Source organism: Pseudomonas sp. BCRC 81390 (assembly GCF_030341915.1).
In the GTDB taxonomy this organism is placed as follows: domain Bacteria; phylum Pseudomonadota; class Gammaproteobacteria; order Pseudomonadales; family Pseudomonadaceae; genus Aquipseudomonas.
The window spans coordinates 115,907-166,168 of the sequence record NZ_JATAAG010000025.1; the positions used below are offsets into that span (position 1 = coordinate 115,907).

Here is a 50,262-nt window from a genome sequence, read left to right on the forward strand (position 1 = left end):
GGGTTTCAGCGGTGCAGGACGTACTGCCCGCTGAACCTCACCGCCGGCTCATCACTCCCGGCATTGCTCACCGTGGTTTCCAGCGTCAGCCGCGCCCGCCCGCGACGCTGGTACATGGTCACGAAGCGTTCCCAGGTCTTTTCGTCCGGCGCTGCGCAACGGGCCACCGCCGCCCCGGTCACCGGCAGCGGATAACTGATCTGCCCCTCCTGGATGACGATATGCCCATCATCGATACCAAGCTCGCGCAGGCGCAGGTGCAGCCAGCCCCAGCCCACCAATACGGCCGCGCAGTACAGGCTGCCACCGAACATGGTGCTCTTGTGGTTGACGTTGGCCGCCAATGGCAGTTGCAGGCGCAGGGTTCGCTGCTGCCAGTCGAGCACTTCCAGGCCCATTTCGCGGGTCAGCGGGATGTCGCCGTGCAGCACGGCCTGGAGATACTGGCTATCGCTATTCATCAACGGTGGTCCTCGTGATCGTCATGTCCGCCGCTGCCACCGTCAAAGCTCAAGCCATGCTTGCGCAACTTGTCGTGCAGGGTCTTGCGGGGGATGCCCAGCGCTTCGGCCAGGCTGCGCATGGAGCTGTGTGGCTGGGCCAGTTCGGCGGCGATCAGCGAGCGCTCGAACTGCTCGACCTGCTCACTGAGGTTACCGCCCAGCACGGGTGCCGCGGGTTTCGCGGCAGGCGGTGCCTGGCCATCCAGGGCCAGTTCCAGACCCAGGGCGAAACGTTCGGCGGCGTTCTGCAGTTCGCGCACATTACCCGGCCAGGCGTGGCGCAGCAGCATGGCGCGCTGGGCCGGCTGCAGGGTGTGCGGGGGCAGGCCGTGGCGCTGGCTGGCCGCGTCGGCGAAGTGCTGGAACAGTACCAGGATGTCATCGCCGCGTTCGCGCAGCGGGGGAATACGTAGCGGCGCCACGTTCAGGCGGTAATACAGGTCGGCGCGGAAGCGCCCTTGGTCGGCGGACTGGCGCAAGTCTTCCTTGGTCGCGGCGATGATGCGGATGTCCAGCGGGATCAGCTGGTTGCCGCCCAGGCGTTCGACCACCCGTTCCTGCAGCAGGCGCAGCAGTTTCACCTGCACGTCCAGGCTCATGCTCTCGATCTCGTCGAGGAACAGCGTGCCGCCGTTGGCAAACTCGAACTTGCCGATGCGGCGCTTCTGCGCACCGGTGAAGGCACCGGGCTCATGGCCGAACAGCTCGCTTTCGACCACCGACTCGGCCAGGGCGCCGGCATTGATCGCCACGAACGGGCCGTCGCGGCGGCTGGACAGATCGTGCAGGGCGCGAGCCACTACTTCCTTGCCCGCGCCGGTCTCGCCCAGGATCAGCACGTCGGCACGGGTACCAGCCAGGGCGCCGATCTGCTCGCGCAGACGCTGCATGGCCGGTGACTGGCCCACCAGGCGGGTAGCCAGTTGCTGGCGGTCGCTCAGGGCCAGGCGCAGGCTGCGGTTGTCCAGCACCAGGCGGCGCAGGGCCAAGGCGCGGCGCACGCTGTCGAGCAGCGCGTCGCTGGCAAAGGGCTTTTCCAGGAAATCGTAGGCACCGGCGCGCATCGCCTGCACCGCCAGCGGCACGTCGCCGTGGCCGGTGATCAGCAGCACCGGCAGTTCGTTGTCGCGGCCATGCAGTTGTTCCAGCAACTGCAAGCCATCGATACCGGGCATGCGGATGTCGCTGACCACCACACCGGGCCAGTCGGCTTCGATGCGCTCGGCCAGGCCCTGGGCATCGGCCAGCGCGACCACCTTGAGCCCGGCCAGGTCCAGGGTCTGGCTCAGGGCCTGGCGCAGGTGCGGATCGTCGTCGACCAGGATGACCTGGGCTTGGCTGTCGATGAATGTCTCGGTGGTCATGCCGAGGGGTCCTCCGAATTGGGCAAGGTAGCGCCAGGCGCGGCCACACGCAGCTTCAAGGTCAGCAGTGCGCCCCCTTCCGGGTGGTTGGCCAGCAGCAGTTCACCGCCCAGGGTACGCATCAGGCTTTCGCAGATGGCCAGGCCCAGGCCAAGGCCCTGGGTGCGGGTCTTGGTGGTGAAGAATGGCTCCTTGGCATGCTCCAGGGCCTGGCGGCTGAAACCGGGGCCGTTGTCGCGAATGTACAGATAGACGCAGTCATCGCGCTGTTCGGCACTTAGCCACAGGCGACGGGGGTTGGCCTTTTCGGTCAAGGCGTCGAGGGCGTTGGCCAACAGGTTGCCGAGCACCTGGCGCAGTCGGGTCTCGCCGGCCTGTACCCACAAGGTGGCTTCCGGCAGGTCGCGAATCAGCTCCACGGCCATGGCGCGCCGACGCTTGGCCAGCAGCGCGAGGGCATCGTCCAGGGCTGGCTGCAGGGCCACGCTTTCCGGTGCATGGCGGTCACGGCGGGCGAAGGCGCGCAAGTGAGCGATGATCGAGGCCATGCGCCCAGTCAATTCGCCGATCAGCTTGAGGTTGCCGCGGGCGTCCTCGATGCGCTGGTGGTCGAGCAGGATTTCGGCGTTTTCCGCGTAGCTGCGGATGGCCGCCAGTGGTTGGTTGAGTTCGTGGCTGATGCTGGCCGACATGGTGCCGAGCACCGAAAGCTTGCCGGCCTGTACCAGTTCGTCCTGGGCGCGCACCGCCTCCTGCTGGGCGTTCTCGCGCTCCAGCACGGCACGCTTGAGGCGGGTGTTCAGGCCTTCAAGGTCGGCGGTGCGCTCGGCCACGCGTTTTTCCAGTTCCTGCCGGCCACGGGCCTCGAAGTCGATTCGGTCGATGTAGTGGCGGCGCCGTTGCATCACCAGGCCGGCCAGCAGCACCAGCACCAGCAAGGTGCCGGCACCGATGGCCATCACGGTCTGCACCGAGCGGTCGACCAGCATGCGCGGGGCAAGGATGCTGACCTGCCAGCCGGTTTCCGGGATGTCGCGGGTCTGGGCGATCCACGCTTCCGGGTTGAGCACCAGCGGTTGCGGGGCCTGGGTCGGGTAGGGCTGGATGGCGATAATGGCCTGGCGCTCGGCCTCGCTCAGCGGGCGGGTGGCGCGGAAGCGCCAGTCCGGCCGTGAGGTGAGGATGACCACGCCGTTGTGGTCTGTCAGCAGCAGTTGCTCGGGCGTGCGGCCCCACAGGGTTTCGGTGTGATCGAGGTCGACCTTCACCACCAGCACGCCAACGATCCGCTCACGGTCACGTACCGCGGCGGCGAAGAAGTAGCCGCGCTTGGCCGATGTGGTGCCCTGGCCGAAGAAGCGCCCCAAGCGGCCGGCCATGGCTTCATTGAAGTAGGGGCGGAAGGCGAAGTTGCGGCCAACGAAGCTGTCGCGCTTGTCCCAGTTGGAGGCGGCCAGGGTATTGCCGCTGACGTCCATCAGGTACATCACTTCGGCGCCGGTCTGCTCGACGATGCCTTTGAGCAGGCGGTTGGCGTTGGTCACCGCCTCCAGGCGCAACGGGTCGGCCAGCACGCTGCGCAGCGCCGGCAGGTCGCCGAGGATCTGCGGCAAGGTCTCGTAGCGGTGCAACGTTCCGAGCAGGTTGGCCACGTACAGGTCAAGGGTCTGGCGGTTCTGCGAGGCCAGCTCTTGCTGGTAATAACGTTCGGCCAGGTGATGCAGTGGCCACAGTAACGGAACCAGGCACAGGGCCAGCAGGGCCAGGCTGCGCCAGCGGGGACGGCGTGGGGGCGTGGGTTTTGCGATCATCACGTAAAAGCGCCAGAAAAGTCTGACGCAATTATGCGCTAGTTAAGGCAGCAGTTCCGCCTTTGCCCATGGCTGGCCGACCTTGTCCTTGTCGGAGAGTATTGGTGGCTGGGTCAACCGCCATTCGATCGCCAGGTCTGGGTCATCCCAGCGGATGCAGCGATCGGCGACCGGGTTGTAGTAGTCGGTGGTCTTGTACAGGAACTCGGCGGCGTCGCTCATCACTGCAAAGCCATGGGCAAAGCCGGGTGGAATCCACAGTTGGCGATGGTTGTCGGCCGAGAGGTCCACCGCAACCCACTGGCCGAAAGTGGGCGAGCTCTTGCGCACATCCACGGCAACGTCACGGATTTCTCCCTGCACCACGCGCACCAGCTTGCCCTGGGTATTTTCCACCTGGTAATGCAGGCCGCGCAGCACGCCTTTGATGGAGCGCGAATGGTTGTCTTGGACGAACGCGGTGGTTACACCGGCCTGTTGGGCGAACTCCCGGGCATTGAATGCTTCGAAGAAAAAACCACGGCTGTCACCGAAAACCTTCGGCTCGATGATCAGCACTTCGGTGATGGCGGTCGGGATGATATTCATGTTGGTTCGCTGGCCGGTTTGCCTACGTATTGACGCTAGCCGTTCTTGCCGGTTTTGTCCGCTCGGCGCGGCAGCGTTTCACCAGGGCCGAGCTATGGTAGATATCCGGTCCGTTCGGGCTGATGGATGTCGTCTGTCGATTGTTATCGGCTTAGTGGCGCTTCATGTCGATTGTTTTCGGACTGGCGGGCTTCAAATGCCGATATATATCGGTTATAAATGCACAAACGCCCCAGCACAGTCCGGCTCAGGGCCCCCACAGAGGTCAACCATGAAAACCCTCAACTCCACCCCCCGTGCCGATGGTTTCCACATGCCCGCCGAGTGGGCCCCGCAAACCCAGGTGTGGATGGTCTGGCCCGAGCGCCCGGACAACTGGCGCCTCGGCGGCAAGCCGGCGCAGGCTGCCCATGTGACCCTGGCCAAGGCCATCGCCCGTTTCGAGCCGGTAACCGTCGCGGTTTCCGCTGGCCAGTACGAAAACGCCCGTCGCCAACTCGACCAGCCGAACATCCGTGTGGTCGAAATCAGCAACGATGACGCCTGGGTGCGCGATACCGGCCCGACCTTCGTCATCAACGACCAGGGCGAAGTGCGCGGGGTGGACTGGGGCTTCAACGCCTGGGGCGGCTTCGATGGCGGCTTGTATGCGCCGTGGAACCGCGACGAGGAACTGGCGGCCAAGGTGCTGGAAATGGAGCGCTGCCAGCGCTACCACACCGAAGGTTTCGTGCTTGAAGGCGGCTCGATCCATGTGGACGGTGAAGGCACCGTGATCACCACCGAAGAATGCCTGCTCAACCGCAACCGCAACCCGCACCTGAGCCGCGAGCAGGTCGAAGCGGTACTGCGCGACCATCTGGCGGTGGACACCGTGGTCTGGCTGCCGGATGGCCTGTACAACGACGAAACTGATGGCCACGTCGACAACTTCTGCTGTTACGTGCGCCCGGGCGAAGTGTTACTGGCCTGGACCGATGATTCCAACGACCCCAACTATGCACGCTGCCACGCTGCCATGGAGGTGCTCAAGCGCACCCGCGATGCCAAGGGCCGTGAATTCATCGTGCATAAAATGCCGATCCCGGGGCCGTTGTTCGCCACCGCTGAGGAGTGTGCCGGTGTCGACCAGGTGGCCGGCAGCCAGGAGCGTGACCCGTCGGTGCGCCTGGCCGGCTCGTACGTCAACTTCCTGATCGTCAACGGCGGCATCATCGCGCCAAGCTTTGACGACCCGGCAGATACTGAGGCCAGAGCGATCCTGGAGAAGCTTTTCCCCGATCATGAAGTGGTGATGATCCCCGGCCGCGAGCTGTTGTTGGGTGGTGGCAACATCCACTGCCTGACCCAGCAGCAGCCAGCGCCGGTCAAACGTTGAGCGCAGCGTGAATAAAGAGGCCCGTCATCTGACGGGCCTTTTTCGTTTCCGGGCGATATTCGGTGGCTTGTGCTGGCATATCTTTTGTATTGTTTTCAAGTGGATAGCCAGATTGGTAGCCCGGCATGGCCGTGCTATCGATCTGTAACAAAACATAAGTAGATTTGCCGTCCACGGGCCAAGGAGTACGTGTAGAGATGAATGCAGCAAGTGAGTCGGCTTTGCGCCCATCGGCAGTGAATCACCAATCGCTCAAGCTTGTGGCGAAGTGGTTGAAACACCATGGAAGCAACGGGGTCAGGACGACCGACCCACGACGTCTGCTTGCCGGACGATACCCCCAAGGCCTGATCAGCGAAGCAGAAATGCAGGCGCTGATGGCGGTGTGGCACTGATCGGTTGTTTTAACCCGCCGGCCCCGCGAAGGGGCCGGCACAGGTAACTTTCACCTAACGTATCCCCCAGTCAGCTAGCGATGCTGGCGCCCCCTAGCTCGTCCCCAGGCTTCCTTCCGCTGTATTGGCTCAAGCCCCGAATAACCTCTTTCCATGCGGCAATTCGTCCTCACCGCGATCGGTACGCCTTTTCCTACTTGAGATAAATTGCCTGCCGATAGCGCAACGCCGGGCAGAAATGCACTTGGCTTGCCCACATTTTGGTTATAACAACCTTCATTTCACGATTTTTTGACATTTGTAAACGCGCGCGGCTAGGATTCGGCCAACGCCTGCTGGCCATCATCATGGCCACGCAGCTGCAGAGCCGCCGTGTCATGACCGGCAGGCCTTCCAGTCTGGATCCGCAAAGCGTCGAACCTACGAAGGGGCGTTGGTTCCTGGCGTCATATTGCAGAGCGTTTTTGATTAGGAACAAGGAAAACAACATGTTGAAAACCAGGATCAGCCTGGTCGCCCTGGCGATGATCGCCGCGACCCAGGCACAGGCCAATGACCAGGCCGATAGCAAGGGCTTCATCGAGGACAGCCACGCCAACGTCCTGCTGCGCAACGCCTACATCAACCGTGACAAGAAGCACGGCACCGACGACCAGATCGAATGGGGCCAGGGCGTTATCGCCAACTTCTCCTCCGGCTTCACCCAGGGTACCGTCGGTGTCGGCGTCGATGCATTCGGCCTGTACGCCGTGCGTCTGGACGGCGGCAAGGGCCACAACGGTGGCGCTGGTGTCGACTTCTTCAAGCCTTCGGACTTCAAGGACGAGAACGGCAACGCCAACTCGCCGCACAACCTGGCCCGTGGTGGCGCTGCAGTGAAGTTCCGCATCTCCAACACCGTGCTCAAGTACGGTGACCAGATGCCGGCACTGCCAGTGCTGCAGTACGACGACGCCCGCCTGCTGCCAGAAAGCTTCACCGGTACCCTGATCACCTCCAAGGAAATCCAGGGCCTGGAACTGAACGCCGGCCGCTTCACCCAGGAAGCGCGCAAGAGCGCCGAGCGCCGTGACGGTGGTGGCCTGAAGTCGATCAACGTGCTCGGTGGTAGCTACAAGTTCACCGACAACTTCACCGCTTCGCTGTACACCGCCGACAACGAAGACGTGATGAAGAAGCACTACCTGGGCCTGAACTACGTCTTCCCGATTGCCAGCGACCAGTCCCTGACCCTGGACTTCAACGGCTACAAGTCGGACATCGACAACAAGTTCGTCAAGAGCGCAGAACTGAACGGCGACTCCAACACCATCTGGAGCCTGGCCGCCACCTACGCCTACGGTGCGCACTCGTTCACCATCGCCCACCAGCGCAGCACCGGCAGCACCGGCTACAACTACGGCTGGTACCAGAACGCCGGTGGCGTGGGTGACGGTGGTTCGACCATCTACCTGGCTAACTCGTACTGGTCCGACTTCAACGCCGAAGACGAGCGTTCCTGGCAGCTGGGCTACGGCCTGGACTTCGGTGCCTACGGCATTCCGGGCCTGACCTACAAGCTGGCCTACGTGGTGGGTGACAACATCAATACCCGCAACGTCGCCAACCCGCAGGGCTTCGGCGAAGGTAAAGAGCGCGAGATCTTCAACCAGATCCGTTACGTGGTGCAGGACGGCCCGGCCAAGGACCTGTCGATCAAGCTGCGTAGCTCGTTCGTGCGTACCAACAACGCCGTGCAGCAGAACGGCTACAACGACGACGGCAACGAAGTCCGCGTATTCGTCGAGTACCCGATCAGTATCTTCTGATCATCAAAGCCTGGGGCCGCGCTGCAGCCCCAGGCTTCTACTGTTACGCCGGCTCCACCTCCCTGCGCCGCACCCCCGCAACCTTCACTTTCCCGTCCCCTGTCTCCGGCGCAAAACTATCGCTACGCGCCATCCGCCACATCCGCGCATAGAACTCGCTTTCAATCGAGCCCCCCAGCAACTCGCCCGGCTTGAGAAACGTGTGCAGGTCCGAGAACAAGCCGATTTCACTTGGGCTGATACGCCGCGCCAGGTGCTTGGGCTTGAGCTGCGAAGGGTGCTCCAGCCCCGCAGCGGCCAGCATCTCTGCCAACGCATGCAAGGTATTGCGGTGGAAGCTGGCAACCCGTTCAGCCTTGTCCGGCACCACCAGTGCCCGCTGGCGCAGCGGGTCTTGCGTGGCCACCCCGGTCGGGCACTTGTTGGTGTGGCAGCTCTGCGACTGGATGCAGCCGATGGCGAACATGAAGCCGCGCGCGGAGTTGACCCAGTCAGCGCCGATTGCCAGCACACTGGCGATGTCGAAGGCACTGACGACCTTGCCCGCCGCGCCAATGCGGATGCTGGAGCGCAGGTTCAGGCCGACCAGGGTTTTGTGCACGAACATCAGGCCCTCGCGCATGGGTACGCCCATGTTGTCGCTGAACTCGCGCGGCGCCGCGCCGGTACCGCCTTCCTTGCCGTCGACGACAATGAAGTCCGGGGTAATGCCGGTGGCCAGCATGGCCTTGGCGATACCCATGAATTCCCACGGGTGGCCCAGGCAGAACTTGAAGCCCACCGGCTTGCCGCCCGACAGCTCGCGCAGGCTGGCAATGAACTGCAGCAACTCGACCGGCGTGCGGAAGGCGCTATGCGCTGCCGGCGAGATGCAGTCTTCGCCCTCGCGTACGCCCCGCGTCTGGGCTATTTCGCGGCTTACCTTGTGCCCCGGCAGGATGCCGCCGTGGCCCGGCTTGGCGCCCTGGCTGAGCTTGACCTCGATCATCTTCACCTGCGGCGAGCGGGCCTGCTCGGCGAAGCGCTGCGGGTCGAAGCGACCGTCCTCGGTGCGGCAACCGAAGTAGCCACTGCCGATTTCCCAGATCAGGTCACCGCCATGTTCGCGGTGGTACGGGCTGATACTGCCTTCGCCCGTGTCATGGGCAAAACGGCCCATGCGTGCACCACGGTTGAGCGCCGCGATGGCGTTGGCGCTCAGGGCGCCGAAGCTCATCGCGGAAATGTTGAAGATGGATGCCGAATAGGGCAGGCGGCATTGCGGCCCGCCGATGGCGATGCGAAACGAGGCAGGGTCCGGCGTGTTCACCGGCAACATGGAATGGCTGATGAACTCGAAGCCAGGCTTGTAGGCGTCGTTGAGCGTGCCGAAGGCCTTCTCGGCGCTTTCGTTTTTGGCCCGCGCGTAGACCAGCGAGCGCTGGGCGCGGGAAAACGGCAGCTTGTCGTCGTCGCCCTCGATCAGGTACTGGCGGATTTCCGGGCGGATGGTTTCGATCAGGTAGCGGATGTTGCCCAGGATCGGGTAGTTGCGGCGCACGGCATGGTGGCTTTGGCGCAGGTCGTTGAGGCCGACCAGGCTGAGCAAGGTAGTGATCAGCGTGACGGGCCACAGCCAGGCATGCTGGTGCAGCAAAGGCAGGCTGGCGAGGGTGAACAGTAGGCAGAATGCGAGGCAGGCGTAGCGGCTGGGTAGGGAGTGTTTCATGGGTCCATCACAGGCGGGATGACGCGGCCTAGGATAGGCAAAGGAGGGTTAGGGAAAACCTGGGGAATTGGTAAAAGACTGTTGCATGGTTGTCATGTCTCTGGCCTGGGCGGGCGCTGATTTTGTGCACGTGTTGTCAGTGCTTGGGGGCTGTTCCCTGCTCGCGGTCGATCGGTTTTTCCAGTTGGTTATCGAATTGCCGCAGGCCAGTACCTTGGCTGGGCAGTAGAGGTCGCAGCCCCAGCAGATGCGTTCGGGGTCGCTGGGGTTTGTGGGGAATTTCTTGGCCATGGTGGGCTGCCTCGATGGGGGCTGACTTCAGGCTAAGTCATCTGTCTGGAGCGGGCTTGATTGGGGTCAAGTTCGGGGAAGGGTCGAGCAGATTGTAGAAAACAAAAAAGGCCCACCTTTCGGTGAGCCTTCTTTGATACTGCGTATGGTGCGGCACCAGGAGTCGAAAATATTGCAACTACATGATTTTTTATTCCCTTGTCGAGTGTGCAAAAAATACCCCTTAAAGTACCCTTTCTCCCCTTTCCTCGGCCCTCGACACATTTCAGAAAATTACTAACTGATCCCGGCTACTCGGTGTGGCGGCGGCTTGCGTTTGCATAATATTACAGCACTTTTCTCATAGAGTCATGAAGAGAAGACTAACTTAATTTGAGCTGGTTATATGATGTTTGTCTACGAGTAGCTGATAAACTATAAGTGAATTAGCCTTTAGTTTATTAGCGACCAGTCGCGTATGCAAATGCCCAATTTAAAACGTCATAGAGGTCATTAGGCACAGCAGTCGATCAAGGCTCCGCTTCATTTCCGCTTGGGCTAGTGGTATAGTGCCACTATGCGAGTTCAAAGGAGTGACGTGTGAAATATAAAGAATACTTAACGTCTGCCAAGCGACATAATCATGCTTGTCGAGTCTTACAGGCTAAGCTGGAAACGTTCGATGAGGGCGATTTTAATACCGAGGAATTCAAGTTTCTTGTTTTGAGTATGTATTATTTGTCTGGATATATCATAGAGTGTGCGCTAAAATTCAAAATATTTGAACTTAAGCAATACGATCCAGTCCTTGAAGTGAATGAGGAAAACTGTGCTGCTGTGGGTATAAACTATAAAAAGAGGATAAAAACCCATAGTTTCAGCTCGCTGCAAAATCTTCTTGACTCATTAGTGAGTGGGCTACACCACACCAGCAATAAGGGCGAAATTAACCGGTTGCTAAATGAATGGAATCCTGAGATTCGGTACTCGCATATTGATTTGGAGTATAGCCAAATCAAAGAGTTTTATGCTCATTCAAATCAATATTTAAGGAAAATGTGAGAAATCAGTATGCTTAAGTCAATTAGTTTCATTAATAGGCTGGAGGATGACCTTCGGGAGAACGTCATTCAAAATAACATTGTTGACTTTTATATTGAGCTGCGAGTCAATCAGAATATTGAAGTGTACATCGTTAGCGATGTAGTCAAGGGCCTCGGCGAGCTTTATACTAAATCGGTTGCTATAGAAGAGCTGCAAAATTCTAGCGTTGAGTGCGTCTTCATAAGCGAGAGAAAGTCTCAAGAAGAAGATTATAGTTATCTGTTCTCTGGCGCGAAAACTTCTGTAGGATTACGCCGCTCGCTTGGTGCATTATTGGCTATGGACGAGCACAAAAGATGTAAAAAAAGCAATGTTGTAACTTTTTTTAGCTATAAAGGTGGAGTTGGTCGTACCACGTCACTTGCACTAACAGCAGCTTATCTATCCCGGAAAGGGAAGAAGGTTTTTGTTATTGATTGCGACTTTGAAGCGCCTGGGCTTATTAATTTTTTCAATACCTCTCAAGTTGATAGTTTCAAAAGCGGCCTTGTAGAATACCTCAATGATAGAGGGTTTCTGGGCGGTTGCAATATAGAAGACTATGTCTACGAGATTGAGAAAAGTTACTCCGGCAGCGGTAGCATTAATCTAATGCCCGCCGGAAATATAATGGAAAGCAATGATGATTTGATTTCCTATCTTGAAGGCCTAGCCAAAATCGACCTGCAAGGTGAAGGTTTGGTAAAGGTTTTAGGCGATCTTGTTGATGATATCAATAAAAAATACAATCCTGACGTTATACTCATCGACTCTCGAACAGGATTTAATAATACCTTTGGTGCCTTAGCTCAGCTGTCTAATTCTGTGGTTGTGCTTGCGGGCGATGATGCCCAAAACCAGCCGGGACTAGAGTATGTAACCAAAACCCTTAACGAAATGAACATTGCCGCATGTTTTGTTCTTTCCATCCTCAGCGCCAATTTCAGTAAGCGTTACAGTAATTTTTCCAATCAGATTCAGGGGCTGTCATCTTTCGATGCTGAGGTATTTTATTTTGATCGACAAAATACGTTGGAACTCATCGGCACCTCACTTGAAGATCAGGATGATCTGAACGATTTTATCAATGGTGAAAATGGATCAACCCAGTACCAGAAGTTTTTCAAGTATATATATGAGGTAACTACTTCTACGGAAGAGGTTAAGCAAGAAGCTGAGTTTGAAAGGCTCGCTGCCTCGGCTGCTGATGTGGTTGAGTCACCAAATGACGTCGAAGTTATTGATGGGGACTGCACGGTAGATTGCGAAACTCCGATTCAAGACAAAGTCCTAAATGATATCAAAGGAAGGTTGCCTAACTTATATGCTGAAAACATTGAATACTCTCCTGAGTATATAAGGAATTTCTTTTATTTCCGTCCTTGTATGGAAGATTTGCTTATCCCGGAGAAGTGTATTCTTCTAGGGGATAAGGGTACCGGCAAAACAGCATTTTACAAAGCTCTACAAATCGACAGTTTTTTTCAAATGCTTATTTCCAAGGCGCAGAAAAAGCACTTGGATTATCATGTTCTAAATATCACTAATTTTGATAATGACAACTTTGAATTCCTAGGTCTCGACGAACTTATTAAGGATGAACTTTCGATCAAAAGATTCTGGATGTTTTATATCTGGAACTCGATTTGCTCGAGAGGTGATTATGGTGGTAGGAATAGAGACTTATTGATTGAGCTTGATAATTTCGCAGCGCAAGAGAAAATCAAAGCGCTTTTAAATAACGCGGATGCCTATAGCAGGATTGAGGAAGATTTAACTCAGATAAATACCGATCTCAAAAGGCAGGATAAGCGGCTGATAGTAACTTTCGATCAGTTGGATAATATCGTAAAGCCTTTCCTCTGGAACGACGTCATTGCTCCTCTCGTTAAAATCGTAATGCGGTTTTCATACGATTACATCCATCCTAAATTATTCCTGCGTCGTGATCTATATGATCGTCTTGGAAATCTCACAAACAAAAATTCATTCAGTCCACGCACTATAAATCTTGAGTGGTCGCAGAACGAAATATTCTCATACTTCTTGAAGATTGTTTTTAGTTACTCTAAAGATAATTTCTTTGAATTCTTAAATCGCTCGCTTGCAAACCCTAATCTGATTAACCAGATACGTAAAAAATTAAAAACGCGAGATCACGAACATAATCAATTGCCGCTGGATAAGCACTTGATCCAGCCAGTGATTAATGCTTTTTTTGGCGCGCCAAAGCCTAAGCGAAATGGTACGTCCAGCACTGCGTATGAAGATCTTTATCGTAATATCCAAAGCGCTGACAAAACAGTTAACCTTCGCCCGTTCATAGATTTGATCACAAATGCTATAAGGGAGCAGGAAGAGCAGGATAGCGAAAAGAATTATCGTAAAAACTCTATTCTTGGTCTCGCATATTGCACCAGTAGTCAAGTTCGAAAGGATGCTGTGGTTAATTATCTTGAAGACTTGTGGAATGAGAAAGGGAATGAGTTTGTGAAGATATTTTGTTCGGATTTTGCGAACAACAAAATCGATGCTCGCTATAAGCGTAACGTTCTCAACGGGGATGATTTTGATAGGCTTCTAGAGGATATAAAAAATAATAACAATGATGAGCAAGCAATCAAAAATAGTACTCTGGAAGAGTTTAAGCAAACTCTGATTGCAAACAAGATTATTACTCCATACATGGTTGGAAGCAAAACCCGTTACGGTTTTGCATATCTTTACACAAATTACCTTGGTATATAGTTTTTGGTAAATTAGTGCCCGGCAGCAATGCGCCGGGCTCTAAATTTTTGCTGTCCGTCGCTATAATTAATATCGAATGCGATCAGAGATCGAAAACCCACCATGTTGCTAAACGTCTAGCGAGCAGCCGGACCGTCAGCACGTAGTAATATCTTGTAGCATCACTGCGTTCGCTCAAGCGATGCTTGAGAAACCACGCCACATGCTTTCTTTGCCAAGTCCACGGGTTTTCTCGCCGCCAGTGCTCTCCGATTACAATCTAAATAATTTTCGCCTGGCGCAGATTACGTTGCCGCGTTGCGTGCGAACCCGTCAGCACTGCAGCCAAGAAAAGTTCCATATCGAATGGCTTACTCATGATCACCCTCCAATGTAAGCCGCGATTACGTCGATCCGACCATGCCCCAGTTCATAGCTGATTTGCCGTTGGGCCTCTCGATCAAGGTTCCCTTCAACCTGGCAACATTGGCCGCCGTTGATAGGCGGGCGGTGTTGGGTGATCTGCCCATAGCGCTGACATGCGTAAGCCGCTCGCAGTTCATGGAAGCCTTTGAGGTCATGTGTGTGCAGGACATCCCGTTCGGGACGTACTACTTGTTGCAAAACGCTCACGTAGCTTTCGTCGAGGGCGATCAGATTGCGGCTACCCGCAGGAGACACCTGCCGTGCAAACCCAAAGGCACCTCGAACATACTCGTCCACAGCAACCCAATGTGGCGCCGAAGCGCCGACGCGGCCGTCTTTGGTGCCATTCTGAATGTTAATTCGACCTAGCTCTTTAGCCTCACGGCTCAGCCGTGGCAGGTCAGCCAGGATGGCCTCACGCAAGCGCATGCCGGTGGCTCGCGCCAACAAAACAACCGCGGCGGCCCGTTGCAGATTAGCGCGGCAAAGCGCATCGTAAATCTGCTTAACCTGTTCGCGGCTTTGTCCCTGCGGCGCCGTTTGTCGAGCCCCGGTGCGCTGCATACCGAGCGCCTTGCTCGGACTTGATAACTTCACGTACTGATCACCGCGAAGCGCTGCCATGGTCCTGTTAACGCTGGATAGCCGATTCTGTGCGCTACTGACGGCGAGCTCACCGCGTCCAACTGCATCGCGCAAATACGCCGCGTACCCAAGGACGTTCAGGACGATTTCGGCAAAGACCTGCGACGCATCCAGTATGGCCAGGACCCTGAGCGGCCGATCAAATCGTTGACGGAATCAGTAGGAACGGGGGCCATTGAGCTCATCATCAATGGCAGTCCTGCATTCCGATGAGTGTATGTGGCCAAATTTGCCGACATGGTCGTCGTGCTGCATTCGTTCGTGAAAACGACCAACCGGTCCGATCGGCATGCGTTGCAGGTCGCCGAAGAGCGGATGAAGGAGTTAAAGCACGAGCTGCGGAAAATGGGGTATAGGGTTTAGCTACCAGGCGTTTGGGTGATCACGATCTGGGGAGGTGAACCGGCATCATTGGAGGGCAGGGTCAGGCTGGTGCGAAAGCCTAGCTTATCGAGCATGTCCATCATGGCATCCAAGGTGAATTTCTCGATCTTGCCGTTTGCAAGCTCGGAAATTCGGGATTGGGTTACGTTCAGCTTGATTGCGGCATCATGCTGTTTGAGGCCCATTTTTTTGATGCAGTCGGTGATGAAGATGGACAGGTCCATTTTCAGGGCCATTTTGCTGGCCGTTTCTGCATCGTGGGTGGCGTGGAAGGGGCTTTCGTGGAATTGAAGCGCCATGGACATGCCTCAGTAGAAATATCTAAAATTTAAGATAAATCGTAGCGGGGCTGGATGGGGACGTCAAAGCGTTTCTGTTGAGAGATGTGTCTCTTTTTTAGGGCTTTGTGCGTTTTTGAGAATGTTGGGGCTGCTCGCAGCCCATCGCAGGCAAGCCAGCTCCCACACCGATCGCGTTGGCTTGAAGCCTTCTGTTTCTGCTCGATCCCTGGCGAGGCTGAAAACAAAAAAGGCCCACCTTTCGGTGAGCCTTTTTTGATACTGCGTATGGTGCCGGCACCAGGAATCGAACCCGGGACCTACTGATTACAAGTCAGTTGCTCTACCATCTGAGCTATACCGGCAGTGGGGCGTCATTATAACGATCGGTTGGCGCCTGTAAACCACTTCCTTGCGATTGTTCGCAAATGAGCTAAGTCACCGGCCTGAAAGAAGAATTTTCCTACCAGCCGCGGTGGATGGTGGTGACGCTTGGCTCGGTTTTGCCTGGGTTGAAGAACAGCTTGTCGTTGTCGCAGCCACGCTTGCGGCACGGGCTTTCGGTGCGCAGGGGCAGGCCGTTGTCGCCGCCCAGCTGCATGCCGGGGTGGTTCCAGTCCAGGCTGCTGTGGGGTTGGGGCGGGGTGCTGCTGGCGCAGGCGGTCAGGGCCAGGGTGAGGAACAGCAGGGCGAGGGGCTTGGTCTGGGTCACGATGGTCGGGTCCGTTAGTCCATTGTCGGTTCTGGCGCAACGCCAGAAGGTCGCGGGGCTGGCGGGCAGCGCGCGACGTCACTTTTTAATGATTTGGGGGGCGGATGATACACCGTTACGGTGGTTGAGCATTAGCCTTGTGTGGCCTGGCAGGGCCTTATCGCGGGTGAACCCGCTCCTGCAGGTAGCGCGCCGCTGTGAAGATAGGGGTCAGAAAATTCTGAACTTGGGGGCAAATGCTTCAAGGTTTGGGGGCTTCGGACCTATCCTACGCGCGCCGCCGAAGTCTCGCTGTTGTCGGGGAAATGGCTCACGGATACCGTTTTCGGGTCGCTCTGGCGACCGGGTGTGAGAACCCGACTCGAATAAGCGCTACCCATTTATGGTGGCCGTACGCGGGCAGACTTCGGTCTGGCCGGGCTTCCTTATTCGACCGGTTTCTCACCCCGCGTACGGCTGCCACCCAAATCCGTGAGAAAGATTTATGGCAGTGTCTTCCCCGAGTAAGGAACTATGCCATGAAGAAAAATATCATCGAACCCATCACCACCGCAGGCGTGGAAACCTTCCTCGCAGCCGGTAACCCGTCTCTCAACCTGCTACGCGTCGAGCCCGGCGTCCCGGTCGATGCCGTCTACGAGCACGTCTCGATTCTGATGGGCTACATCAAGCACCTGGTGCGCGAGGGGGATATGGAGGATGACCATAAATTCCTCGGTGCGGCCGATTATTTGTGCGACATGGCCAAGGCGCTGATGAACGATGTCGAGATTGCCAGGAACAAGGCGCACTGAATCCTGACGCGGACGGGTGTGTGTAGGAGCGGCCTTGTGTCGCGATGGGCTGCGAAGCAGCCCCCAGTACTCTCTGTAATTACGCTAAAAGCGGGGCCGCTCTGCGGCCCATCGCGACACAAGGCCGCTCCTACAGGGATTGCGTTGGCAGCTGTGGTCGCCAACCACAACAAATGTTTATGCACAAGTGGCATTGGCGCCTTGCGCGAAATGCATGCCGCATCAGCATTCCGCCGGTCTTTGCGCAAACGCCTGTTTTTACTGGGCTTGACGTACTGGGCGGAATAAGCCAAGCGCTTGAAATAGCGCTTGGATCCAACAGCTAATCACAAGCTTGTTCACAGAGTTATCCACAGGTTGTACTGCGGCTAATGGTCGCGTTCCGCGAGGATCAGCAGGTTGCGTGGGGTCAATGGATAGTCGCAGAACAGGCCCAGTTGCACGTTATAGCCGCGTTCTTCCAGAAACAGGGCGCGATCCAGCACCAGCCACAGCTCCAGCGGCCGGCGGAACAGGTTGCGCACGCGCTCCAGGTTGCGGACCTCGGCCAGGCGTTGCCAGCCGGCTGTTTCCAAGGCCGCCCAGTCCGGGTTGCCGGTCAGTTGCAGTTGCTTGAGCTCGGCCAAGTCGCGGCAGTATTGCTCGAAAGGCTTTTCCAGCCAGGCCACAGGTAAAGAAGGCGTCGGTAGGTATTCGGCGCTCTGGCGCTGTTGGCGCTGCAGCAGGTCGAAGCCCAGGCGCCGGGCCATCGAGGTGTCGCGCTGGCGCCGCACGCGGGCCCCGGCGGTAACGGTTTCGCTCAGCGGCAGGCCCAGGTCATCCAGCGACAGCTGCAGGCTGGAGGCTTGCGCGGCTGTGGATAACGGCTGGTACTGCTGCGCCGCAATGCGGTTGTAGCAGCAAGGGGCCACGGCCAGTTGCCGGCAGCCTTGCTGGCTGGCCAGCTGCATCAGGCGTACATGCAAGTCGCCACAGGCGTGCAGGGCAACCACGGTTTTGTCGCCCGCCAGGTGGCGGGCGCTGTCGTCGGCCATCACATCCTGGTGCAAGTGCAGCGCCGGCAGGTGATGGTGCGCGCTCAGGGCCTGGCCGGCAGCGACCAGGTCGGCGTCGTATTCCAGGCAGGTCAGTTGCTGGCCGGGTTGCAGCAGGCGGCGGCCGAGGTGGCCTTTGCCGGAACACCAGTCCAGCCAGTGGCGGGGCTGCTCGCGGAAGGCCAAGTGGCTGGCGAAGGCTTCTATCTGCTGCCATTTGCGGCCAGGGACGGCGACGTCGAGGCGGTGGGCGGCGGCAGGCAGGTCGGCGGCCGGGAGGTGGCCAAGGGTTGAGAGCTGTTGGGCTTGCCGGGCCAGTTGCGGGAAGGGGGCGGGCAAGGTAGAGGCGGTGCTTTCGATTTCTGCGTCTGCCAGGGAGCATTGGCGCAGGTGGGCGGCAAGTGCTGGATGCTCGGTTTCCCACTCCACTTGCAGGGTGGTGAAGGGGCGGGGTTTCCACAGCGGCTGGTGCTCGGTCAGGAACTGGTCGAGGGCCTGGAAGCGGGTGCTTAGGTGGTGGCTGTGGAGGTGGCTGGGCATGGCAAGGATGTGTGGTGGGTCCGAGGGCCTCTTCGCGGGCTCGCCCGCTCCCACAGGTATAGCGCCACATTCAAGGTTGGCGCTACACCTGTGGGAACGGGCGTGCCCGCGAAGCCGTCAGTGAGGTTTCAGCGGCCCTGGCAGGCATCCACGCGCAACCAGCGCTCCAGCAGCTTGAAGCCCTGCACCAGCACGAACGAGATCACCAGGTAGAACACCCCGGCGGCAAAGAAGATTTCTACCGGCAGGTAGGTCCGGGCAATGATGGTACGGGCCATGCCGGTCAGCTCCAGCAGGGTCACGGTACTGGCCAGGGCGCTGGCCTTGAGCATCAGGATCACTTCGTTGCTGTACGCCGGCAGGCCGATGCGCGCCGCGCGCGGCAGCATGATGTAGAACAGCGTCTTGCCACGCGACATGCCCAGCGCCCGTGCCGCCTCGATCTCACCCTTGGGGATCGACTGCAGCGCACCGCGCAAAATCTCGGCGATGTACGCGGCGGTGTGCAGGGTCATGGTCAGCACCGTGCACCAGAACGGATCGCGCAGGTAAGGCCACAGCGAACTCGAACGCACCACGTCGAATTGCGCCAGGCCGTAGTAGACCAGGAACAACTGCACCAGCAGCGGCGTACCGCGGAAGAAGAAGATGTAGCTGAACGGCACGGCGCGCACATACCAGTGGCGCGAGGAGCGGGCGATGCCCAGCGGGATGGCCAGGATCAGCCCGGCCACCACGGCAATAGCTACCAGCTCCAGGGTCAGGGTCGCGCCCTGGGCCAGGCGCGGCAGCCATTTGATGATCACTTCCCAGTTCATTACACGGCCCTCGCAAAGCCGCGAGCGGCGCGTTTTTCCATGAAGTGCATGCCGGTCATGGCGATGATGGTCAGGCTCAGGTAGATGCAGGCCGCGACCATGTAGAAGGTGAACGGCTCTTTGGTCACGGTCACGCCGATTTGTGCGTGGCGCATGATTTCTTCCAGGCCGATCACCGACACCAGGGCGGTGTCCTTCATCAGGATCATGAACAGGTTGCCAAGGCCGGGCAGGGCGATACGCCACATCTGCGGCAGGATGATCCGCGACAGGATGCGGCCCTTGGACAGGCCCAGCGCCAGGCCGGCTTCGCGGTGGCCCTTGGGGATCGCCAGGATCGCGCCACGGAACACTTCGGTGGCATAGGCGCCAAAGCACAGGCCCAGGGCAATCACGCCCGCTGCGAAGGCACTCAGCTCCAGGCCCGGCATGTTCAGGGCCTCACCAAGGGCGTTCATCAAGCCGACGGTGCCAAAGTAGATCAGCAGCACCCACAGCAGTTCGGGTACGCCGCGTACCAGGGTCGAATAGAAACCGCCAAGCCATTGCAGAGGCTTGACCGAGGAAGTCTTGGCCAGGGCGCCGAGCAGGCCCAAAACCAGGCCCAGCAGCAAGGCGCAAAGCGCCAGTTTTACGGTCATCAGGGTGCCGGCCATCATGGCCGGACCGAATCCGTGCAGGTCGATATTCATGGGCAGGTCATTCTAGGGACTGGCGCGCCGCAAGGGCGCGCCAGTCTGGGCGGGTCATTCGATGCTGAACGGGAAGTACTTGTCGTTGATCTTCTTGTACGTACCGTCGGCCTTGATTTCTGCCAGGGCTTTGTTCAGGTCGTTGCGCAGTTTGTCGTCACCCTTGCGCACGGCAATGCCGATCTTGTCGCTGTCCATCACCGGCTCGCCCTTGAACTCGAAGTTCGAGCCGTCCTTGCTCTTCAGCCACTCGTACTGCACGTACTTGTCGGCCAGGATGCCGTCGATGCGGCCGGAGACCAGGTCGAGGTAGGCGTTTTCCTGGGTGTCGTACAGTTTGATCTCTACGTCATCGCCGTAGTTGTCTTCCAGCCAGGTGCCAGCCAGGGTGGCGCGCTGGGTGCCGATCACCTTGCCCTTGAGCGAGGCCTTGTCGGTCTTGAAGTCGACGTTCTTCGGCGCGATGAACTGCAGCTTGTTGGAGTAGTACGGGTCGGTGAAGTCCACTGCCTGCTTGCGCTCGTCAGTGATCGACAGCGACGACACCAGGAAGTCGAACTTCTTGGCGTTCAGCGCCGGGATGATGCCGTCCCAGTCCGAGGTGACGACCGAGCATTCGACTTTCATCTTGGCGCACAGGGCGTCGCCGATGTCCTTGTCGAAGCCGACCACGTTACCGCTGGCATCCTTGTTGTTGAACGGTGGGTAGGCGGCTTCGATACCCATGCGCAGTTTTTCTGCGGCCATGGCGTTGGCCGACATCACCAGCGTGGCAGCAGCTGCCAGGAGAAACTTCTTGTAAGTGTGCATGTATTGCTCCGTTAACGGTGGCTGGACATGAATTGCTTGCAACGCGCCGAGGTCGGGTTTTCGAACACCTGCTGCGGCGATCCCTGCTCTTCGACCAGGCCCTGGTGCAGGAAGACGACTTCACTGGACACATGCCGGGCAAAGCTCATCTCGTGCGTGACCAGCAGCATGGTACGGCCTTCTTCGGCCAATGCGCGGATAACGTTTAGCACTTCCTGGACCATTTCCGGGTCGAGCGCCGAAGTGGGCTCGTCGAACAGGATGACCTTGGGCTTCATGGCCAGGGTACGGGCAATGGCGGCACGCTGTTGCTGGCCACCGGAAAGCTGGGCGGGGTAACTGTGGCGCTTGTCGTAGATGCCGACCTTGTTCAGCAGCGCTTCGGCGGCTTCGATGGCCTCGGCCTTGCTCTGGCCAAGTACGCGGCGCGGCGCCTCGATGATGTTGTCGAGGATCGACATGTGCGGCCACAGGTTGAAGTTCTGGAAGACGAAGCCGATCTCGCTGCGCAGGCGGTTGATCTGGCGGTTGTCGGCGGCGACCAGGTCGCCGTTCTTGGCGGCCTTGAGCTTGAGCGCTTCACCGGCGACGAGGATTTCGCCCTGGTGCGGGTTCTCGAGCAGGTTGATGCAGCGCAGCAGGGTGGACTTGCCGGAGCCGGACGACCCCAGGATGGAGATCACGTCACCGTCGCGTGCGGTCAGCGAAATGCCCTTGAGAATTTCCTGCTCGCCGTAGCGTTTGTGCAGGTTGCGGATTTCCAGCGCGGGCGTGGCCTGAGCCATGTGCGGTCCTCATTGTGTTCGGGTGCGTTCCCAGCTGTTGGCGGCCTTCCTGGCGAGCGCCAAGCTAGCATAGCGGTATCGCGGCGGCCAACAGGGGCGCCAGGTGCTCGGGGCGCTGGTGGGGCAGTTTGTCGCATCGCTGCAGCGCAACGTCGCGCGGATGTCCGCGAAGGTCTCGCCCAGCACCAGAGCCTTGATGAAAAAAGGCGCGATGGTGCCAGCTTTGGTCGGCTCAGGGAAGCGCTTTTAGACCATTCGCGGGTAGATTCAGACCGCCAAGGTAACCGCGCTGGTGAAAATGGGTTCACCGGCAGAGGCCCTTCTAAGGTGTTCGGTTGTACCTTTGGGTTGCACTTTTTTGCCTTGCAGCGGTGCAAAGGTGTTACCGAGGAGCACCTTTGGTGCGTTTGTAAGTGGGTATTTCAGTAATCCGAAGATTTGATGCCCTTTCGGTCAGCTCTTGGCCGAAAGCCCTCCGAACCGCGTGCTGAAAGGCCTGCCGGGCTTTCTGACGAATGCATTCAGCACATGGCGCGCTTATTGCCAGCAGGAAACCGCCGATTGCAGCGACGCCCAGGTCAACCCTTGGCGCGCTTTGTACCCGCAGTCGGCGTGGTCCACTCCTTACAAAGGTAGTTTTATGAGCGGTAACAATTCCAATGACCTCGCTCAGGGGCTCAAACAACGGCATGTGACCATGCTGTCCATCGCTGGCGTGATCGGCGCCGGCCTTTTCGTTGGCTCCGGCCACGCCATTGCCGCTGCCGGCCCGGCCGTGCTGCTGGCTTACGCTGCCGCCGGTACCTTGGTAGTACTGGTCATGCGCATGTTGGGTGAAATGGCGGTCGCCTCGCCTGACACCGGTTCGTTCTCTACGTATGCCGACCGCGCCATCGGGCGCTGGGCCGGTTTCACCATCGGCTGGCTGTATTGGTGGTTCTGGGTGCTGGTGATTCCGCTGGAAGCCAACGCCGCCGCAGCCATCCTGCATGCCTGGTTCCCTGCGGTTGACCTGTGGGCGTTCTCCCTGGTCATCACCCTGGCACTGACCCTGACCAACCTGTGCAGCGTGAAGAACTATGGCGAGTTCGAGTTCTGGTTCGCCCTGCTCAAGGTGCTGGCGATCATCGGCTTCATCGCCGTGGGTTGTGCTGCCTTGTTCGGCTTTGTGCCGAGCAGCCAGGTCAGCGGTGCCAGCCACCTGTTCGACACCCAGGGCTTCATGCCCAATGGCCTGGGCGCGGTGCTGGCAGCCATGCTGACCACCATGTTCTCGTTCATGGGTACCGAAATCGTCACCATCGCTGCGGCCGAGTCGAAGGACCCGGGCAAGCAGATCAGCCGTGCTACCAACTCGGTCATCTGGCGTATCTGCCTGTTCTACCTGGTGTCGATCTTCCTGGTCGTGGCCCTGGTGCCGTGGAACGACCCGGCACTGGCCGAAACCGGTTCCTACCAGACCGTGCTGAGCCGCATCGGCGTGCCGAATGCCAAGCTGATCGTCGACATCGTCGTGCTGATCGCGGTAACCAGCTGCCTGAACTCGGCGCTGTACACCTCGTCGCGCATGCTGTTCTCGCTGAGCAAGCGCGGTGACGCCCCGGCCATCGCCCAGCGCACCACCAAGTCGGCGACCCCGCATGTGGCGGTGCTGCTGTCCACCGCAGCGGCGTTCCTCTGCGTGTTCGCCAACTTCGTGGCCCCGGCCCAGGTGTTCGAGTTCTTGCTGGCCAGCTCCGGTGCCATTGCCCTGCTGGTGTACCTGGTGATTGCCGTGTCGCAGCTGCGCATGCGTGCCCAGCGTGAGGCCCGTGGCGAGAAGATCACCTTCAAGATGTGGCTGTTCCCGGGCCTGACCTGGGCGACCATCGCCTTCATCATTGCCATCCTGGTGGTGATGGCGCTGCGTGAAGACCACCGTGCCGAAATCATCGCGACCGCGCTGCTGAGCATTGGTGTGGTGGCGGCTGGCTTGCTGGTGCACCGCAAGCGCGAAGCTGCCGGGCGGGTAGCGCTGGATAACTGATCCGCGCTGGCTGCAATGAAAAGGCCGCGTCCTGTGCAGGGCGCGGCCTTTTTTGTTGTCTGTTCCGGCCCTTTCGCGGGCTTGCCCGCTCCCACATGGGTGGCGTTGCCTTCAGGCTGGCGGTGAACCTGTGGGAGCGGGCAAGCCCGCGAAGAGGCCGGAACGGCTACCTGGCCCGGTCAGCCAAACTGCTTCTGCTGCTGTTGCTGCTTGGCAACCAGCTCCGAGGCTGCCACATAGGCCGCCTGGAATTCATCACTCTCCAGCCAGGCCATGGTCGCCTCTTCGTCGGCGCCGTCCAGCCACTTACGGTAGGCGTTGAACACCAGCACGATGTAGTCGGTGGCGTGTTCTTCCTTGTGCCCCTTGAGCACCAGGCCCAGCAGTGGGTCTACCAGGAACACCGAGATCATCGGTACCAGGCCGCCCTCCTGGGCTTCCTTCATCTTCTTGAACAGCGCGTCGTAGCTGCCCGACTCCATGGCCTTGTTGTATACCTGCTCGATGCTGGCGCTGTCGCCTGCACTGGCCTTGACCGCCTGGCCGCTGCGTACCATGCGGTTCTGTTTAGCCTTGTTGGCGGCGCGTTTGGCGCGTTTCTGTTGCTTGCTAGGGGTGGCCATGGGAAATCCTGGGTGGTCTGAAAAAGTACACGTATTGAAGCGCAGTTACTCGGGGAGCCCAAGTGTTGCGCATGAGAATGACTGTACGGCCTATTGCACACGGGCTTCTGGCAGAGATCCTTCCACCTGCTTCCAGCGGCTTCCCCTCTTTAGCCTTCATGGGCCCTTTGCATGAAGCAGAGGAAACAGGAGACTGATGATGAAGCATTACTTCATGGCAACCTTCGCAAGCTACGACGATAACGAGCAGATGTCTTTTCGAACCGCTGTCGCTGCCCTTGATGAATACAAGGTACCGGGTAGCAAACTGCGTGAGCTGGTAGCGGCAGCGCCGGAAGCGGACCTGGAGCTGGTATGCGTTTCGTACCTTGGGCAAATGACGGAGGAAGAGTTTGGCGCTCGTTAAACCGGCTGCCTGAACAGTGGCTGCGCTCTGCAAAGAGGTATGAGCGCAGCTTCTGAAAAAATCGCAGGCAACAAAAAACCCGCACTAGGCGGGTTTCTTGTTGTCGCTTCGGGTAACTTTGCAACCACCAGAAGCTGAAGGTGGTGCCCAGAGACGGAGTCGAACCGCCGACACGAGGATTTTCAATCCTCTGCTCTACCGACTGAGCTATCTGGGCGACGAGGTGAATTAAATAGACTTTCAGACCGCCCGTCAACGACTTTTTGAAAAAATTTTAAATTAATTCCGTCGCTTACGTTCCGTGGGGTCATTCCGAGGGCGGCACGTAGCCTTCCGCCTGGGCGTATTCTTCGCCGGCGAAAAACTTGTCCATCTCGCCCTGGAGGAATTTGCGGTCCTCGGCGTTCATCATGTTCAGGCGCTTTTCGTTGATCAGCATGGTCTGGTGCTTCTGCCAGTCGGCCCAGGCCTTCTGCGAGATGTGTTCGAAGATGTCCTGGCCCTTGGCGCCGGGGTAGGGCGGGCGCTCCAGGCCTGGCAGTTCTTCTTTGTACTTGCGGCACATCACGGTGCGGGTCATCGGGCGTCTCCTGCAATCAGTTCGTCGGCCGCGCGTTTGAGCAGTTTTTTCACCGGGGCGGCGAGGCCCAGGCGCGGCGGGGTGGCGAGGTTATACCAGAGCCAGTCGGCCTCGGCCACGTGCTGGCCGAGCGGGTCGACGCGCACCAGCCAGGGCTCGATCGCCAGCTGGAAGTGGCTGAAGGTATGGGTCAGGCCGTCCATGGCGCGGCTTTCGGCCAGGCGCAGGCCGTGCTGGTAGGCCAGGTCGTCGAGCTGGGCGATGTCGTCCAGTTCCGGCAGGCTCCACAAGCCACCCCACAACCCGCTGGAGGGGCGGCGGTAAAGCAGGATGGCGCCTTCGTGGTTGGCCAGCAGCGGCATCAGCGTGCGCCGTTGTGGCAGCGCCTTGCGCGGCTTGGGTTCCGGGTAGCGGGTTTCTTCGCCGTGCAGGTGCGCTTCGCAGCCGCGCCGCAGCGGGCAGATCAGGCAACTGGGCTTGCTGCGGGTACACAGCGTGGCGCCCATGTCCATCATCGCCTGGGTATAGTGGTTGGCACGCTGCTGCGGGGTAAAGCGCTCGGCCGTGGCCCACAGCTGGTTGGCCACCTTGGGCTCGCCAGGGTAGCCGGCCTGGGCCGTGTAGCGGGCCAGCACGCGTTTCACGTTGCCGTCGAGGATCGGTGCACGGATGCCCATGCTGATGCTGGCGATGGCGCCGGCGGTGGAACGGCCGATGCCGGGCAGCTCGGTGAGCTGCTCGACACTGCGCGGGAATTCGCCACCATGCTGCTCGACCACGATCTTCGCGGCTTTTTGCAGGTTGCGCGCCCGGGTGTAGTAGCCCAGGCCGGTCCACAGGTGCAGCACCTCGTCCTCGGGCGCTTCGGCCAGGGCCTGCACGGTCGGCAGGGCCTGCATGAAGCGGTCGAAGTAGTTGAGCACGGTGCTGACCTGGGTCTGCTGCAGCATGATCTCCGACACCCACACCCGGTACGGGGTGATGCCCTGCTGCCACGGCAGGTCGTGCCGGCCGTGCTCGTCATACCAATCCAGCACAGCGCTGGAGAACTGCTCTGGGGTCATCGCTTGAACAGCCCCTTGAGCGCGTCTTTCACTTCCGGGCTCACTTTGTCTCCGAGTTTTTCATCGATCTTTTCCTGCAGGCGGTTGCCGGCCAGCTTGGCGGCGACCTTGCCCATGCCATCCTGGTCCAGGCGGCAGGCCTTGGCGCCCAGCTCCAGCGGGCCGCGGCAACGCAGTGGTACTTCCACGCCAACATAGCGTTCGTTGACCTGGCAGGCCGGGTCGGGCATGGCGCGCTGGTCGCCTTCGACAATCACGCCGACTTTGTAGTCCATGCCCAGCACGCGCAGGTCGAGGTCACCCTGGCCGTTGACGGTAAGGCCCGGGATGCGCGCCTTGAGGTCCGGGTTGCTGGCGACCCCATTGCGCACCACCAGGCTGCCGCGCAGCTCCTGGAACGGGGTGTCCTTGCCGCGTGGCTCGCCGTTCAGCGCTTTGCGGTTGAGCGTGGCGATGGCCTGGCACAGTTGCTGTTCCAGGTTGGCATTGACCAGCACGCCGTCGTTGATGACGAAATTGGCGTTGCCGTTGAGGGTATCCACCAGCGCCTTCTGGCTGTTGCCGGTAGCGGTCAGGTCGCTGTTCAGGGTCAGCAGGCCTTTGACCGGCGGCTCCTGGTCCTTACCCTCGGTCTTGATGAAGTGCTCCACCGGTACCCGCTGGATGTTGGTGTTGACGCCCAGTTGCGGCACGGCAGGGCGAACATCGACGGTACCCTTGGCCTCGAACGTGCCGTTGTACAGCCCGCCACGCAGGGTTTGCAGGGTCAGCAGGCCGCCCTGGCCGGTGGCCTTGAGCTGGGCGTCGGTGATCGGCAGTTTATCCAGGGTCAGCGCGCCGAAGGCCAGGTCGGCCTGCAGGTCGAGGGCGCGCAGGCGGTCGACCGGCAACAGCTTGTCGTCGCTCCAGGCCACCTGGGTCGGGGCGTTGGGCAGCGGCGTGGTGCCGGCGCCGGCGACCGCGCCGGCTTCCTGCTGCTTGACCTCGGCCTGGCGCGCGGCAGTGGCCCCCTTGGCCTGCTCGCTCTTGGCCGGCAGGTAGCGGTCGGCGTCGAAGCTGTCGCCTTTGAGCTGCAGGCGCAGGGCTTGCTTGGCGAAATCCTCGACGGCCACGCGGCCGGTGAAGGTGCTGTCGTCCAGCTTCACGGCCAGGTCTTCCAGGGCCAGGCTGTTCGGCGTGCCTTGCAGACGGGTGACCAGTTCCAGCCTGGAGAAGGCTGCCGGGTCGTTGCTGGCCGGCAGCGGGCGGCCAATGCTGTCGAGGAACGTGCGCAAGTCGAACTGGGCGATGGACAGGCCACCGCTGAGCTGGGGTGCCTTGTCCAGGTCACGCAGGTTCAGCTCGCCCAGGGCGCGCAGCTGGTTGGCCGATACTTTAAGGCCGCTCCACGAAGCGACATTGGCGCCCAGGTCGACCAGCAGTTGGCCCTGCGCGGCGAAGGTCACGGTTTTGCCACCGGTTGGCTCACCCGAGGTTTCGCCCGACAGGCGCATGTCTTCGAAGTTGTAGCGCTTGAGCTTGCGGTCGAAGCGCAGCTCGCCGGCCAGCTCGGTGCGGGCCTTGATGTTCGGCTGGCTGGCGCTGAGGAAGGCGCTGGCCTTGAGCGGGATATTCGCGCCTTCGTGGACCGGGCCGGTGCTCAGCTGGATGCTCTCGGCGCTATAGCTTTGGCCGGTCTTGGCATCGGTGTATTGCACCCGGGCGTTGTTCACGGTCAGGCTGTCGATGTCCAGCTTGACCGCGCGGTCGTTGCTGGGGGGCGCTGCCGGTTGCTGTTCGGCGGGTGCCTGGGCTGGGGCAGTGGCCTGCGCGCCGGCGTCCTGTGCGGGCAACGGCTTGCCGATGTCTTCCCAATTGCCATGGCCCTGTTCGTCCCGCGCCAGGGTCAGGTTCAGGCCCTCGACGCGCACGTCGCTCATCTGTACTTCGCGGCGCAGCAGTGGCAGCACACGCACCGACAAGCCAAGCATCTGCAGGTCGGCGAACGGCTCCTTGGGTTTGTTCAAGGTGGCGATGCTTGCTTCGTGCAGCTCCAGGCCCAGCCATGGGAACAGGCTCCAGCCGATGTCACCGTTGAGCGTGAGCTCGACGTGTGCCTTGTCGCGCGCCAGCTGGCGAATCTCGTCTTTGTAGTCGTTGGGATCGAACAGGTGGGTCAGGGCGAAGCCCAGCGCCACGATGATCAGCAGCAACCCGAGAAGCCCAAGTCCCAGGATTTTGCCGAACGCTTTCATGGGCGAGTCCTTGTAGTACGTTGTGTGAATTCCGAACGGCAGAGTATAGCGCCGCAGGGGTGGGCCCTGCGTATTCGACAAGAGATACAGGGCATTTCCTACTTTGCGGGATTCGACAGTTGTGGTTTCGGCAGTTCCTTCGGTGTTGGATTCCTCGCGGGCAAGCCTGCTCCCACAGGTACTGCACAGGTGTCAAAAGCTGAGATGAACCTGTGGGAGCGGGCTTGCCCGCGCAGAGGCCGGTGCAGATAGCGCCGAAATACCGATTCAGCCAGGCGAAAAATAACGATATCAGATTGCTTTCATGTCATCTGCGAACTGGTACCCTTGTGCCGCTTTGCGGGGCGGCCGCGACCCATTGTCGCGGTCCGTTGCCCAGGGAAAAGGCCAGTTCGCCCTGCGTGCGAGAACAAGAGCCCGGGTTGCCATCCGCCAGCACTGTCTACCTACAAAAGGATCGAATCCATGAGCAGTACCATCACGGCAGAGGGGCTGGCCAGCGCGCCAGGCTTCCTGTCGAAGGAGCGCATTATCGCCCGCCCGGGCTTCAACCGTTGGCTGGTTCCGCCGGCCGCCCTGGCCATTCACCTGTGCATCGGCATGGCCTATGGCTTCTCGGTGTTCTGGCTACCCCTGTCGCAAGCCCTCGGCATCACCGCCCCGGTCGCCTGCGCGGCGGACATGGGTTTCATCGCCCGTATGTTCAGCGCCGAATGTGACTGGCCGATCTCGATGCTGAGCTGGATCTACACCTTGTTCTTCGTCTTCCTCGGTTGCTCGGCGGCAGTGCTGGGTGGCTGGCTGGAACACGCCGGCCCGCGCAAGGCCGGCCTGGTGTCGGCGCTGTGCTGGTGTGGCGGCATGCTGATCTCGGCCATAGGGGTGAAAACCCACCAGCTGTGGCTGATGTGGCTGGGCTCTGGCGTAATCGGCGGCATTGGCCTGGGCCTGGGCTACATCTCGCCGGTTTCGACCCTAATCAAGTGGTTCCCGGACAAACGCGGCATGGCCACCGGCATGGCGATCATGGGCTTCGGTGGCGGCGCCATGGTCGGTGCACCGCTGGCCACGGCGCTGATGGGGCACTTCGGCAACGCGCAGGAAGTGGGGGTGTGGCAGAGCTTCGTGGTCATGGCGGCGATCTACTTCGTGTTCATGACGGCCGGCGCCCTGGCCTATCGCGTACCGCCGACCGGCTGGAAGCCCGAAGGCTGGACTGCCCCGGCGAAAAAGGCCGGCAACACCATGGTCACCGACCGCCACGTGCACGTCAGCGTGGCGTGGAAAACCCCACAGTTCGCGCTGATCTGGCTGGTGCTGTGCCTGAACGTGTCGGCGGGTATCGGTATTCTCGGCATGGCCTCGCCGTTGCTGCAGGAAGTGTTCGCCGGCAAGCTGCTGGGCAACGGGCTGAGCTTCAGCGAGCTGAACAGCGCCCAGTTGGCGCAGATTGCCGCGATCGCCGCCGGCTTCACCGGCCTGCTGAGCCTGTTCAACATCGGTGGGCGGTTCTTCTGGGCTTCGTTCTCCGACTACATTGGCCGCAAGAACACCTACTTTGCCTTCTTCGCACTTGGGGTTGGCCTGTACAGCCTGGTGCCGAACATGGGCCACCTGGGTAACGTAGCCCTGTTCGTGGCGGCATTCTGCATCATCCTGTCGATGTACGGCGGTGGCTTCTCCACCGTGCCCGCGTACCTGGCCGACCTGTTCGGCACGCAGATGGTCGGTGCCATTCACGGGCGCCTGCTGACTGCCTGGGCGGCGGCGGGCGTGCTGGGGCCGGTGCTGATCACCTACCTGCGCGAATATCAGCTGGCCGCCGGGGTGGAACGTGCCGCGGCTTATGACATGACCCTTTACATCCTTGCCGGCCTGCTGGTGCTGGGCTTTGTCTGCAACATGCTGGTGCGCCCGGTGGCCGACAAGTACTTCATGAGCGATGCCGAGCTGGCTGCCGAGCGGGCGCTGAGCCACGACAAGGGCGCCGATGACGTGCAGTCGCTGGAGTGGAAAGCAGCGCCGGGTAGCCTGCCGCTGGTGCTGCTGGCCTGGGCGGTGGTGGTCGTGCCGCTGGCGTGGGGTGTTTGGGTGACCCTGCAGAAGACGGCTGTGCTGTTCCATTGATGTGCCTGTCTGGGGGCGCCTTGCGCCCCTTTCGCGGCGCAAGGCCGCTCCTACAGGGATCGCGTGAGCGTCGGGATTGCGCGATCCTGTGTAGCAGCGGCATCGCGCCGCGATGGGCTGCAAAGCAGCCCCATGTACCAGGTTGTATAGACCTGTAGGCCCGTCCATCCCCACAGTTCCTTGCCTTGCCATATGTCATCCGCGTTTCAAGCGGGCGCGTTCTGGGCCTATAATGAAGCCCTTTTCGCCCAATGATTTTGCGGAGCTGGTGATGGTTGAACGTAAGGCGTCCGTCGAGCGCAACACCCTGGAAACCCAGGTCAAGTGCTCGATCAACCTCGATGGCAGTGGCAAGGCCCGGTTCGATATCGGTGTGCCTTTCCTTGAACACATGCTGGACCAGATCGCCCGCCACGGGCTGATCGATCTGGATATCGAGTGCAAGGGTGACCTGCATATCGACGATCACCATACCGTCGAGGACGTCGGTATCACCCTGGGCATGGCCTTCGCCCAGGCCATCGGTGACAAGAAGGGCATCTTCCGCTACGGCCATGCCTACGTGCCGCTGGACGAAGCGCTGTCGCGCGTGGTCATCGACTTTTCCGGTCGCCCGGGCCTGCAGATGCATGTGCCTTACACCCGCGCCAGCGTTGGTGGCTTCGATGTCGACCTGTTCCAGGAATTCTTCCAGGGCTTCGTCAACCACGCCCTGGTAACCCTGCACATCGACAACCTGCGTGGCCACAACACCCACCACCAGATCGAAACCGTGTTCAAGGCATTCGGCCGCGCGCTGCGCATGGCCATCACCCTCGACGAGCGCATGGCCGGGCAGATGCCTTCCACCAAAGGGTGCCTGTAAATGCAGACGGTAGCCGTAATCGACTATGGCATGGGCAACCTGCACTCGGTGGCCAAGGCGCTCGAGCATGTAGGTGCCGGCAAGGTACTGGTCACCAGTGACGCCGCGGTCATCCGCGAGGCCGACCGCGTGGTGTTCCCGGGGGTGGGCGCGATTCGCGACTGCATGGCTGAAATCCGCCGCCTGGGCTTCGACAGCCTGGTACGCGAAGTCAGCCAGGACCGCCCGTTCCTGGGTATCTGCGTAGGCATGCAGGCACTGCTGGAGCACAGCGAAGAAAACGACGGTGTCGACTGCATTGGCCTGTTCCCCGGCCAGGTGCGCTTCTTCGGCAAGGGCCTGAAGGAAGACGGCGAACACCTGAAGGTGCCGCACATGGGCTGGAACGAGGTCGGCCAGACCAACCATCACCCGCTGTGGCATGACATCCCCGACCGTGCGCGCTTCTATTTCGTGCACAGCTACTACATCGATGCCGGCAAGCCGGCGCAGGTGGTCGGTCGCGGCCATTACGGCGTCGACTTCGCTGCGGCGTTGGCCGATGGTTCGCGCTTTGCCGTGCAGTTCCACCCGGAGAAGAGCCATACCCATGGCCTGCAGCTGCTGCAGAATTTCGTCGCCTGGGACGGGCGCTGGTAAATGAGCAGGTCGAAGACCAAGGCCCCAGTAATCACTCTGGCCCCCGAGCAGGAGCGCGCCGCGCTCGACACGCTCAAGCGCTTCCTCGAAGACCGTTTCGAGTTGACGCTGGGTTCGTTCGAGGTGGCCGAGGTCCTCGATGTGTTCAGCAAGGAAATTGCACCCCATTACTACAACAGGGCGATTGCCGATGTTCAGCTGCACCTCAAGGAGCGGTTCGACAGCATCGAAAGCGATCTGTGGGCGCTCGAGAAGCCCTGAAACCCCAAGAACAGACAGGTTCCCAAGATGCTGATTATCCCCGCTATCGATCTGAAGGACGGTGCCTGCGTGCGCCTGCGCCAGGGCCGCATGGAAGACTCCACGGTATTTTCCGACGACCCGGTGAGCATGGCCGCCAAGTGGGTCGAGGGTGGCTGCCGCCGTCTGCACCTGGTCGACCTCAACGGCGCCTTCGAAGGCCAGCCGGTCAACGGTGAAGTGGTTACCGCCATTGCCAAGCGCTACCCGACTCTGCCGATCCAGATCGGCGGTGGCATCCGCTCGCTGGAGACCATCGAGCACTACGTCAAGGCTGGCGTCAGCTACGTGATCATCGGCACCAAGGCAGTCAAGCAGCCGGAGTTCGTCGCCGAGGCGTGCAAGGCCTTCCCGGGCAAGGTCATCGTTGGCCTGGACGCGAAAGACGGCTTTGTTGCCACTGACGGCTGGGCCGAGGTGAGCTCGGTGCAGGTCATCGACCTGGCCAAGCGTTTCGAGGCCGATGGCGTCTCGGCGATCGTCTACACCGACATCGCCAAGGACGGCATGATGCAGGGCTGCAACGTGCCCTTCACCAAGGCGCTGGCAGAAGCTACTTCGATCCCGGTGATCGCCTCGGGCGGCATCCACAACCTGGGCGACATCAAGGCCCTGCTGGACGCCAAGGCCCCGGGCATCATCGGCGCCATCACCGGCCGTGCCATCTACGAAGGCACCCTCGATGTTGCCGAGGCCCAGGCCTTCTGCGACAACTACCAAGGCTGAGGACTGAACCATGGCACTGGCCAAGCGCATCATCCCTTGCCTGGACGTGGACAACGGCCGGGTGGTCAAGGGCGTCAAGTTCGAGAACATCCGTGATGCCGGCGACCCGGTGGAAATCGCCCGTCGCTACGACGAGCAAGGTGCCGACGAAATCACCTTCCTCGACATCACCGCCAGCGTCGATGGCCGCGACACCACCCTGCATACCGTCGAACGCATGGCCAGCCAGGTATTCATCCCGCTGACCGTGGGTGGTGGCGTGCGCACCGTGCAGGACATCCGCAACCTGCTCAATGCCGGTGCCGACAAGGTGTCGATCAACACGGCAGCGGTGTTCAACCCGGAGTTCGTCGGCGAGGCGGCGGACCGTTTCGGTTCGCAGTGCATCGTCGTGGCCATCGATGCCAAGAAGGTGTCGGCGCCGGGGGAAGCTCCGCGCTGGGAAATCTTCACTCACGGCGGGCGCAAGCCGACCGGGCTGGACGCGGTGGAGTGGGCGAAGAAGATGGAAGGCCTGGGGGCTGGCGAGATCCTGCTGACCAGCATGGACCAGGACGGCATGAAGAGCGGCTTCGACCTGGGCGTTACCCGCGCGATCAGTGATGCACTGGGTATTCCGGTCATTGCGTCGGGTGGTGTGGGTAACCTGCAGCACCTGGCTGACGGCATTCTGGAAGGGCATGCCAGTGCGGTGCTGGCGGCCAGTATCTTCCACTTTGGTGAGTACACGGTACCGGAGGCCAAGGCCTACATGGCTTCGCGCGGGATCGTGGTGCGCTGAACCAATGATTGGGGCTGCTTTGCAGCCCATCGCGGCTGAAGCCGCTCCTGCAGGGGCCGCGCCAATTTCCAGGCTTGCGCGGTCCCTGTAGGAGCGGCTTCAGCCGCGATGGGCCGCAAGGCGGCCCCAATTGCATCACCCGTGGTTCTTGCCTAGCAAGGCGTGGTAAAGCTCGGTATCCCCAAGAATCCCAACCACCTTGTCGTTGTCCTGCAACACCAGCTTGTTGCCGGTCTGATAACGTATCTGCAGCGCCTCGCGCATTCCGATATCGGCATTGACCAACGTTGGGCGGCGGCCCAGCAGCTCCACATCCTGCCCCGGTGCCCAGTTCTGCAGGTCAAGCCCGTTCTGCCCTTGGCGTGCACGCTTGATCGAGCCACCTTCGCCAAGGTCCAGCCACGAGTCGATGCCGGGATCGATGCACACCGAACCATTCACCCGCTTGCACTGGTCCAGGCTGCGCATCAGGCTGCGACCGCACAGTACGTTGAGCGGGTTGGTATGGGCGACGAAGGTGCGCACGTATTCGTCGGCCGGGTTCAGCACGATCTCTTCCGGCTTGCTGTACTGAATGATTCGCCCGTCCTTCATGATCGCGATGCGGCTACCCAGCTTCAGCGCTTCGTCCAGGTCGTGGCTGACGAACACGATGGTCTTGCTCAGCTTGGCCTGCAGGCCCAGCAACTCATCTTGCAGGCCCTGGCGAATCAGCGGGTCGAGTGCCGAGAACGGTTCGTCCATCAGCAGGATGTCGGCATCCATCGCCAGCGCCCGGGCCAGGCCCACGCGCTGCTGCATGCCGCCAGACAGTTCGTCCGGCTTCTTGTTACGCCATTGGGTCAGGCCCACCAGTTCGAGTTTCTCGTCAACCAGCTTGCGCCGTTCCTTTTCAGGGCGGCCCTGCATTTCCAGGCCAAAGCTGATGTTCTCGCGCACCGTCAGCCACGGCATCAGGGCAAACTTCTGGAACACCATGGCAATGCGCTTGGTGCGCATCATCTTCAGCTCGGCCGGGGTGCAGTGGGCAATGTCGATGTGCTTGCCTTCGTGCTCGACGAACAGCTTGCCGCGGCTGACGGTATTGAGGCCGTTGATGCAGCGCAGCAGGCTCGACTTGCCGGAGCCGGACAAGCCCATCAATACGCAGATCTCGCCCTTCTGGATGTCCAGGTTGGCCTTTTCGACACCCACCACCAGGCCGGTTTCCTTGAGGATCTGCTCGCGGGTCTTGCCTTGGTCGAGCAGCGCCAGCGCCTCGCGTGGCTTGCTGGAGAAGATGACGTCGACGTCTTCGAATCGAATGATGCTCATGCTTCACCCCTTGCCGGCAGGTCCGGTTGCTTGCAGATACGGTCGAGCATGATCGCCAGCAGCACGATCGCCAGGCCCGCTTCGAAGCCCAGGGAGATATCAGCGGTGTTCAGTGCGTTGACCACAGGTTTGCCCAGGCCGTCAGCGCCGACCAGGGCGGCAATCACTACCATCGACAGCGACAGCATGATGCACTGGGTTACGCCGGCGGCGATGCTCGGCATCGCATGCGGCAGTTCGATACGGGTGAGCAGCTGGCGGCGCGAGCAGCCAAACGCCTTGCCGGCGTCCATCAGCTCCTGCGGCACGTCGCAGATGCCGAGGTAGGTGAGGCGGATTGGCGCGGCAATGGCGAACACCACGGTGGAGATCAGCCCCGGCACCACACCCAGGCCGAACAGGGTCAGGGTGGGGATCAGGTAGACGAAGGTGGGTACCGTCTGCATCAGGTCGAGTACCGGGCGCATGGCGGTGTAGAACATCGGTTTATGCGCGGCGACGATGCCCAGTGGCACGCCAATAGCCACGCACACCACGGTGGCGAAGGTGACCTGCGCCAGGGTTTCCATGGTTTCCTGCCAATAGCCCAGGTTGAGGATCAGCAGGAACGACAGCGCGACGAATGCGGTTAGCGCCCACTTGCGCTGGATGAAATGCGCCAAGGCGGCGAACAGGGCGATGAGCACGAACGGATTGAAGAAAGTCAGGGCACTGGTGACGCCATGGATCATGAATTCCAGGCCTTGGGCGATGGCGTCGAAGTAATTCGCGCCGTTCTGGGTCAGCCATTCGACGAACGACGCGATGTACTGCCCCAGGGGTATTTTCTGATCGATAAGCATGATAGCGAGCTTCCACCTGCATAGATTGAACTCAACCCGGGGCAGACACGACCTGGCCCCGGGGTAGCGCTATTGCATATTTCGTTATTGCGTCAGCTTGGCCTTGGCTGCCTCGAGGCCTGGTTTGCCGTCCACGGTAGTCACACCGGCCAGCCAGGCATCCAGCTTGGCTGGGTTTTCCTTGAGCCACTTCCTGGCAGCCGCGTCGGGTTTCATCTTGTCGTCCAGGACATAGCCCATCATGGTGCTTTCATCCTTGAGCTCGAACGACAGGTTCTTCAACAGCTGGCCAACGTTGCTGCATTCCTGCACGTAGCCCTTGCGGGTGTTGGTCAATACGGTTGCCTTGCCGAACTCGGGGCCGAAGAAGTCGTCCCCGCCGGTCAGGTACTGCATCTTGAAGCGGGTGTTCATCGGGTGCGGTTCCCAGCCGAGGAACACGATGGCTTCGCCGCGCTTCTGCGCACGGTCGACCTGCGACAGCATGCCGGCCTCGCTGGACTGCACGATCTTGAAACCGGCGTCCTTCAGGCCGAAGGCGTTCTTGTCGATCATGCTCTGGATGGTGCGGTTGCCATCGTTGCCCGGCTCGATGCCGTAGATCTTGCCGTCCAGTTCCTTCTTGAACTTGGGAATGTCGCTGAAATCCTTCAGGCCCTTGTCATACAGCGCCTGGGGCACTGCCAGGGTGTACTTGGCGTTCTCCAGGTTGGCGCGCACGGTTTCTACAGTGCCGGCGTCGCGATACTGCTTGATGTCGTTCTCCATGGTCGGCATCCAGTTGCCGAGAAACACATCCAGGTCCTTGCCGGTGGCCAGCGACTTGTACGTCACCGGTACCGAGATCATGGTGGTATGGGTCTTGTAACCCAGTGCTTCGAGGACAACGCTGGTGGTGGCGGTGGTGACCGTGATGTCGGTCCAGCCGACATCCGAGAACCTGACCGTCTGACATTGCTCGGGCTCGGCGGCATGGGCCAGCACGGGCGCTGTCAGCATCGCAACCAGCAACAGCGAGAGTGAACCTTTCATGGATGGACTCCTGTGGATTTTGTCTTCGGGTTCGCGTGGGTCGCCGGGCATTCTGGGTGTCCGGTCGACAAGGCCTGCAGAGGGCAGGATGCGTGGCCGTGCTTTACGAGTCGCTTTCGATAATCCTCCAGCGCCGGGCAATCGCCTACTGGTGGAGTCGTAACCAGTACGGAACGGGTCGTATCCAGTACAGGCGATGTCGCTTATGGATTTTTCCACCCCCTCGGCCGCATCTTTACGTCGCCAGGCCGCCGTAAAACGGCGTGGCGAGGGCCGGAATCGTGCGGCGCTGCTGGACAAAATTACGTCGGTTGCAGACGGCGAGGGCTACGGCAAAAGCCCGATGATGCGTGCATTCAAGGCGGCCCGCTGCTTCAGCCTAGCAGCTGCACCGCCCTGCGCATGGCGCGCAGAGACAAGCCCAGCAAGAGGTGATTCGACAATGGCCATCAGCGTGTTCGACCTGTTCAAGATCGGTGTCGGGCCTTCCAGCTCCCACACCGTCGGCCCCATGCGTGCCGGCGCCCTGTTTGTTCAGGGCCTGCGCGAACGCGGCGAGCTGGAGCGTGTGAAGCGGATCGAAGTGCGCCTGTATGGCTCGCTGTCTGCCACCGGCATCGGTCACGGCACCGACAACGCCACCATCATGGGGCTGATGGGCGAATGGCCTGACGCCATTGACCCGACCCAGATCGTGCCGCGTATCGCCGACCTGCGGGAAACCGACACGCTGCTGCTGGATAACCGCCTGCCCATCGAGTTCGTCTGGGCCCGCGACATGCTGCTGCTGGACGAGAACCTTCCGTACCATCCCAACGCCATGACCCTGATTGCCGAAGGCGAGCAGGGCGAGCTGCACCGCGACACCTACTACTCGGTGGGTGGCGGCTTCGTGGTCGATGCCGCCCAGGCCGCCAGCGGCGTGCTGGATGCCGACCAGACCGAGCTGCCGTACGACTTCAGCAGTGCCGCCGAACTGCTGCGCCTGTGCAAGCAAAACGACCTCAGCGTGTCGCAATTGATGATGGCCAACGAGAAAGTCTGGCGCAGCGAGGAAGAGATCCGCGCCGGCCTGCACAAGCTCTGGGAGGCCATGCAAGAGTGCGTCAACAACGGCCTGAAGTACGAAGGCACGTTGCCCGGCGGCCTGAACGTACGCCGCCGCGCTGCCAAGCTGCACCGTAGCCTGCAGGAAATCGGCAAGCCCAACGTGATCGGCTCGACCATGAGCGCCATGGAATGGGTCAACCTGTTCGCCCTGGCGGTCAACGAAGAGAACGCTGCCGGCGGGCGCATGGTCACTGCGCCAACCAATGGCGCTGCCGGCATCATTCCGGCGGTGCTGCATTACTACATGCGCTTCAGTGACGCGGTGACCGAATCCAGCGTGGTCGACTTCTTCCTCGCCGCGGCGGCGGTGGGCATCCTGTGCAAGAAGAACGCGTCGATTTCCGGTGCCGAGGTTGGCTGCCAGGGCGAGGTCGGCTCGGCCTGTGCCATGGCTGCTGCCGGGCTGGCCGAAGTACTGGGGGCGACCCCGCCGCAGGTGGAAAACGCCGCCGAAATCGCCCTGGAACACAACCTCGGCCTGACCTGCGACCCGGTTGGCGGGTTGGTCCAGGTGCCGTGCATCGAGCGCAACGCCATTGCTGCGGTAAAAGCCATCAACGCGGTGCAGATGGCCTTGCGTGGTGACGGCGAGCACTTCATTTCCCTCGACCAGGTGATCCGCACCATGCGTGACACCGGGGCCGACATGCACGACAAATATAAAGAGACCTCGCGCGGTGGCCTGGCGGTCAGCGCCATTGAATGCTGAGTTTTTGAGCTCCCTTAAGGGCCTCATCGCGGATGAAATCGCTCCTACAGGGATGCATGACCCGGTAGGAGCGATTTCATCCGTGATGAGGCCCTTGAACGTTTCAAGTGCGCCGCGCCCTGTTTCAGTGCGTGGCCTAAGCTGACCAATCGTCGGCTGTCGCTATCAGTACGAGCTTTGTCGGTGACACTAAATAGTGTCGTTTCTGGGCAACCAACGCTAAGCGTGTCACCAAATTGCTCAGTTGTTACATGCAAGGCGCTAGCACGGCGGTTTGCAAAGACTTGCCAGCTCGATCGAAGCACCTGATTTGCCGAATAAAGGCGTCGTTTTCAGGTTTTTTTGGATAGCCGTTCAATTTCAGGCACGGCGTTTGCGTTGAGATTGGCACCAAGCCCCTGCACATGAAACAGGGGTAATAACAAGAAATGAATGCCCGCCTGAGGCATACCCTGCATTTGTGTGAGGAGAAATCGCGATGACGTCCTACACCTCCGGGAATCCCACCCAGAACCGCACAGCACCCCAGTCCATCGGGTTTCTTCTATTGGACAATTTCACCCTGATTTCGCTGGCCTCGGCAGTCGAGCCGCTGCGCATGGCCAACCAGCTGTCCGGCCGCGAGCTGTACCGCTGGCACACCCTGACCGTCGACGGCGGCCAGGTGTGGGCCAGCGACGGCCTGCAGATCACCCCGGACGCGGCCATGCACAGCGCCCCACCGATGGACACCGTCATCGTCTGTGGCGGCGTGGGCATCCAGCGCACCGTTACCCGCGAGCATGTCACCTGGCTGCAGGCCCAGGCCCGCCAGTCGCGCCGCCTGGGTGCGGTGTGCACCGGCAGCTGGGCGCTGGCCTGCGCCGGCCTGCTCGATGGCTTCGATTGCAGCGTGCATTGGGAATGCCTGGCGGCCATGCAGGAAGCCTACCCACGGGTGAACATGAGTACCCGCCTGTTCACCCTGGACCGTAACCGCTTCACCAGCTCTGGCGGCACTGCGCCGCTGGACATGATGCTGCACCTGATCAGTCGCGACCATGGGCGCGAGCTGTCGGCGGCAATCTCGGAGATGTTCGTCTACGAGCGTATTCGCAACGAACAGGACCACCAGCGCGTGCCGCTCAAGCACATGCTCGGCACCAACCAGCCGAAGCTGCAGGAGATCGTCGCGCTGATGGAGGCCAACCTCGAAGAACCGATCGACCTGGACGAACTGGCGGTGTACGTGTCGGTGTCGCGGCGTCAGCTCGAGCGGCTGTTCCAGAAGTACCTGCACTGCTCGCCGTCGCGCTATTACCTGAAACTGCGCCTGATTCGTGCCCGCCAGCTGCTGAAGCAGACGCCGATGTCGATCATCGAGGTGGCCTCGGTATGCGGCTTCGTGTCGACCCCGCACTTCTCCAAGTGTTACCGCGAGTATTTCGGTATTCCGCCGCGTGACGAGCGTGTGGGTTCCAACACCGCGCAGCAGGTGGCCATGATGCCGATCCCGCAGGCCATGACCTTGTCGCCGCACAGTGGGCCAATGGCTGCCCTGAGCCAGGCGCGCAACGAGTCGACCTTTGCCAGTGTAAGGCTCTGAAACGGCACTGGCCTCTTCGCGGGGTAAACCCGCTCCCACAGGTACTGCACTGAACTCAAAAGCAGTGCAGTACCTGTGGGAGCGGGTTTACCCCGCGAAGAGGCCAGTACAGGAAAAACGCTCAGGCGCGCTGGTTGAACTGCGCCAGCGCCGGCAACAGCTGCTTGTCGATGGCCTGGCGTACCGCCGGCAGGATCGTCGCGCTGCCGGTATACATTTGCTCCACCATCCCCTTCAACGCCCGTGCATTAGGCTCGGTCAGCCCGCGCACCACCGCCTCGCAGGCCTGCTCGGCGCTGGCACCGGCCGGAATGTCGAACCCGCGCGCGCGCAGGTGGCCTGCCAGGTCGTCCTGGTCAATCAAATCCGCATGCATCATGGCTGTTGTCCCTTTTATCGCTAAGAGAGTGCTGCTGTGATTTACGACCGATTCTGTGACGCTGGCGACATACCCGCAACCACAGAATGGCGCCATGGCTGCTTTGGCTAAGAACAGGTCGTTTACGGCTAAATCGAACTGCCGCTAACTGCGCAAACTCAAGCCATCTACCGCAACGGAGGGTTTGGTCACCCTCGTTCGTGCAACGTGGATGCTGCTCGCTCTTGGCCCCGGTTGCTCACGGCTTCCCGGGGCTATTTTTTTGCCTGAATACATGACCCGCTCCCACAGGTCATATGTTGCTGCTCAGTTTGGCGTAGGCAGGGCTATCACCCGGCCGAGGAACTCAGCCGGGGGCACATTCTGCTGCTCATCCACCAACCCTTGCAGCAACCCGACACTGCGCTCACTGAACGGCGCCGACTTCGGCCCGGCCAAATCCACATGCAGCAGCATCTGCTCGCTGGCCGCCAGCACCTCGTCGAACCCTGCCCGATGCAGGCTGTGGTAGACGTGCAGGCGCTTGCGATCGAAGCCGATGATCTGGGTTTGCACCCACACCTCGCAGCCCAGCTTCACTTCGTGCAGGTAGTTGATGTGTGCTTCCAGGGTGAACAGCGAATTGCCGCTTTGCCCCCGGGTGTCGGCATCCAGGCCGATGCGCTCCATCAGCGCATCGGTGGCGTAGCTGAAAATCAACAGGTAGAAGGCATCGCGCAGATGCCCGTTGTAGTCGACCCAGTCCTCCTGGACCGGGGTGCGGTAGGTGATCAGTGCGGGCATTACAGGGTCCTCAATCGCCGAAGGCCATGCCGTGGTTGGCCTTGCTGGTTTTTACAGCGTCCAGCACGGCCAGCAGGGTGTCATCACGATAGCGCTCCAGCGCGGCGATGCTACGTTCGCCCAGTTGTTCCGATGTGCCTTCAACCACATCGTCGATCAGTTTGTCGGTCAGCTCTGGTGCTGGCAGGTAGGTCCAGGGCAGCTTCAACGCCGGGCCGAACTGGGCCATGAAGTGGCGCATGCCGGCGTCGCCTCCGGCCAGGGTGTAGGTGAGGAAGGTGCCCATGAACGACCAGCGCAGCCCGGCGCCGAAGCGGATCGCATCGTCGATTTCGCCCGTGCTGGCCACACCATCGTTGACCAGGTGCAAGGCTTCGCGCCACAGCGCTTCGAGCAGGCGGTCGGCGATGAAACCGGGGACTTCCTTGCGTACATGCAGCGGGCGCATGCCCAGCGCGGTATAGATGGCCTTGGCCGCTTCGATGGCTTCGGGGGCGGTGCGCTTGCCGCCGACGATCTCCACCAGTGGCAGCAGATACACCGGGTTGAACGGGTGGCCGACCACGCAGCGCTCGGGGTGGGTGGCCGATTCGTAGAATTCGCTGGGCAACAGGCCCGAGGTGCTGCTGCCAATAATGGCGTCGGGTTTGGCCGCGGCGCTGATTTTCGCGTGCAGGTCCAGCTTCAGCTCCAGCCGCTCCGGTGCGCTTTCCTGGATGAAGTCGGCATCACGTACACATTCCTCGATGGTGGCGACGAACTTCAGCCGGTCCGGGGAAGCGCCCGGCGCCAGGCCTTGCTTGTGCAAGGCCGGCCAGGCATTGGCTATCCGCTTGCGCAGGGCCTGCTCGGCGCCGGGCGCCGGGTCCCAGGCGACCACGTCCAGGCCATGGGCCAGGGCGCGGGCGACCCAGCCGCTGCCGATCACACCGCTACCCAGGGCAGCGAAAGTCTTGATCTGGGTGATGAAGGTCATGGTGTTCTCCTGAATGGATCAGCGGCGTTTGAGGTTCATCTTGTCCCGCCCTTCGGCCGGGGTAAGCACACGGGCGCCAAGGCGCGAAATGATCTCTACCGCGCGCTCGACCAGCTGGCCGTTGCTGGCCAGCACGCCACGGTCCAGGTACAGGTTGTCTTCCAGGCCCACACGCACGTTGCCACCCAGCAGCACCGCCTGGGCGGCCATCGGCATCTGCATGCGGCCGATGCCGAAGCCGGCCCAGGTGACGTTGGCCGGCAGGTTGTCGACCATCGCCTTCATGGTGGTGGTATCGGCCGGGGCGCCCCACGGGATGCCCAGGCACAGCTGGAACAGTGGGTCTTCGAGCAGGCCTTCCTTGATCATCTGTTTGGCGAACCACAGGTGGCCGGTGTCGAAGATTTCCAGTTCGGCTTTCACTCCCAGCTCAGTAATGCGCTTGGCACCGGCGCGCAGTTGCGCGGGGGTGGAAACGTAGATCGAATTGCCGTCGCCGAAGTTGAGGGTGCCGCAGTCCAGCGTGCAGATTTCCGGCAGTAGCGCTTCGACGTGGGCCAGGCGTTCCAGCGGGCCGATCAGGTCGGTACCCGGGCCGAATTCCAGCGGTGTTTCACCCGGGCCGATTTCCAGGTCACCGCCCATGCCGGCAGTCAGGTTGACGATGATGTCCACGTCGGCTTCGCGGATGCGTTCCATGACTTCGCGATACAGCGCCACGTCGCGGCTGAAGCGGCCGGTTTGTGGGTCGCGTACGTGGCAGTGAACCACGGTGGCGCCGGCTTTGGCGGCTTCCACGGCGGCTTCGGCGATCTGCTTGGGGGTGACCGGGACCAGGTGGCTTTTCGAGGCGGTGTCGCCGGCGCCGGTGAGGGCACAGGTGATAATGACGTCGTGGTTCATGGTGGGTTCCTTGTGATAGCTGTGTTGGGCTTTTCGCGGGCGCGCCCGCTCCCACAGGGTTTACGTGACCCTGAGTGTGTCGCTGTACCTGTGGGAGCGGGCATGCCCGCGAAGAGGCCGGATCAGTTGGCGGTGAGCTTGAGGTTGTCCGCCGCCGGCTGGCCGTCGAAGGTGGTCACCCCCTCAAGCCAGCGGGCCTTGTCCTCAGGGTGATCCTTGAGCCATTGGCGAGCCGATTCCAACGGGTCCTTGTGGTCGAGCAGCGGCTGCATCATGCGGCTCTCGTCTTCGGCGCTGAAGTTGAGGTTGGCCAACAGGCGGTGGGCGTTGGGGCAACGTTCGGCATAGTCCGGCGCGGTCACTGTCCAGACCGTCGCGCGGCCTTCGTCAGGCCCCAGGGCGTCCTGGCTGTCGCCGAGATAGACCATGTCGATGTTCACGTTCATCGGGTGCGGCGACCAGCCGAAGAACACCACGGCTTCCTTGCGCCGTACCGAGCGGTCGACGGCGGCGAGCATGCCGGCCTCGCTGGACTCGACCAGCTGGAACTTGCCCAGGCCGAACTGGTTCTTGGCGATCATCGCCTTGATCTGGGTATTGGCGCCGGAGCCTGGCTCGATGCCGTAGATTTTCCCGCCCAGCTCCTTTTCGAACTTGTGGATATCGGCGAAAGTCTTCAGGCCCTTGTCGGCCAGGTACTTCGGCACCGCCAGGGTGGCGCGGGCATCTTCCAGGCTGGGCTTGTCGAGCACTTTCACCTGTTTGGCGTCGACGAACGGGGTGATGGTCTGGGTCATGATCGGGTTCCAGTACCCCAGGAACATGTCCAGGCGTTTGTCGCGGATGCCGGCGAAGATGATCTGCTGCGAGGCACTGGTCTGCTTGGTCTGGTAGCCCAGGCCGTCGAGCAGTACCTGGGCCATGGCGCTGGTGGCGATGACGTCGGTCCAGTTGACCACGCCCAGGCGGACGTTCTTGCAGGCCGCGGGTTCGGCGGCATAAAGCGGGGAAGCGACGATAGTGCTCAGGGCTACGGACAACAGGCTGCGGCGGATCAAGCGTTGCATGGTGGCTCTCCATCGGCAGGGCGTTTTTTATAGGGGCCGGCCTCTCTGGGCCGTGTGAACACGCTACGCTGCTGCCAGGGTGGAAAATCGCACCCTGGCGACCAACAATTGCACGGAGGCGACCACCTTTGCCGTGGAGCATGCAATGCCGCAAATCATCCATTTCCTGCTGTTGCCCGGTTTCTCGGCGATTGGCTTCATCAGCGCCCTGGAGCCACTGCGGGTGGCAAACCGTTTCAAAGGCCCGTCGTACAGCTGGCAGGTGCTGAGCCTGGATGGCGGCGCGGTGCAGGCCAGCAATGGCATGTCGGTGAACGCCGATGCGGCGCTGGCGGCGGCCGAACCTGGCGGCGTCCTGTTGATCGTGGCCGGTTTCGACCCCTTGGCCTGCTACGGGCCAGCCTTGCAACATGCGCTGCGCCGCCTCGACCGCGACGGGGTGATATTGGGTGGTATCGACACCGGTGCGGTGGTGCTGGCCGAGGCCGGCCTGCTGGATGGCCACCGCGCCACCGTGCATTGGGAGGCGCTCGAAGCGTTCAAGGAGAACTACCCGAACCTGCAGGCGACCCAGGAACTGTTCGAGATCGACCGGCGGCGTATCACCTGCGCCGGCGGTACCGCGTCGATCGACCTGATGCTCGACCTGATTGCACAGGCCCACGGCAGCGAACTGGCGGTGCAGGTCTCGGAGCAGTTCGTGCTCGGGCGTATCCGCCAGCGCCAGGACCACCAACGCATGCAGATCGCCAGCCGCTACGGCATCAGCAACAAGAAGCTGGTGAAGGTGATTGGCGAAATGGAGCGCAACACCGAGCAGCCGCTCAATACCCAGGTGCTGGCCGATGCGGTGCAGGTGACCCGGCGGCAGCTGGAGCGCCTGTTTCGCCTGCACCTGGACGACACGCCCAGCGGTTTCTACCTGCGCCTGCGGCTGGACAAGGCTCGGCAGCTGTTACGCCAGACCGACATGAGTGTGCTGGAGGTGGGGGTGGCGTGCGGGTTCGAGTCGGCCTCGTACTTTACCCGCTGCTATCGGGCGCGCTATCAGCGCTGTCCGCGCGAGGACCGCCTGGCCCGGGCGGTTTGATTTGCGCCTGTACCGGCCTCTTCGCGGGCACGCCCGCTCCCACAGGAACCCCGCCGCCCGTGAGCTTTGCGCAGTATCTGTGGGAGCGGGCGTGCCCGCGAAGAGGCCGGTACAGGCTTACTGCTGGCCGATGGACTGCAGGTACTCCGAGCGGTCATCGCTGCGCTGCGCCACACAGGTATCCCAGGCCGCCTGGAACGCCTTGCTGCCAGGCTTCTCGGCAAAGGTTTCAACCTTGCAGTCGGCGTCACGCAGCTGCGTCCACAGCTTTTCTGCCGCGTCCATCCGCGCAGCCAGGGCGTCGGCCTGGCCGTTATCGTCGGCATACTGGTCACGGATGCGCTGGATCAGGTCGTCATAGGCCGCTTTCAGCTCGCGTTCGGCAGTCTGCTTGTTGAATGCCGCGCAGGCGTAGGTCTGCTGGTCGGTCTCGACGTTGTCGCACGGGGTGCTTTCTTCCTCGCCGGCCTGGGCGCCCGACACGACAGCCAGCAGTACCAGCCATGCCATTGATTTCATCCGTATTCTCCTCAACAGGCTGACGAATCGCAGGGATTCTCGCTCAGACGACGGCGCCGCGGTAGCTACCTGAACAAATGTTCATAAAACCCTGGAAAACGTCGTTATCGAGACTGTCTCTCATCCCCGAACGGCGTCGTCAAGGCGCTGGAACAGGCGCGTTGTCGCGCATTGACGCTTTCGGCAAACCCCCTGTCGTTTTTGCATCGGGGCGCCGTTGGGCACAGGCATATGCTGGCCCCAAAGCGCCGGCACAAGGTTTGGCGCCAACCTATTCAATAAAAGGGGACAGCCTGATGAGCCCAGCCGAACTTCACGCCGACAGCATCGTCATCGACGGCCTGATCATTGCCAAATGGAACCGCGAGCTGTTCGAAGACATGCGCAAGGGCGGGCTGACTGCGGCCAACTGCACGGTTTCGGTCTGGGAAGGCTTCAAGGCAACCGTCGACAACATTGCCGCCAGCCAGAAGCTCATTCGCGACAACAGCGACCTGGTCATGCCGGTGCGCACCACCGCTGATATCCGCAAGGCCAAGGAGCTGGGCAAGACCGGCATCCTCTTCGGCTTCCAGAACGCCCATGCATTCGAAGACCAGATCGCCTACGTCGACGTGTTCAAGCAGTTGGGCGTGGGCATCGTGCAGATGTGCTACAACACCCAGAACCTGGTGGGCACCGGTTGCTACGAACGTGACGGCGGCCTGTCGGGCTTCGGCCGCGAGATCGTCGCCGAAATGAACCGCGTCGGCATCATGTGCGACCTGTCCCACGTTGGCTCCAAGACCTCCGAAGAAGTCATCCTCGAATCGAAAAAGCCGGTGTGCTACTCGCACTGCCTGCCGTCGGGCCTGAAAGAACACCCACGCAACAAGTCGGACGAAGAGCTCAAGTTCATCGCCGACCACGGTGGGTTCGTCGGCGTGACCATGTTCGCGCCGTTCCTGGCCAAGGGCATCGACTCGACCATCGATGACTACGCCGAAGCCATCGAGTACACCATGAACATCGTCGGTGAAGACGCCATCGGTATCGGTACCGACTTCACCCAGGGCCACGGCCAGGACTTCTTCGAGTACCTGACCCACGACAAGGGTTATGCCCGTCGCCTGACCAACTTCGGCAAGATCATCAACCCGCTGGGTATCCGTACCGTGGGCGAATTCCCCAACCTCACCGAAACCCTGCTCAAGCGCGGCCACTCCGAGCGCGTGGTGCGCAAGATCATGGGTGAGAACTGGGTCAACGTCCTCAAGGACGTGTGGGGCGAATAAGCCGCTCTCCAAGCCTGTAAGCCCCTGCCAGCAACGCCGGGGCATCCCAAACAAAGTTTTTATGGAGTTGAGTTTCCATGGCCAAGATCGCCCCGCAATTGCCAATCGAAGTCGACAGCGAGACCGGTGTCTGGACCAGCGACGCGCTGCCGATGCTGTATGTGCCGCGCCATTTCTTCGTCAACAACCACATGGGTATCGAAGAAGTCCTCGGTGCCGACAAGTACGCCGAGATCCTCTACAAGGCCGGCTACAAGTCCGCCTGGCACTGGTGTGAAAAAGAAGCCGAATGCCATGGCCTGGAAGGCGTGGCGGTGTTCGAGCACTACATGAAGCGCCTGAGCCAGCGCGGCTGGGGCCTGTTCGAGATCCAGGACATCGACCTGGACAAGGGGACCTGCAGCGTCAAGCTCAAGCACTCGGCGTTCGTGTACGTCTATGGCAAGTGTGGCCGCAAGGTCGACTACATGTTCACCGGCTGGTTCGCCGGCGCCATGGACCAGATTCTCGCTGCCCGCGGCAGCTCGATCCGCACCGTGGCCGAACAGGTCTACGGCGGTTCGGAAGAAGGCCACGAAGATGGCCTGTTCGTCGTCAAGCCGTTGTAAGCCGGAGATAGCGTCATGGCATTCGAAGCAATGTTCCAGCCGATTCAGATCGGCAAACTGACCATCCGTAACCGCGTGCTCAGCACTGCGCACGCCGAGGTCTACGCCACTGACGGCGGCATGACGACCGACCGCTATGTGAAGTACTACGAAGAAAAGGCCAAGGGCGGTATCGGCCTGGCGATCTGCGGCGGCTCGTCTGTCGTTGCCATCGACAGCCCGCAGGAATGGTGGTCGTCGGTCAACCTGTCGACCGACCGCATCATCCCGCACTTCCAGAACCTGGCCGACGCCATGCACAAGCATGGCGCCAAGATCATGATCCAGATTACCCATATGGGCCGTCGCTCGCGCTGGGACGGTTTCAACTGGCCGACCCTGATGTCGCCGTCGGGTATTCGTGAACCGGTGCACCGTGCCACCTGCAAGACCATCGAGGTGGAAGAAATCTGGCGCGTGATCGGCAACTACGCACAAGCCGCACGCCGCGCCAAAGAGGGCGGCCTGGACGGCGTCGAGCTGTCGGCCGTGCACCAGCACATGATCGACCAGTTCTGGAGCCCGCGGGTCAACAAGCGTACCGACGAGTGGGGCGGCACCTTCGAAGGCCGCATGAAGTTCGGCCTGGAAGTACTCAAGGCCGTACGCGCCGAGGTCGGTGACGACTTCTGCGTGGGCATGCGCATTTGCGGTGACGAGTTCCACCCGGACGGCCTCAGCCATGAAGACATGAAGCAGATCGCCGCGTACTACGACGCCACTGGCATGATCGACTTCATCGGTGTGGTCGGCTCGGGTTGCGACACCCACAACACGCTGGCCAACGTCATCCCCAACATGAGCTACCCGCCGGAGCCGTTCCTGCACCTGGCGGCCGGCATCAAGGAAGTGGTCAAGGTCCCGGTACTGCACGCACAGAACATCAAGGACCCGAACCAGGCCACGCGTATCCTCGAAGGCGGCTACGTGGACATGGTCGGCATGACCCGTGCGCACATCGCCGACCCGCACCTGATCGCCAAGATCAAGATGGGCCAGATCGACCAGATCAAGCAGTGCGTCGGTGCCAACTACTGCATCGACCGCCAGTACCAGGGCCTGGACGTGCTGTGCATCCAGAACGCCGCGACCTCCCGTGAATACATGGGCGTGCCGCACATCATCGAGAAGACCACCGGCGCCAAACGCAAGGTGGTGGTAGTGGGCGCCGGCCCTGCCGGCATGGAAGCGGCCCGCGTGGCTGCCGAACGTGGCCACGACGTGACCCTGTTCGAGAAGAAGGACCAGATCGGCGGGCAGATCACCATCGCCGCCAAGGCGCCGCAGCGCGACCAGATTGCCGGTATCACCCGCTGGTACCAGTTGGAGCTGGCACGCCTGAAGGTCGACCTGCGCCTGGGCACCGCTGCCGACGTGGCGACCATCCAGGACCTGCGCCCGGACATCATCGTGCTGGCGGTGGGTGGGCATTCGTTCCTCGAGCAGAACGAGCACTGGGGCGCCGCCGAAGGGCTGGTGGTCAGCAGCTGGGATGTGCTCGAAGGCAAGGTGGCACCGGGCAAGAACGTACTGGTCTACGACACCATCTGCGAATTCACCGGTATGTCGGTGGCGGACTTCATTGCCGACAAGGGCAGCCAGGTGGAAATCGTCACCGACGACATCAAGCCGGGCGTGGCCATGGGCGGTACCAGCTTCCCGACCTACTACCGCAGCATCTACCCGAAAGAAGTGATCATGACCGGCGACATGATGCTGGAAAAGGTCTACCGCGAGGGTGACAAGCTGGTGGCGGTGCTGGAGAACGAATACACCGGCGCCAAGGAAGAGCGTGTGGTCGACCAGGTGGTAGTGGAGAACGGCGTGCGTCCTGACGAGCAGCTGTACTACGCGCTGAAGGAAGGTTCGCGCAACAAGGGCCAGATCGACGTGGAGGCGCTGTTCGCCATCAAGCCACAGCCGATCCTCAGCCAGCCGGGCGAAGGCTACCTGCTGTACCGCATCGGCGACTGCGTGGCCCAGCGCAACGTGCATGCGGCGATCTACGACGCCTTGCGCCTGTGCAAGGACTTCTGATCGCACCGCCTCTCTAGAGGCGGGACTGGCCCCCCTGTAGGAGCGGCCTTGGGGGGGGGGGGGGGGGGGCG

Annotated in this window: 46 protein-coding genes, 2 tRNA genes and 3 pseudogenes; 20 read left to right on the forward strand and 31 right to left on the reverse strand. The window is 60.8% G+C overall.

Annotated features, from left to right (window positions below):
* Positions 1 to 5 precede the first annotated feature (5 nt).
* From QSV36_RS11335 to rfbC, 4 genes are read right to left on the reverse strand one after another with little or no spacing between them, the layout of a single operon-like run.
* A complete protein-coding gene (locus QSV36_RS11335) occupies positions 6 to 461 on the reverse strand; it encodes a thioesterase domain-containing protein (protein WP_289131668.1) in 456 nt (151 codons plus the stop codon).
* Positions 461 to 1,867, reverse strand: a complete 1,407-nt coding sequence (locus QSV36_RS11340) for a sigma-54-dependent transcriptional regulator (protein ID WP_289131669.1) — start codon at positions 1,865 to 1,867, stop codon at positions 461 to 463. Before QSV36_RS11340 ends, QSV36_RS11335 begins: the two co-directional genes overlap by 1 nt.
* Positions 1,864 to 3,678, reverse strand: coding sequence for a sensor histidine kinase (locus QSV36_RS11345; RefSeq protein WP_289131670.1), 1,815 nt, complete (start codon positions 3,676 to 3,678; stop codon positions 1,864 to 1,866). Before QSV36_RS11345 ends, QSV36_RS11340 begins: the two co-directional genes overlap by 4 nt.
* Before the next feature lie 42 nt (positions 3,679 to 3,720).
* Positions 3,721 to 4,266 carry a dTDP-4-dehydrorhamnose 3,5-epimerase gene (gene rfbC / locus QSV36_RS11350; RefSeq protein ID WP_289131671.1) on the reverse strand — a complete coding sequence of 182 codons (546 nt, stop codon included), beginning with the start codon at positions 4,264 to 4,266 and terminating at the stop codon, positions 3,721 to 3,723.
* A 271-nt stretch (positions 4,267 to 4,537) separates the two neighbouring features.
* Between rfbC and aguA the strand changes: the two genes are divergently transcribed.
* Entirely contained in the window at positions 4,538 to 5,644 is a 1,107-nt protein-coding gene (gene aguA / locus QSV36_RS11355; RefSeq protein WP_289131672.1) for an agmatine deiminase, read from the forward strand.
* Here aguA and QSV36_RS11360 read toward each other — a convergent pair.
* Entirely contained in the window at positions 5,634 to 5,819 is a 186-nt protein-coding gene (locus QSV36_RS11360; protein WP_289131673.1) for a hypothetical protein, read from the reverse strand. The genes aguA and QSV36_RS11360 overlap by 11 nt on opposite strands.
* Positions 5,820 to 6,527: 708 nt before the next feature.
* On the opposite strand from QSV36_RS11360, the gene QSV36_RS11370 reads away from it, so the two are divergent.
* Positions 6,528 to 7,847 (forward strand): OprD family porin, encoded by a 1,320-nt coding sequence (locus QSV36_RS11370; protein WP_085625974.1) that lies wholly within the window; start codon positions 6,528 to 6,530, stop codon positions 7,845 to 7,847.
* A 43-nt stretch (positions 7,848 to 7,890) separates the two neighbouring features.
* Here QSV36_RS11370 and QSV36_RS11375 read toward each other — a convergent pair whose 3' ends face one another.
* Positions 7,891 to 9,555: an FMN-binding glutamate synthase family protein gene (locus tag QSV36_RS11375; RefSeq protein ID WP_289131675.1), complete on the reverse strand. Its 1,665-nt coding sequence runs from the start codon at positions 9,553 to 9,555 to the stop codon at positions 7,891 to 7,893.
* A 48-nt stretch (positions 9,556 to 9,603) separates the two neighbouring features.
* Positions 9,604 to 9,846 carry a DUF3079 domain-containing protein gene (locus tag QSV36_RS26045; RefSeq protein ID WP_502945668.1) on the reverse strand — a complete coding sequence of 81 codons (243 nt, stop codon included), beginning with the start codon at positions 9,844 to 9,846 and terminating at the stop codon, positions 9,604 to 9,606.
* Between the two features lie 579 nt (positions 9,847 to 10,425).
* On the opposite strand from QSV36_RS26045, the gene QSV36_RS11385 reads away from it, so the two are divergent.
* Together QSV36_RS11385 and QSV36_RS11390 are read left to right on the forward strand one after the other, a co-directional pair.
* Positions 10,426 to 10,887 (forward strand): hypothetical protein, encoded by a 462-nt coding sequence (locus QSV36_RS11385; protein WP_289131676.1) that lies wholly within the window; start codon positions 10,426 to 10,428, stop codon positions 10,885 to 10,887.
* A gap of 9 nt (positions 10,888 to 10,896) precedes the next feature.
* Positions 10,897 to 13,656, forward strand: a complete 2,760-nt coding sequence (locus QSV36_RS11390) for a tyrosine-protein kinase family protein (protein WP_289131677.1) — start codon at positions 10,897 to 10,899, stop codon at positions 13,654 to 13,656.
* An 82-nt stretch (positions 13,657 to 13,738) separates the two neighbouring features.
* On the opposite strand, the pseudogene QSV36_RS11395 reads toward QSV36_RS11390, so the two are convergent.
* Both QSV36_RS11395 and QSV36_RS11400 read right to left on the reverse strand, forming a co-directional pair.
* A pseudogene (locus QSV36_RS11395) lies at positions 13,739 to 14,014 on the reverse strand (hypothetical protein).
* A gap of 2 nt (positions 14,015 to 14,016) precedes the next feature.
* Positions 14,017 to 14,817, reverse strand: a pseudogene (locus QSV36_RS11400) (integrase domain-containing protein); the annotation flags it as partial.
* Here QSV36_RS11400 and QSV36_RS26050 point away from each other — a divergent pair.
* Positions 14,752 to 15,069: pseudogene (locus QSV36_RS26050) on the forward strand (type II toxin-antitoxin system RelE/ParE family toxin). The pseudogenes QSV36_RS11400 and QSV36_RS26050 sit on opposite strands and share 66 nt — an antisense overlap.
* Here QSV36_RS26050 and QSV36_RS11410 read toward each other — a convergent pair.
* The 3 genes from QSV36_RS11410 to QSV36_RS11420 form a co-directional block, all read right to left on the reverse strand.
* Positions 15,066 to 15,389 (reverse strand): helix-turn-helix domain-containing protein, encoded by a 324-nt coding sequence (locus QSV36_RS11410; protein ID WP_170027841.1) that lies wholly within the window; start codon positions 15,387 to 15,389, stop codon positions 15,066 to 15,068. The pseudogene QSV36_RS26050 and the gene QSV36_RS11410 sit on opposite strands and share 4 nt — an antisense overlap.
* A 268-nt stretch (positions 15,390 to 15,657) precedes the next feature.
* Positions 15,658 to 15,733: transfer RNA gene (locus tag QSV36_RS11415), tRNA-Thr, on the reverse strand.
* Positions 15,734 to 15,831: 98 nt separating this feature from the next.
* Entirely contained in the window at positions 15,832 to 16,080 is a 249-nt protein-coding gene (locus QSV36_RS11420) for a hypothetical protein (protein WP_289131679.1), read from the reverse strand.
* Between the two features lie 518 nt (positions 16,081 to 16,598).
* Between QSV36_RS11420 and QSV36_RS11425 the strand changes: the two genes are divergently transcribed.
* The gene (locus QSV36_RS11425; protein WP_289131680.1) at positions 16,599 to 16,874 is read left to right on the forward strand and encodes a DUF3077 domain-containing protein; all 276 of its coding nucleotides are present in this window, start codon (positions 16,599 to 16,601) and stop codon (positions 16,872 to 16,874) included.
* Between the two features lie 368 nt (positions 16,875 to 17,242).
* On the opposite strand, the gene QSV36_RS11430 is transcribed toward QSV36_RS11425, so the two are convergent.
* The 5 genes from QSV36_RS11430 to QSV36_RS11450 form a co-directional block, all read right to left on the reverse strand.
* Complete coding sequence (locus QSV36_RS11430; RefSeq protein ID WP_289131681.1) at positions 17,243 to 18,448, reverse strand: methyltransferase; 1,206 nt, start codon at positions 18,446 to 18,448, stop codon at positions 17,243 to 17,245.
* A 128-nt stretch (positions 18,449 to 18,576) separates the two neighbouring features.
* On the reverse strand, positions 18,577 to 19,266 hold the full coding sequence (locus QSV36_RS11435; RefSeq protein ID WP_170027845.1) for an ABC transporter permease: 690 nt from the start codon (positions 19,264 to 19,266) through the stop codon (positions 18,577 to 18,579).
* The gene (locus QSV36_RS11440) at positions 19,266 to 19,958 is read right to left on the reverse strand and encodes an ABC transporter permease (RefSeq protein ID WP_170027846.1); all 693 of its coding nucleotides are present in this window, start codon (positions 19,956 to 19,958) and stop codon (positions 19,266 to 19,268) included. The genes QSV36_RS11435 and QSV36_RS11440 overlap by 1 nt, the downstream gene beginning before the upstream one ends.
* 54 nt (positions 19,959 to 20,012) lie before the next feature.
* A complete protein-coding gene (locus tag QSV36_RS11445) occupies positions 20,013 to 20,768 on the reverse strand; it encodes an ABC transporter substrate-binding protein (protein WP_186687556.1) in 756 nt (251 codons plus the stop codon).
* Positions 20,769 to 20,779: 11 nt separating this feature from the next.
* The gene (locus QSV36_RS11450) at positions 20,780 to 21,553 is read right to left on the reverse strand and encodes an ABC transporter ATP-binding protein (protein WP_003257472.1); all 774 of its coding nucleotides are present in this window, start codon (positions 21,551 to 21,553) and stop codon (positions 20,780 to 20,782) included.
* Positions 21,554 to 22,193: 640 nt separating this feature from the next.
* Between QSV36_RS11450 and gabP the strand changes: the two genes are divergently transcribed.
* Positions 22,194 to 23,579: a GABA permease gene (gene gabP / locus QSV36_RS11455; protein WP_013970487.1), complete on the forward strand. Its 1,386-nt coding sequence runs from the start codon at positions 22,194 to 22,196 to the stop codon at positions 23,577 to 23,579.
* Between the two features lie 179 nt (positions 23,580 to 23,758).
* Here gabP and QSV36_RS11460 read toward each other — a convergent pair whose 3' ends face one another.
* Positions 23,759 to 24,202, reverse strand: a complete 444-nt coding sequence (locus QSV36_RS11460) for a hypothetical protein (RefSeq protein ID WP_289131682.1) — start codon at positions 24,200 to 24,202, stop codon at positions 23,759 to 23,761.
* Positions 24,203 to 24,401: 199 nt separating this feature from the next.
* Between QSV36_RS11460 and QSV36_RS11465 the strand changes: the two genes are divergently transcribed.
* On the forward strand, positions 24,402 to 24,608 hold the full coding sequence (locus QSV36_RS11465; RefSeq protein ID WP_289131683.1) for a hypothetical protein: 207 nt from the start codon (positions 24,402 to 24,404) through the stop codon (positions 24,606 to 24,608).
* Positions 24,609 to 24,749: 141 nt separating this feature from the next.
* Here the strand turns inward: QSV36_RS11465 and QSV36_RS11470 are convergent.
* From QSV36_RS11470 to QSV36_RS11485, 4 genes are all read right to left on the reverse strand, one after another.
* Positions 24,750 to 24,825: transfer RNA gene (locus tag QSV36_RS11470), tRNA-Phe, on the reverse strand.
* Between the two features lie 90 nt (positions 24,826 to 24,915).
* Positions 24,916 to 25,188 (reverse strand): oxidative damage protection protein, encoded by a 273-nt coding sequence (locus tag QSV36_RS11475; RefSeq protein ID WP_003257478.1) that lies wholly within the window; start codon positions 25,186 to 25,188, stop codon positions 24,916 to 24,918.
* Entirely contained in the window at positions 25,185 to 26,252 is a 1,068-nt protein-coding gene (mutY, locus tag QSV36_RS11480) for an A/G-specific adenine glycosylase (protein WP_289131684.1), read from the reverse strand. Before mutY ends, QSV36_RS11475 begins: the two co-directional genes overlap by 4 nt.
* Positions 26,249 to 28,486, reverse strand: a complete 2,238-nt coding sequence (locus QSV36_RS11485) for an AsmA family protein (RefSeq protein WP_289131685.1) — start codon at positions 28,484 to 28,486, stop codon at positions 26,249 to 26,251. The genes mutY and QSV36_RS11485 overlap by 4 nt, the downstream gene beginning before the upstream one ends.
* A 465-nt stretch (positions 28,487 to 28,951) precedes the next feature.
* On the opposite strand from QSV36_RS11485, the gene QSV36_RS11490 reads away from it, so the two are divergent.
* The 6 genes from QSV36_RS11490 (at position 28,952) to hisF (ending at position 33,924) form a co-directional block, all read left to right on the forward strand.
* Entirely contained in the window at positions 28,952 to 30,613 is a 1,662-nt protein-coding gene (locus QSV36_RS11490) for an OFA family MFS transporter (RefSeq protein WP_289131686.1), read from the forward strand.
* 271 nt (positions 30,614 to 30,884) lie between these two features.
* Entirely contained in the window at positions 30,885 to 31,478 is a 594-nt protein-coding gene (gene hisB, locus QSV36_RS11495) for an imidazoleglycerol-phosphate dehydratase HisB (protein ID WP_028635305.1), read from the forward strand.
* A complete protein-coding gene (hisH, locus tag QSV36_RS11500) occupies positions 31,479 to 32,117 on the forward strand; it encodes an imidazole glycerol phosphate synthase subunit HisH (protein ID WP_289131687.1) in 639 nt (212 codons plus the stop codon).
* Positions 32,118 to 32,378, forward strand: coding sequence for a DUF2164 domain-containing protein (locus QSV36_RS11505; protein ID WP_186674953.1), 261 nt, complete (start codon positions 32,118 to 32,120; stop codon positions 32,376 to 32,378).
* Between the two features lie 27 nt (positions 32,379 to 32,405).
* Positions 32,406 to 33,143 (forward strand): 1-(5-phosphoribosyl)-5-[(5-phosphoribosylamino)methylideneamino]imidazole-4-carboxamide isomerase, encoded by a 738-nt coding sequence (gene hisA / locus QSV36_RS11510; RefSeq protein ID WP_003257484.1) that lies wholly within the window; start codon positions 32,406 to 32,408, stop codon positions 33,141 to 33,143.
* A 10-nt stretch (positions 33,144 to 33,153) separates the two neighbouring features.
* Positions 33,154 to 33,924, forward strand: coding sequence for an imidazole glycerol phosphate synthase subunit HisF (hisF, locus tag QSV36_RS11515; RefSeq protein ID WP_170027856.1), 771 nt, complete (start codon positions 33,154 to 33,156; stop codon positions 33,922 to 33,924).
* A gap of 135 nt (positions 33,925 to 34,059) precedes the next feature.
* Here hisF and choV read toward each other — a convergent pair whose 3' ends face one another.
* From choV to QSV36_RS11530, 3 genes are all read right to left on the reverse strand, one after another.
* Positions 34,060 to 35,238: a choline ABC transporter ATP-binding protein gene (gene choV, locus QSV36_RS11520; protein ID WP_186687549.1), complete on the reverse strand. Its 1,179-nt coding sequence runs from the start codon at positions 35,236 to 35,238 to the stop codon at positions 34,060 to 34,062.
* On the reverse strand, positions 35,235 to 36,083 hold the full coding sequence (gene choW, locus QSV36_RS11525) for a choline ABC transporter permease subunit (RefSeq protein ID WP_289131854.1): 849 nt from the start codon (positions 36,081 to 36,083) through the stop codon (positions 35,235 to 35,237). Before choW ends, choV begins: the two co-directional genes overlap by 4 nt.
* An 81-nt stretch (positions 36,084 to 36,164) precedes the next feature.
* Positions 36,165 to 37,112 carry a choline ABC transporter substrate-binding protein gene (locus tag QSV36_RS11530; protein ID WP_289131688.1) on the reverse strand — a complete coding sequence of 316 codons (948 nt, stop codon included), beginning with the start codon at positions 37,110 to 37,112 and terminating at the stop codon, positions 36,165 to 36,167.
* Between the two features lie 442 nt (positions 37,113 to 37,554).
* Between QSV36_RS11530 and QSV36_RS11535 the strand changes: the two genes are divergently transcribed.
* Positions 37,555 to 38,931: an L-serine ammonia-lyase gene (locus QSV36_RS11535; RefSeq protein ID WP_289131689.1), complete on the forward strand. Its 1,377-nt coding sequence runs from the start codon at positions 37,555 to 37,557 to the stop codon at positions 38,929 to 38,931.
* A 478-nt stretch (positions 38,932 to 39,409) separates the two neighbouring features.
* Positions 39,410 to 40,516 (forward strand): choline metabolism transcriptional regulator GbdR, encoded by a 1,107-nt coding sequence (gbdR, locus tag QSV36_RS11540; protein WP_186674957.1) that lies wholly within the window; start codon positions 39,410 to 39,412, stop codon positions 40,514 to 40,516.
* A gap of 121 nt (positions 40,517 to 40,637) precedes the next feature.
* Here the strand turns inward: gbdR and QSV36_RS11545 are convergent, their stop codons facing one another.
* The 5 genes from QSV36_RS11545 to choX form a co-directional block, all read right to left on the reverse strand.
* Positions 40,638 to 40,895 (reverse strand): hypothetical protein, encoded by a 258-nt coding sequence (locus tag QSV36_RS11545; protein WP_170027860.1) that lies wholly within the window; start codon positions 40,893 to 40,895, stop codon positions 40,638 to 40,640.
* Between the two features lie 306 nt (positions 40,896 to 41,201).
* The gene (locus tag QSV36_RS11550) at positions 41,202 to 41,678 is read right to left on the reverse strand and encodes a thioesterase family protein (RefSeq protein WP_289131690.1); all 477 of its coding nucleotides are present in this window, start codon (positions 41,676 to 41,678) and stop codon (positions 41,202 to 41,204) included.
* 10 nt (positions 41,679 to 41,688) lie between these two features.
* Positions 41,689 to 42,654 carry an L-carnitine dehydrogenase gene (locus QSV36_RS11555; RefSeq protein ID WP_289131691.1) on the reverse strand — a complete coding sequence of 322 codons (966 nt, stop codon included), beginning with the start codon at positions 42,652 to 42,654 and terminating at the stop codon, positions 41,689 to 41,691.
* A gap of 18 nt (positions 42,655 to 42,672) precedes the next feature.
* Positions 42,673 to 43,557, reverse strand: a complete 885-nt coding sequence (cdhC, locus tag QSV36_RS11560) for a 3-dehydrocarnitine:acetyl-CoA trimethylamine transferase CdhC (RefSeq protein ID WP_289131692.1) — start codon at positions 43,555 to 43,557, stop codon at positions 42,673 to 42,675.
* Between the two features lie 122 nt (positions 43,558 to 43,679).
* Entirely contained in the window at positions 43,680 to 44,624 is a 945-nt protein-coding gene (gene choX, locus QSV36_RS11565) for a choline ABC transporter substrate-binding protein (RefSeq protein WP_289131693.1), read from the reverse strand.
* 145 nt (positions 44,625 to 44,769) lie between these two features.
* Here choX and QSV36_RS11570 point away from each other — a divergent pair, with 145 nt between their 5' ends.
* Positions 44,770 to 45,714 carry a GlxA family transcriptional regulator gene (locus QSV36_RS11570; RefSeq protein ID WP_289131694.1) on the forward strand — a complete coding sequence of 315 codons (945 nt, stop codon included), beginning with the start codon at positions 44,770 to 44,772 and terminating at the stop codon, positions 45,712 to 45,714.
* A gap of 117 nt (positions 45,715 to 45,831) precedes the next feature.
* On the opposite strand, the gene QSV36_RS11575 is transcribed toward QSV36_RS11570, so the two are convergent.
* Positions 45,832 to 46,233, reverse strand: coding sequence for a lysozyme inhibitor LprI family protein (locus QSV36_RS11575; RefSeq protein WP_289131695.1), 402 nt, complete (start codon positions 46,231 to 46,233; stop codon positions 45,832 to 45,834).
* Between the two features lie 296 nt (positions 46,234 to 46,529).
* Between QSV36_RS11575 and QSV36_RS11580 the strand changes: the two genes are divergently transcribed.
* The 3 genes from QSV36_RS11580 to dgcA all read left to right on the forward strand — a co-directional run bounded on the left by QSV36_RS11580 (position 46,530) and on the right by dgcA (position 50,191).
* Complete coding sequence (locus QSV36_RS11580; protein WP_003257506.1) at positions 46,530 to 47,507, forward strand: dipeptidase; 978 nt, start codon at positions 46,530 to 46,532, stop codon at positions 47,505 to 47,507.
* A 77-nt stretch (positions 47,508 to 47,584) separates the two neighbouring features.
* Complete coding sequence (locus QSV36_RS11585; RefSeq protein WP_046614486.1) at positions 47,585 to 48,115, forward strand: DUF5943 domain-containing protein; 531 nt, start codon at positions 47,585 to 47,587, stop codon at positions 48,113 to 48,115.
* 15 nt (positions 48,116 to 48,130) lie between these two features.
* Positions 48,131 to 50,191 (forward strand): dimethylglycine demethylation protein DgcA, encoded by a 2,061-nt coding sequence (gene dgcA, locus QSV36_RS11590; RefSeq protein WP_289131696.1) that lies wholly within the window; start codon positions 48,131 to 48,133, stop codon positions 50,189 to 50,191.
* The last annotated feature ends 71 nt before the right edge of the window (positions 50,192 to 50,262 follow it).

Excerpts from the sequence above, each read along its gene's own strand:
- QSV36_RS11335 (WP_289131668.1), bottom strand. The coding sequence starts at position 461 with ATGAATAGCGATAGCCAGTATCTCCAGGCCGTGCTGCACGGCGACATC.
- QSV36_RS11340 (WP_289131669.1), bottom strand. The coding sequence starts at position 1,867 with ATGACCACCGAGACATTCATCGACAGCCAAGCCCAGGTCATCCTGGTC.
- QSV36_RS11345 (WP_289131670.1), bottom strand. The coding sequence starts at position 3,678 with ATGATCGCAAAACCCACGCCCCCACGCCGTCCCCGCTGGCGCAGCCTG.
- rfbC (WP_289131671.1), bottom strand. The coding sequence starts at position 4,266 with ATGAATATCATCCCGACCGCCATCACCGAAGTGCTGATCATCGAGCCG.
- aguA (WP_289131672.1), top strand. The coding sequence starts at position 4,538 with ATGAAAACCCTCAACTCCACCCCCCGTGCCGATGGTTTCCACATGCCC.
- QSV36_RS11370 (WP_085625974.1), top strand. The coding sequence starts at position 6,528 with ATGTTGAAAACCAGGATCAGCCTGGTCGCCCTGGCGATGATCGCCGCG.
- QSV36_RS11375 (WP_289131675.1), bottom strand. The coding sequence starts at position 9,555 with ATGAAACACTCCCTACCCAGCCGCTACGCCTGCCTCGCATTCTGCCTA.
- QSV36_RS26045 (WP_502945668.1), bottom strand. The coding sequence starts at position 9,846 with ATGGCCAAGAAATTCCCCACAAACCCCAGCGACCCCGAACGCATCTGC.
- QSV36_RS11390 (WP_289131677.1), top strand. The coding sequence starts at position 10,897 with ATGCTTAAGTCAATTAGTTTCATTAATAGGCTGGAGGATGACCTTCGG.
- QSV36_RS11410 (WP_170027841.1), bottom strand. The coding sequence starts at position 15,389 with ATGGCGCTTCAATTCCACGAAAGCCCCTTCCACGCCACCCACGATGCA.
- QSV36_RS11425 (WP_289131680.1), top strand. The coding sequence starts at position 16,599 with ATGAAGAAAAATATCATCGAACCCATCACCACCGCAGGCGTGGAAACC.
- QSV36_RS11430 (WP_289131681.1), bottom strand. The coding sequence starts at position 18,448 with ATGCCCAGCCACCTCCACAGCCACCACCTAAGCACCCGCTTCCAGGCC.
- QSV36_RS11435 (WP_170027845.1), bottom strand. The coding sequence starts at position 19,266 with ATGAACTGGGAAGTGATCATCAAATGGCTGCCGCGCCTGGCCCAGGGC.
- QSV36_RS11440 (WP_170027846.1), bottom strand. The coding sequence starts at position 19,958 with ATGAATATCGACCTGCACGGATTCGGTCCGGCCATGATGGCCGGCACC.
- QSV36_RS11445 (WP_186687556.1), bottom strand. The coding sequence starts at position 20,768 with ATGCACACTTACAAGAAGTTTCTCCTGGCAGCTGCTGCCACGCTGGTG.
- QSV36_RS11450 (WP_003257472.1), bottom strand. The coding sequence starts at position 21,553 with ATGGCTCAGGCCACGCCCGCGCTGGAAATCCGCAACCTGCACAAACGC.
- gabP (WP_013970487.1), top strand. The coding sequence starts at position 22,194 with ATGAGCGGTAACAATTCCAATGACCTCGCTCAGGGGCTCAAACAACGG.
- QSV36_RS11460 (WP_289131682.1), bottom strand. The coding sequence starts at position 24,202 with ATGGCCACCCCTAGCAAGCAACAGAAACGCGCCAAACGCGCCGCCAAC.
- QSV36_RS11465 (WP_289131683.1), top strand. The coding sequence starts at position 24,402 with ATGAAGCATTACTTCATGGCAACCTTCGCAAGCTACGACGATAACGAG.
- QSV36_RS11475 (WP_003257478.1), bottom strand. The coding sequence starts at position 25,188 with ATGACCCGCACCGTGATGTGCCGCAAGTACAAAGAAGAACTGCCAGGC.
- mutY (WP_289131684.1), bottom strand. The coding sequence starts at position 26,252 with ATGACCCCAGAGCAGTTCTCCAGCGCTGTGCTGGATTGGTATGACGAG.
- QSV36_RS11485 (WP_289131685.1), bottom strand. The coding sequence starts at position 28,486 with ATGAAAGCGTTCGGCAAAATCCTGGGACTTGGGCTTCTCGGGTTGCTG.
- QSV36_RS11490 (WP_289131686.1), top strand. The coding sequence starts at position 28,952 with ATGAGCAGTACCATCACGGCAGAGGGGCTGGCCAGCGCGCCAGGCTTC.
- hisB (WP_028635305.1), top strand. The coding sequence starts at position 30,885 with ATGGTTGAACGTAAGGCGTCCGTCGAGCGCAACACCCTGGAAACCCAG.
- hisH (WP_289131687.1), top strand. The coding sequence starts at position 31,479 with ATGCAGACGGTAGCCGTAATCGACTATGGCATGGGCAACCTGCACTCG.
- QSV36_RS11505 (WP_186674953.1), top strand. The coding sequence starts at position 32,118 with ATGAGCAGGTCGAAGACCAAGGCCCCAGTAATCACTCTGGCCCCCGAG.
- hisA (WP_003257484.1), top strand. The coding sequence starts at position 32,406 with ATGCTGATTATCCCCGCTATCGATCTGAAGGACGGTGCCTGCGTGCGC.
- hisF (WP_170027856.1), top strand. The coding sequence starts at position 33,154 with ATGGCACTGGCCAAGCGCATCATCCCTTGCCTGGACGTGGACAACGGC.
- choV (WP_186687549.1), bottom strand. The coding sequence starts at position 35,238 with ATGAGCATCATTCGATTCGAAGACGTCGACGTCATCTTCTCCAGCAAG.
- QSV36_RS11530 (WP_289131688.1), bottom strand. The coding sequence starts at position 37,112 with ATGAAAGGTTCACTCTCGCTGTTGCTGGTTGCGATGCTGACAGCGCCC.
- QSV36_RS11535 (WP_289131689.1), top strand. The coding sequence starts at position 37,555 with ATGGCCATCAGCGTGTTCGACCTGTTCAAGATCGGTGTCGGGCCTTCC.
- gbdR (WP_186674957.1), top strand. The coding sequence starts at position 39,410 with ATGACGTCCTACACCTCCGGGAATCCCACCCAGAACCGCACAGCACCC.
- QSV36_RS11545 (WP_170027860.1), bottom strand. The coding sequence starts at position 40,895 with ATGATGCATGCGGATTTGATTGACCAGGACGACCTGGCAGGCCACCTG.
- QSV36_RS11550 (WP_289131690.1), bottom strand. The coding sequence starts at position 41,678 with ATGCCCGCACTGATCACCTACCGCACCCCGGTCCAGGAGGACTGGGTC.
- QSV36_RS11555 (WP_289131691.1), bottom strand. The coding sequence starts at position 42,654 with ATGACCTTCATCACCCAGATCAAGACTTTCGCTGCCCTGGGTAGCGGT.
- cdhC (WP_289131692.1), bottom strand. The coding sequence starts at position 43,557 with ATGAACCACGACGTCATTATCACCTGTGCCCTCACCGGCGCCGGCGAC.
- choX (WP_289131693.1), bottom strand. The coding sequence starts at position 44,624 with ATGCAACGCTTGATCCGCCGCAGCCTGTTGTCCGTAGCCCTGAGCACT.
- QSV36_RS11570 (WP_289131694.1), top strand. The coding sequence starts at position 44,770 with ATGCCGCAAATCATCCATTTCCTGCTGTTGCCCGGTTTCTCGGCGATT.
- QSV36_RS11575 (WP_289131695.1), bottom strand. The coding sequence starts at position 46,233 with ATGAAATCAATGGCATGGCTGGTACTGCTGGCTGTCGTGTCGGGCGCC.
- QSV36_RS11580 (WP_003257506.1), top strand. The coding sequence starts at position 46,530 with ATGAGCCCAGCCGAACTTCACGCCGACAGCATCGTCATCGACGGCCTG.
- QSV36_RS11585 (WP_046614486.1), top strand. The coding sequence starts at position 47,585 with ATGGCCAAGATCGCCCCGCAATTGCCAATCGAAGTCGACAGCGAGACC.
- dgcA (WP_289131696.1), top strand. The coding sequence starts at position 48,131 with ATGGCATTCGAAGCAATGTTCCAGCCGATTCAGATCGGCAAACTGACC.